Source organism: Corallococcus sp. bb12-1 (assembly GCF_026626765.1).
Taxonomy (GTDB): domain Bacteria; phylum Myxococcota; class Myxococcia; order Myxococcales; family Myxococcaceae; genus Corallococcus; species Corallococcus terminator.
In genome coordinates this window covers 1,311,647-1,361,177 of record NZ_JAPNJZ010000001.1, presented here as the reverse complement: position 1 = coordinate 1,361,177, position 49,531 = coordinate 1,311,647, and the positions used below count along the sequence as shown (strand labels likewise).

General features: G+C 69.9%; 41 protein-coding genes (1 of these 41 only partly in view). 26 read left to right on the top strand and 15 right to left on the bottom strand.

Annotated elements, in window-relative coordinates:
* The first annotated feature begins 259 nt into the window (after positions 1–259).
* The 5 genes from OV208_RS05730 (at position 260) to OV208_RS05710 (ending at position 6,117) form a co-directional block, all read left to right on the top strand.
* Entirely contained in the window at positions 260–2,218 is a 1,959-nt protein-coding gene (locus OV208_RS05730; RefSeq protein WP_267572780.1) for a DUF4091 domain-containing protein, read from the top strand.
* A gap of 125 nt (positions 2,219–2,343) precedes the next feature.
* Entirely contained in the window at positions 2,344–3,729 is a 1,386-nt protein-coding gene (locus OV208_RS05725; protein ID WP_267572779.1) for an ATP-binding protein, read from the top strand.
* Between the two features lie 111 nt (positions 3,730–3,840).
* Positions 3,841–4,101 carry a hypothetical protein gene (locus tag OV208_RS05720; protein WP_267572778.1) on the top strand — a complete coding sequence of 87 codons (261 nt, stop codon included), beginning with the start codon at positions 3,841–3,843 and terminating at the stop codon, positions 4,099–4,101.
* Between the two features lie 73 nt (positions 4,102–4,174).
* Positions 4,175–4,696 (top strand): GNAT family N-acetyltransferase, encoded by a 522-nt coding sequence (locus OV208_RS05715; protein WP_267572777.1) that lies wholly within the window; start codon positions 4,175–4,177, stop codon positions 4,694–4,696.
* 179 nt (positions 4,697–4,875) lie between these two features.
* Positions 4,876–6,117 carry an AAA family ATPase gene (locus OV208_RS05710; RefSeq protein ID WP_267572776.1) on the top strand — a complete coding sequence of 414 codons (1,242 nt, stop codon included), beginning with the start codon at positions 4,876–4,878 and terminating at the stop codon, positions 6,115–6,117.
* 12 nt (positions 6,118–6,129) lie between these two features.
* On the opposite strand, the gene OV208_RS05705 is transcribed toward OV208_RS05710, so the two are convergent.
* On the bottom strand, positions 6,130–6,303 hold the full coding sequence (locus tag OV208_RS05705; protein ID WP_267572775.1) for a hypothetical protein: 174 nt from the start codon (positions 6,301–6,303) through the stop codon (positions 6,130–6,132).
* Positions 6,304–6,563: 260 nt separating this feature from the next.
* Between OV208_RS05705 and OV208_RS05700 the strand changes: the two genes are divergently transcribed.
* The 10 genes from OV208_RS05700 to OV208_RS05655 all read left to right on the top strand — a co-directional run bounded on the left by OV208_RS05700 (position 6,564) and on the right by OV208_RS05655 (position 18,015).
* The gene (locus OV208_RS05700) at positions 6,564–7,004 is read left to right on the top strand and encodes a hypothetical protein (RefSeq protein WP_267572774.1); all 441 of its coding nucleotides are present in this window, start codon (positions 6,564–6,566) and stop codon (positions 7,002–7,004) included.
* A gap of 202 nt (positions 7,005–7,206) precedes the next feature.
* A complete protein-coding gene (locus OV208_RS05695) occupies positions 7,207–8,691 on the top strand; it encodes a CoA-acylating methylmalonate-semialdehyde dehydrogenase (RefSeq protein ID WP_267572773.1) in 1,485 nt (494 codons plus the stop codon).
* Positions 8,692–8,751: 60 nt separating this feature from the next.
* A complete protein-coding gene (locus OV208_RS05690) occupies positions 8,752–10,005 on the top strand; it encodes a GTP cyclohydrolase II (protein ID WP_267572772.1) in 1,254 nt (417 codons plus the stop codon).
* Complete coding sequence (locus OV208_RS05685) at positions 9,998–11,206, top strand: URC4/urg3 family protein (protein WP_267572771.1); 1,209 nt, start codon at positions 9,998–10,000, stop codon at positions 11,204–11,206. The genes OV208_RS05690 and OV208_RS05685 overlap by 8 nt, the downstream gene beginning before the upstream one ends.
* 77 nt (positions 11,207–11,283) lie before the next feature.
* Positions 11,284–11,919, top strand: coding sequence for a uracil phosphoribosyltransferase (upp, locus tag OV208_RS05680; protein ID WP_120539900.1), 636 nt, complete (start codon positions 11,284–11,286; stop codon positions 11,917–11,919).
* 82 nt (positions 11,920–12,001) lie between these two features.
* On the top strand, positions 12,002–12,988 hold the full coding sequence (locus tag OV208_RS05675) for a hypothetical protein (protein ID WP_267572770.1): 987 nt from the start codon (positions 12,002–12,004) through the stop codon (positions 12,986–12,988).
* Between the two features lie 135 nt (positions 12,989–13,123).
* Complete coding sequence (locus tag OV208_RS05670) at positions 13,124–13,909, top strand: serine protease (protein ID WP_267572769.1); 786 nt, start codon at positions 13,124–13,126, stop codon at positions 13,907–13,909.
* 503 nt (positions 13,910–14,412) lie between these two features.
* On the top strand, positions 14,413–15,846 hold the full coding sequence (locus OV208_RS05665) for a hypothetical protein (RefSeq protein ID WP_267572768.1): 1,434 nt from the start codon (positions 14,413–14,415) through the stop codon (positions 15,844–15,846).
* Between the two features lie 77 nt (positions 15,847–15,923).
* Positions 15,924–16,691 (top strand): class I SAM-dependent methyltransferase, encoded by a 768-nt coding sequence (locus tag OV208_RS05660; protein WP_267572767.1) that lies wholly within the window; start codon positions 15,924–15,926, stop codon positions 16,689–16,691.
* Positions 16,692–16,707: 16 nt separating this feature from the next.
* The gene (locus OV208_RS05655) at positions 16,708–18,015 is read left to right on the top strand and encodes a CapA family protein (RefSeq protein ID WP_267572766.1); all 1,308 of its coding nucleotides are present in this window, start codon (positions 16,708–16,710) and stop codon (positions 18,013–18,015) included.
* A gap of 3 nt (positions 18,016–18,018) precedes the next feature.
* Here OV208_RS05655 and OV208_RS05650 read toward each other — a convergent pair whose 3' ends face one another.
* Positions 18,019–19,380, bottom strand: a complete 1,362-nt coding sequence (locus OV208_RS05650) for a HipA domain-containing protein (RefSeq protein WP_267572765.1) — start codon at positions 19,378–19,380, stop codon at positions 18,019–18,021.
* Positions 19,381–19,460: 80 nt separating this feature from the next.
* Complete coding sequence (locus tag OV208_RS05645; RefSeq protein WP_267572764.1) at positions 19,461–20,732, bottom strand: chloride channel protein; 1,272 nt, start codon at positions 20,730–20,732, stop codon at positions 19,461–19,463.
* A gap of 327 nt (positions 20,733–21,059) precedes the next feature.
* On the opposite strand from OV208_RS05645, the gene OV208_RS05640 reads away from it, so the two are divergent.
* From OV208_RS05640 to OV208_RS05605, 8 genes are all read left to right on the top strand, one after another.
* The gene (locus OV208_RS05640) at positions 21,060–22,145 is read left to right on the top strand and encodes an SGNH/GDSL hydrolase family protein (RefSeq protein ID WP_267572763.1); all 1,086 of its coding nucleotides are present in this window, start codon (positions 21,060–21,062) and stop codon (positions 22,143–22,145) included.
* A 76-nt stretch (positions 22,146–22,221) separates the two neighbouring features.
* On the top strand, positions 22,222–22,557 hold the full coding sequence (locus OV208_RS05635) for an AHH domain-containing protein (protein ID WP_267572762.1): 336 nt from the start codon (positions 22,222–22,224) through the stop codon (positions 22,555–22,557).
* A gap of 4 nt (positions 22,558–22,561) precedes the next feature.
* A complete protein-coding gene (locus tag OV208_RS05630) occupies positions 22,562–23,134 on the top strand; it encodes an imm11 family protein (protein ID WP_267572761.1) in 573 nt (190 codons plus the stop codon).
* 8 nt (positions 23,135–23,142) lie between these two features.
* Entirely contained in the window at positions 23,143–23,712 is a 570-nt protein-coding gene (locus OV208_RS05625) for an imm11 family protein (protein ID WP_267572821.1), read from the top strand.
* A 205-nt stretch (positions 23,713–23,917) separates the two neighbouring features.
* Complete coding sequence (locus tag OV208_RS05620; RefSeq protein WP_267572760.1) at positions 23,918–25,177, top strand: AHH domain-containing protein; 1,260 nt, start codon at positions 23,918–23,920, stop codon at positions 25,175–25,177.
* Between the two features lie 3 nt (positions 25,178–25,180).
* On the top strand, positions 25,181–25,753 hold the full coding sequence (locus tag OV208_RS05615; protein WP_267572759.1) for an imm11 family protein: 573 nt from the start codon (positions 25,181–25,183) through the stop codon (positions 25,751–25,753).
* A gap of 215 nt (positions 25,754–25,968) precedes the next feature.
* A complete protein-coding gene (locus OV208_RS05610) occupies positions 25,969–27,228 on the top strand; it encodes an AHH domain-containing protein (RefSeq protein ID WP_267572758.1) in 1,260 nt (419 codons plus the stop codon).
* 3 nt (positions 27,229–27,231) lie between these two features.
* On the top strand, positions 27,232–27,804 hold the full coding sequence (locus OV208_RS05605) for an imm11 family protein (RefSeq protein ID WP_267572757.1): 573 nt from the start codon (positions 27,232–27,234) through the stop codon (positions 27,802–27,804).
* Between the two features lie 5 nt (positions 27,805–27,809).
* Here OV208_RS05605 and OV208_RS05600 read toward each other — a convergent pair whose 3' ends face one another.
* The 4 genes from OV208_RS05600 to OV208_RS05585 all read right to left on the bottom strand — a co-directional run bounded on the left by OV208_RS05600 (position 27,810) and on the right by OV208_RS05585 (position 31,070).
* Positions 27,810–28,406, bottom strand: coding sequence for a macro domain-containing protein (locus OV208_RS05600; RefSeq protein ID WP_267572756.1), 597 nt, complete (start codon positions 28,404–28,406; stop codon positions 27,810–27,812).
* 348 nt (positions 28,407–28,754) lie between these two features.
* The gene (locus tag OV208_RS05595; protein WP_267572755.1) at positions 28,755–29,252 is read right to left on the bottom strand and encodes a hypothetical protein; all 498 of its coding nucleotides are present in this window, start codon (positions 29,250–29,252) and stop codon (positions 28,755–28,757) included.
* Between the two features lie 11 nt (positions 29,253–29,263).
* Entirely contained in the window at positions 29,264–30,142 is an 879-nt protein-coding gene (locus OV208_RS05590; RefSeq protein WP_267572754.1) for a DUF2381 family protein, read from the bottom strand.
* Positions 30,143–30,212: 70 nt separating this feature from the next.
* The gene (locus OV208_RS05585) at positions 30,213–31,070 is read right to left on the bottom strand and encodes a hypothetical protein (RefSeq protein ID WP_267572753.1); all 858 of its coding nucleotides are present in this window, start codon (positions 31,068–31,070) and stop codon (positions 30,213–30,215) included.
* Positions 31,071–31,143: 73 nt separating this feature from the next.
* On the opposite strand from OV208_RS05585, the gene OV208_RS05580 reads away from it, so the two are divergent.
* Together OV208_RS05580 and lnt are read left to right on the top strand one after the other, a co-directional pair.
* Positions 31,144–31,773 (top strand): hypothetical protein, encoded by a 630-nt coding sequence (locus OV208_RS05580; RefSeq protein WP_267572752.1) that lies wholly within the window; start codon positions 31,144–31,146, stop codon positions 31,771–31,773.
* The gene (gene lnt / locus OV208_RS05575) at positions 31,770–33,362 is read left to right on the top strand and encodes an apolipoprotein N-acyltransferase (protein WP_267572751.1); all 1,593 of its coding nucleotides are present in this window, start codon (positions 31,770–31,772) and stop codon (positions 33,360–33,362) included. Before OV208_RS05580 ends, lnt begins: the two co-directional genes overlap by 4 nt.
* 76 nt (positions 33,363–33,438) lie before the next feature.
* Here lnt and OV208_RS05570 read toward each other — a convergent pair whose 3' ends face one another.
* The 4 genes from OV208_RS05570 to OV208_RS05555 form a co-directional block, all read right to left on the bottom strand.
* Positions 33,439–33,897: an SRPBCC family protein gene (locus tag OV208_RS05570; protein WP_267572750.1), complete on the bottom strand. Its 459-nt coding sequence runs from the start codon at positions 33,895–33,897 to the stop codon at positions 33,439–33,441.
* Between the two features lie 85 nt (positions 33,898–33,982).
* Entirely contained in the window at positions 33,983–35,224 is a 1,242-nt protein-coding gene (locus OV208_RS05565; RefSeq protein ID WP_267572749.1) for a multidrug effflux MFS transporter, read from the bottom strand.
* Entirely contained in the window at positions 35,224–35,847 is a 624-nt protein-coding gene (locus OV208_RS05560) for a TetR/AcrR family transcriptional regulator (RefSeq protein WP_267572748.1), read from the bottom strand. The genes OV208_RS05565 and OV208_RS05560 overlap by 1 nt, the downstream gene beginning before the upstream one ends.
* Positions 35,848–35,936: 89 nt before the next feature.
* Positions 35,937–37,460 carry a GMC oxidoreductase gene (locus tag OV208_RS05555; protein WP_267572747.1) on the bottom strand — a complete coding sequence of 508 codons (1,524 nt, stop codon included), beginning with the start codon at positions 37,458–37,460 and terminating at the stop codon, positions 35,937–35,939.
* A gap of 168 nt (positions 37,461–37,628) precedes the next feature.
* Between OV208_RS05555 and OV208_RS05550 the strand changes: the two genes are divergently transcribed.
* Complete coding sequence (locus OV208_RS05550) at positions 37,629–38,642, top strand: alpha/beta hydrolase (RefSeq protein WP_267572746.1); 1,014 nt, start codon at positions 37,629–37,631, stop codon at positions 38,640–38,642.
* A 57-nt stretch (positions 38,643–38,699) separates the two neighbouring features.
* Here the strand turns inward: OV208_RS05550 and OV208_RS05545 are convergent, their stop codons facing one another.
* The 4 genes from OV208_RS05545 to OV208_RS05530 form a co-directional block, all read right to left on the bottom strand.
* Complete coding sequence (locus tag OV208_RS05545) at positions 38,700–40,157, bottom strand: reverse transcriptase family protein (protein ID WP_267572745.1); 1,458 nt, start codon at positions 40,155–40,157, stop codon at positions 38,700–38,702.
* Positions 40,158–40,554: 397 nt separating this feature from the next.
* On the bottom strand, positions 40,555–42,420 hold the full coding sequence (locus tag OV208_RS05540; protein ID WP_267572744.1) for an SWIM zinc finger family protein: 1,866 nt from the start codon (positions 42,418–42,420) through the stop codon (positions 40,555–40,557).
* Entirely contained in the window at positions 42,417–48,947 is a 6,531-nt protein-coding gene (locus OV208_RS05535) for a HEAT repeat domain-containing protein (RefSeq protein ID WP_267572743.1), read from the bottom strand. The genes OV208_RS05540 and OV208_RS05535 overlap by 4 nt, the downstream gene beginning before the upstream one ends.
* Positions 48,948–48,959: 12 nt before the next feature.
* Positions 48,960–49,531, bottom strand: partial view of a hypothetical protein gene (locus OV208_RS05530; protein ID WP_267572742.1) — the end only. It continues 2,155 nt past the right edge of the window; 572 of the gene's 2,727 nt are visible here — the last part of the coding sequence; its start codon lies off the right edge, out of view; it ends in the stop codon at positions 48,960–48,962.

Genomic DNA, 49,531 nt, shown 5'->3' with positions numbered 1-49,531 from the left:
AGGCTCCCTGATGGTGGAGGACCCGGAGCTGGCGAAGCAGCTGGGGGCCGCCTTCGAGCAGGACCTCACCCACTCCCGGGAGATCCACTGGAAGGGCTGGAAGAACCGGGGCCTGCTTCAGAAGCTGAGCGAACAGCTCCCCAGCATCATCGGCGATTTCCTGTAAGCCGGACCGTGCGCCGCTGCACGCCTGCCCGCCCGGCTGACAGGAGCGCTCCGTGCGGGAAGCGGGCGAGGGCCAGGACGCGTTTCTTCCTTCATGCCTTCGATTCGACCCCTGCGCCTCGCCCTGCTGTCGCTGACCGTGGCCCTGCCGGCCTTCGCGGCCAGTCCCGCCGTGTGGGGCGAGGGGCTCATGGTGAAGGTGCGGCCGGAGAGCGCCGCCCGGAGCGCCACCGAGGTGCGCCTCACCGCGGCGCGCAATGAGTTCGTCTCCTTCCAGGTGGCGCTGCACGGCGGGGACTCGGGCCTCCAGGGCGTGCGCGCCCGACTGCCGTCACTGGAGGGCCCGGGCTCCACGACGCTGCGAGGGCCGGACGTGGCGCTGTACCGCGAGGCGCTCGTCACCACGAAGAAGGCCTCCGTGGCGGGCGAGCCGGTGGGCCGGTGGCCGGACGGACTGGTGCCGGACACGGACGAGGTCGCCGGGGAGCAGCGCACGGCGTTCCCCTTCGACGTGCCCGCGGGCGAGGCGCGCGCCGTCTGGGTGGACGTGCACGTGCCGAAGGACGCGCCCCCCGGGGACTACACCGGCACGGTGACGGTGGAGGCGGCCGGAGGCTTCCAGCGGCAGGTGACGGCGAGGCTGACGGTGGTGGACGCGACGCTGCCGAGCACGTCCTCGCTGCCGTCGGCGTTCCTGCTGTGGCCGCCGCACGTGTGCCGCGCGCACACGGGCCGCGAGGACTGCACGCCGCGGGAGTTGCAGCCGCTGCTCGCGCGCTACCAGCGCATGGCGTTGGAGCACCGCTTCACGCTGTCCAGCCTCTTCCCGCGCAAGCCGTGGCCGCCCGCGTGGAGCGACTTCGACGCGACGTGGGGCCCGTACCTGGACGGCACCGCGCCCACGCGCCTGCCCGGCGCGCGGATGACGAGCCTGGAGTACGTGGGGCCGCTCGACGCGCAGAACCTGAAGGACTTCACCGCGCACATGAAGGCGAAGGGCTGGTTGGACCGGGCCTACGTGCAACTGGGCGACGAGCCCCCCTACGGGACGAGCTTCGATCAGGTGCACGCGACGGCGGACCTGCTGCGGCAGGCGGCGCCCGGACTGCGCACGCTGCTGACGACGAACTCGCACGAACTGGGCAACCACGACCTGGAGGGCCTGGTGGACTCGGTGGTTCCGCTGGTGAACCACCTGGACGGCACGGAGGGCACCTTCCGGGGCGACCAGCGCGACACATACACGGACTTCCTGAAGCGTCCTGGTACGGCGTTGTGGATGTATCAGAGCTGCATGAGCCACGGCTGTGCGTATGGGACCAACGCGCCGGAGAACAAGCCGGGCGCGGGGTGGCCGTCGTACATGCTGGACCGCTCGTCAGCGAAGGCGCGGTCGATGCAATGGGTGACGTTCCTGGAGGGCGCGACGGGGGAGCTCTACTACCAGTCGGTGGGCATGCTCTCCACGGCGTGGACGGACCAGTACCGCTTCAATGGCAATGGAGATGGGACGCTCTTCTATCCGGGCACGCCGGCTGCGATTGGCGGCACGACGGACGTGCCGGTGGCGTCCCTGCGCCTGAAGCTCATCCGCCAGGGCATGCAGGACTACGAGTGGCTCAAGGCGGTGAGCGACGCGGGAGACCCCGGCTTCGCGCGCAAGGTGGCGCGGGAGCTGATTCCGGCCGCGTCGCGCGTGCCGGACGACGGCGCCGCGTTCGATGCGGCGCGGCTGCGGCTCATCCAGCGCCATCAGGAGCTGACCGCCGGAGCAGAACCCGCCCCTGACGCGGGCACGCCGTCGGACGCAGGGAGTCCCACGGATCCCACGGATGCGGGCACGCCGCCGGAAGACGTCGCGGAGGGGCCTTCGGCGGAGGCGCCCACGGTCAGGCCGGGTGAAGACGTGGAGGTGGGTGCGCCGACGGGCGGCTGCACCACGGGCGGAGGCGGATCCGCCGCGGTGGCGGGAAGCCTGCTGTTCGCGGCCTGGGCGCTCATGGGCGCGCGGCGAGAGCGGGCTCGGAAGAAGGTGTGTCAGCGCCCTGGGTGAAAGCCAGCACTCCATGCGTGGAGAACGTGACGTGCCCCTGGTACGAAGGTCGCAAGTACTGCTGCCAAGGTTGCAACCGCAGGGCGGGACGGATGCGGATTTCTTCGTCGGCCGTATGATGCCCCATGAGCTCAGCCCACGGAGGTACGGCGCAAAGCCCGCATCCGTCGGGAGACAGCGACCACCGCGTCCAGTTCTATGAGGACCCGTTGTTCCTCTTCGACGTGGTCGCGAAGTTCCTGGACGCCGGTTTCCAGGAGGGTGAGCCCGCTGTCGTCATCGCCTCGGAAGCCCACGCGAAAGGCTTCACGGCGCGGCTGATGGCTTTGGGCGTTGACGTGGAACGCGCCCAGGAAGAAGGGCGGCTCGTCCTGCTGGATGCCCGGGACACCCTCGAAAGGTTCATGGTCGATGGACTGCCGGACTGGAGTCGCTTCCAGCAGGTCATCGGAGAGGTGCTCGACAGGAGCCATCACGCCGCTGGCGGGCGGAGGGTGCGCGCCTTCGGCGAAATGGTGGACCTGCTCCTGAAGGATCAAAATCCCCAGGCAGCGCTCCTGTTGGAGGCGCAGTGGAACGAGCTTGGCAAGTCGCACCCGTTCGGCCTGCTCTGCGCCTATGCGTTGGGAGGGTTCCAGACGCAGGAGGATGCGCGGGTGTTCCACGAGGTCTGCGGCGCGCATGCCCACGTCAGTCCCACCGAGGCCTATTCGCGGGTCCCCGCCGATGAGCTGCGCCTGCGCGAAGTCGCCGCCCTTCAGCAACGCTCCAAGATGCTCGAAACGGAGATTGAACACCGCAAGCGCATCGAGAAGGAGCTGTTGGTGGCGGTGCGGCTGCGGGATGACTTCCTGTCCGTCGCCGGGCACGAGCTGCGCACGCCCCTGACGACCCTCCAGCTCCAGCTCCACTCCCTCACGCGTCTGGCGCGGGAGGTGGGCGACGAGCGGGTGCAGGAGCGGGTGGAGCGAGCACGGCAGCAGACGCAGCGGCTCGGCACGCTTACGGAGACTCTCCTGGATGTCGTCCGCATCCGCGCGGGGCGGCTTGAACTCCAGGTGGAGGAGTGCGACCTGGCGGCCGTCGTGCTCGAGGTGGTGGAGCGCTCCGCCGAAGCAGTGACCCGGTCGGGCTGCCAGCTCCGGGTGCTCGTCGAGCAGCCGGTGTGGGGCCATTGGGACCGGTCACGGCTTGAGCAGGTGATGACGAACCTGCTCTCCAACGCCCTCAAGTACGGGGCGGGTAAGCCCGTGGAGGTGGTGGTGAAGGCGTCCAGGGACCGGGCAAGGCTCGTGCTCCAGGACCACGGCATCGGGATTCCCCTTGATGCCCAGGCCCGCATCTTCGACCGGTTCGAGCGCGCGGTGCCGACGAGCAGCCATGGGGGATTGGGGCTGGGGCTCTGGATTGCCAGGCAGGTGGTCGAAGCCCACGGTGGCATCCTCCGCGTCGAGAGCGAGCCTGGCAGCGGGGCCACCTTCACGGTCGAGCTGCCGTACCAGAAGGTTTGAGCCCCGAGGCCCCCAGGCCACGGCGGCGGTAAAGCTGAAACATGGCTGTCGCGTATTCCAAGAAAGGCTCGCCTTTGTTAGGGTTTGCGGCGCAACCCTGACGGAGGTCGCATGCGAGCGAGCATTCTCGGTGGTGTGTTGGCGACGGCGCTGATGGTGGGCTGTGGTCCCGCGATGGAGCAGGAAGAGGCACCTGACCTGGCCACGCAGGAGGCTCCGCTTCCCGACTGTGCGAACAGCCCGGACTACCTGACGATGTACTTCAGCGACGGGAGCTATTCGGAGCAGATTGGCGGCCGGGGTTGTCACTGCGGCTGGTGGGAGAGCTGGGGTCGGACGTCGGCCTACCGGCAAATCCTCAACGAGTGCTAGGCCGTCCGCCCGGCGGTGCCTGAGGGCGTGACAGCGCTGTCCCCCTGGTGACCCGCGTGCTAGGGGGCGGCACATGAGCACGGACGTGGTGGCGCGGATCCTCATCCGCGAGGCTCGCCCCGCGGATGACGGGGCGATTGGCGAGCTGCTGGTGGAAGCCTTCATCACGCAGTACTCGAAGAAGCTGCCGGAGGTCGTCTACTCCGAGGAGCGCAAGGCGTTCCTGCGCGACGTGGCCACACGCCGCAAGGAATGCACCCTGCTGGTGGCGGAGCTGGACGGCGAGGTCGTGGGCACGGTGGCCCTGTACCCGCCCGGTTCGCCGGGCTCCGAAGCCTGGCTGCCCCGCGCGGCGGACCTGCGGGCGCTGGCCACGTCGGTGCGCTTCCACGGGCAGGGGCTGGCGCAGCCGCTGCTGGCGGAGACGGAGGTCCTCGCGAGGCGCTGGGGCGTGGACGCCATCACGCTGCACGTGCGCCGGGGCGCGACGGGCGTGGCGCGCATGTACGAGCGCCGGGGCTACCAGCGCACGCCGTCGGGCGACATCGAGCGTCCGGATGTGTACCTGGAAGCCTTCATCCTGCCTTTGAAGTGACGCGTGTCAGGTGGGAGCGCATCCGCACGTAGGGGGCTCATCCCGTCCGGAGCCGGAGGGTCCGCGAGCCTTCGCGTGACCCGGGCGCCGGTCGGGGTCGCGCGCGGGAGTGTCCGTGTGCGTCCTGCCCCGGAAGGGGCGCCGGTCGGTACGCCGACCCTCACGTCGGTGTTCAAACCATGAAGCTCCAACTCCCAGGGCAGTCCCTCGTGCTGCTCATCGGTCCCTCCGGCTCCGGCCGCTCCACGCTCGCAAGTCGGCACTTCCCACCCACGGAGGTGCTGTCGGAATCCGGCGGCAACACGTCTCAAGAGGCCACCCTGCACGCCGACGTGGCCGCGAGGCTGGCGCGGGGGGCGTTCACCGTCATCGACGACGTTCCCCTGAGCGCCGAGTCGCGCAAGCGCTGGATGGCGCTGGCGCGCGAACACCATGTGCCCCTGGTGGCGCTGGTGCTGGACCTGCCGGAGGCGCTCCTGCTGGAGCGCAATCGCTTGCGTCCCGGCACCAGTGCGCGCGGGCTGCGCAACCAGGTGCAGCAACTGCAGAACGCCCTGCGGAGCCTGCCGAAGGAGGGCTTCAAACACATCCACGTGCTCACGCCGGAGACGGTGGACGCGGTGGAGTTCGAACGGCAGCGCGTGCCTGGCCATCGCCAGGATGAGCACGGCCCGTTCGACATCATCGGAGACATCCACGGCTGTTTCGAGGAGCTGAAGGCGCTGCTGACGAAGCTGGGCTACACGGTCGCTCCCCGCGCGGACGGTGCTCGCGGCTTCGACGTGGGCGTGCCGGCGGGGCGCAAGGTGGTGTTCCTGGGCGACCTCATCGACCGGGGGCCCGGCGTGACGGAGGTGCTGCGCCTGGTGATGGGAATGGTGGAGGCGGGCACGGCGCTGTGCGTGCCGGGCAACCATGAAATCAAGCTGCTCAAGAAGCTGCGGGGCAAGGACGTGCGGGTCGCGCGCGGGCTTGCGATGACGCTGGAGCAGTTGGAGCGCGAGCCGCCAGAGTTCTCAGGGGCGGTGGCGGACTTCATCGAGGCCCGCTCGCCGCACTACGTCCTGGATGACGGCCGGCTGGTGGTGGCGCACGCGGGCTTGAAGGAGTCGATGCACGGGCGAGACTCCACGGAGATGCGCGACTTCGCGCTCTACGGCGAGACGACGGGCGAAGCGGATGCGTATGGCCTGCCGGTGCGAGCCGACTGGGCGGAGCAGTACCGGGGGAGCGCGGTGGTGGTGTACGGCCACACCTCGGTGCCGGAAGCCGAGTGGGTCCACAACACCGTCTGCCTGGACACCGGTTGCGTGTTCGGCGGCAAGCTGACGGCGTTGCGTTATCCGGAGCGGGAGCTGGTCTCCGTGCCCGCTCAGCAGGAGTACTGGAAGTCACGGACGCCACTGCACGCGCAGCCGTGACTCCAGGCTGGCTCAGGCCGCGGCGGCGACGCTGCCGGTGTCCTGGGCCGCGCGCATGCAGTCGTCCAGGAAGCGCAGGTAGCAGTCCAGCCCGCGCGTGCCGTACGCCGCCAGCCGCGGGCCTTCGTCGGGATGCGTACGCAGCAGGTCCTCCCTCATCCGTTCGTTGAGCGCGGTGTGGCCCACGTCCACCCGTGCGCTTGCCGAGGTATTCCGGGGGCCCCTCGGCTGCACCGACGCGCTTTATCTGGACGGCGCAATCTCCCGCTTCCACCCGCCTGTCCTCCAGGGAAGCGACACGCGCACCGACGGTGTGTTCAGTGGCTTCCTCGTCCTCACGCCCAGGCGCTGAAAACAGGAAACCCCCTGGGTTACATGTAACAAGTCGCGGCGTTGTCGGTGGGAAAGGTGCGTGCCCCCCCGGACGCGTTTAGCCTCCAGAGCCCATGTCCCTCCGTAAGGACCTCATCGAGCGGGCCGTCGAGCAGTTCGTCGCGGCCATCGCCAGCATCCTCCGGGCCCGGAAGGAGAAGCGGTATGGGGACGCGCGCACCCTCATCCGGGAGACGTCGCTTGACGTGCTGGGGATGGAGTACGGCACGCTCATCCTGGCGGACGCCGAGTCCACCTCGCGGTTGCTCGGCACCTGGGCCCGCGTGCGGATGCTCGCGAAGCTGGTGCGCGAGGACGGCGAATTGATGAACGAGCAGGGGGACCCCCTCACCGCCGACTCGCGCTTCCTCCTGTCGCTGGAGCTGTTCCTGGAGGCCATGTCGCTGGGCCTCAACCCGGACACGGAAGACGCCACCGCCATCGCGGAGCTGCGCGGCAGCATCGACACAGCCAGCCTGTCCGAGCGCCACCAGCGGATGCTCGCCCAGGCCTGACGTGGCGCGGCGCGCACGTTGGCGCACCCCCTCCCGCTGAACACCCGCCCGCGCATCGGTCGGGTTTGCGACACGCCAACATTCGGAGATCCATCGCTTCCGATCAGGCGAGGACACCGTCGTGTCCCCCCGGCTTGCCGAGCGTCATGGACTTGCGTCTACCATTGCCGCCAATTCGTCACGCAACACCGGGGGGGTGCGCGTGTCCTTGGTTCGGTTTCCCGAGAGCGTTGTCTCTTGTCGTAACCTCGTGGGCGGGGAATGGCAGTCTCCCACCGAGGCCCAGGCGCAGGATGTGCGCAGTCCCTACACGGGAGCGCTCATCGGCCGCGTCCCGCTGACGACCGCGTCCGGTGTCGCCCAGGCGGTGGAGGCCGCGAAGGTCGCCGCGCACGACTGGGGCCTGACGCCGCTGCGCGAGCGCACCCAGTGCCTCCTGGCCTTCCGGGGGCTCCTGGAGCGGCACCTGGAGCGGCTGGCGCACCTGGCCGCGAGCGAGTCCGGCAAGACAGTGGCGGAAGGGCGCGCGGGCCTGCTCAAGGGCCTGGAGGTCTGTGATTTCGCCCTGTCGCTCCAGCAGCTGGACAGCGGCGCGCACCTGGAGGTGAGCCGGGGCGTCACCTGCGAATACCGCCGCGAGCCTTTGGGCGTCGTCGCCGGCATCACGCCGTTCAACTTCCCGGCGATGGTGCCCCTGTGGCTGTTCCCCATCGCCGTCACGCTGGGCAACGCCTTCATCCTCAAGCCTTCGGAGAAGGTGCCGCTCACCGCGTGCGCGCTGGGTGAGCTGATGGTGGCGGCGGGCTACCCACCGGGGGTCTTCTCCATCGTGCACGGGGGGAAGCCCGCGGTGGACGCGCTCGTGGAGCACCCGGACGTGAAGGCGATTGCCTTCGTGGGCTCCACCCCGGTGGCGCGGCACCTGTATGCGGAGGGCAGCCGCCACGGCAAGCGCGTGCTGGCGCTGGGCGGCGCGAAGAACCACCTCATCATCGTGCCGGACGCGGATCCGGACCTGACGCCGCAGGCGGTGGTGGACTCGTTCACCGGCTGCGCGGGCCAGCGCTGCATGGCCGCCAGCGTGATGCTCGCGGTGGGCAACGTGCAGCCGCTGGTGGAGGACATCGTCAAGCGCGCCGCGCGGCTGGAGCCCGGCCCGGGCATGGGCGCGCTCATCGACCGGGGCGCGGTGGACCGGCTGGAGACGGCCATCGCCAAGGCGAAGGCGGATGGGGCGCTGGTGCTCCTGGACGGTCGCGGGCGGCGCCCGTCAGGGGAGCTGTACGCGAACGGAAACTGGCTGGGGCCCACGGTGCTGGACGGCGTGCGGCCGGACATGGATGCCGCGCGGCTGGAGCTGTTCGGCCCGGTGCTGTCCATCGTGCGGGTGACCACGCTGTCGGCGGCGCTCGCGGTGGAGCGCGCGTCCCCGTACGGCAACGCGGCGTCCATCTTCACCACCAACGGCGCGGTGGCGCAGACGGTGGTGGAGGGCGCCAGGGCCGGCATGGTGGGCGTCAACGTGGGCGTGCCGGTGCCACGTGAGCCCTTCTCCTTCGGCGGTACGGGAGAGTCGAAGTTCGGCCACGGCGACATCACCGGGCCGTCCAGCCTCGACTTCTGGAGCCACCGCAAGAAGGTGACTCGCAAGTGGTCCGCGCGCTCCGACGGCTCGTGGATGAGCTGACCCTTTTCGCTTCCCCCAAACCTTTCAGGACTTTTCCGCGCCCGACAGGAGGGCGCCTCCATGGCTGACAAGAAGCCCGTCAATCACATCCGTCTCACCTCGCACCCGGACCTCCAGGCGCCCGGGGTACCCCTGCGCTGGGGCGAAGCGGAGCCGCTGCGGCGCGGCCCCGTGGTGGCCACGATGTCCGACTCCGGCAACCGCAACGTCATCGGCACGCATTCGGGCGCGTACGCCATCTACCGCGCGCTGGCGGTGTCCGCGGGCAAGCTGCCGCAGGACCATAAAGCGGACCTGACCAACACGTCCCCCGCCGCGCAGGTGGGCCCGTATCCGTCGTGGAGTGACCCCAAGCGCATCGTGTCGCTGGACCCCTGGGGCGCGGTGGCGTCGCAGGTGTTCCGCGGGTACGCCGAGCAGGGCGTGGACTACCGGCCCACCATCGCTGTCACCCGGGCCCACATCAACATGCCGGAGGTGCGCGACGCGATGCTCGCCGGACGCCTCAAGGTGGACAACGACCTGGTCGCGGCCAACGGCGACATCAAGGTCGTGAAGGCCGCGGTGGAGCCCGTCTGGTACCTGCCGGGCATCGCGGAGCGCTTCGGCCTCACGGAAGGCGCGCTGCGCCGGGGCCTCTTCGAGCACACCGGCGGCATGTACCCGGAGCTCATCACCCGCCCGGACCTGCACGTGTTCCTGCCGCCCATCGGCGGACTGTCGCTGTATGTGTTCGGCGACATCGCGAAGCTCGCGGACAAGGACGTCCCGCTGGCGGCGCGCGTGCATGACGAGTGCAACGGCTCCGACGTGTTCGGCAGCGACATCTGCACGTGTCGCCCGTACCTGGTGCACGGGATTGAAGAGTGCGTGCGGATGGCGCAGCAGGGCGGGGTGGGGCTCATCGTGTACCACCGCAAGGAGGGCCGGGCGCTGGGCGAGGTGACCAAGTTCCTGGTCTACAACGCGCGCAAGCGGCAGGAGGGCGGCGACTCCGCGGCCACGTACTTCCACCGCACCGAGTGCGTGGCGGGCGTGCAGGACATGCGCTTCCAGGAGCTGATGCCGGACGTGCTGCACTGGCTGGGCATCACCCGCATCCACCGCTTCGTGTCCATGAGCGACATGAAGCACGACGCCATCGTGCGCTCGGGCATTGAAATCCTGGAGCGGGTGCCCATTCCGGACGGACTGATTCCGGCGGATGCGCGGGTGGAGATGGAGGCGAAGAAGGCGGCGGGCTACTTCACGCGCGGACCGGTCGCGGACGCGGGGGCGCTGGCGCAGGTGAAGGGACGGGACCTCGATGCTTGATACGATCCGGGTGCAGGAGGTGTCTCCGACGGTGGCGTGGTTGCGCAGCCCGGCGGCCATCCGCGAGCGGTGTCACCAGGTGTTGGACCTGGGGCTGGCCGGAAGGCTGGAGTACTTCCGGGTGGAGCCCTCGCGGCTGCCCGTGGTGGTGGACCGGGTGCTGGCGGTGACGCACGAGGCGTACCCCCGGCTGGACATCCCGGTGCACAGTCGCTGGCGGCACTTCGACGCGGGCGGGGTGCCCCGGCTCGCGCAGCTGGAGGCGAAGCTGGCGCCGCTGCCGCCGGAGGAGCGCGCCCGGGCGAAGGTGGACCTGGGGGTGGTGAGCGTGCTGCTCGACGCGGGCAGCGGCCCGACCTGGCGCTACCAGGAGCGCGGGGGGGCGACGTACGTGCGCTCGGAGGGGCTGGCGGTCGCGTCGCTGCGGATGTTCATGGCGGGCGCCTTCTCGTCGGACCCGGACCGGCCGCTGCGCGCGGACGCGGAGGCGCTGGGCCGGATGACGCGCGAGTCCCTGGAGCGCGGCTTCCAGGTGTCGGCGTCCAATCCGTTGTTCGGCGTGGAGGGCCGGCTGCACCTGTTGCAGGGACTGTCGCGCGTGCTGCCGCGTCCGGGGTCGATGTTCGACATGCTGGCGGCGCACCGCCGGAGCGTGCGGGCCGCGGAGGTGCTGGGCACGGTGCTGGACGTGTTGGGCCCCATCTGGCCGGGCCGCACGACGGTGGACGGCGTCAACCTGGGCGACGTGTGGGCACACCCAGCGCTGGGGCCGCCCGACAGCGCGGAAGCGCTGGTGCCCTTCCACAAGTTGTCCCAGTGGCTGGCGTACTCGCTGGTGGAGCCGCTGGCGGAAGCGGGCGTGATGGTGACGGAGCTGGATGCGCTCACCGGCCTGCCGGAGTACCGCAACGGCGGGCTCTTCGTGGACCTGGGCGTGCTGGTGCCTCAGGACCCGAGGATGCTGACGGAGGTGTACGACCCCGGCGACGCGCCCATCGTGGAGTGGCGCGCGTTGACGGTGGCGCTGCTGGACCGCGTGGCGGCGCTGGTGCGCGGCCGTCTGGAGTTGAGCGCGGAGGAGCTGCCGCTCGCGAAGGTGCTCCAGGGCGGGACGTGGACAGCGGGACGACGGGTCGCGGGGGAGTTGCGCCCCGGCGGGGTGCCGCCCATCCGCGTGCGCAGCGACGGCACGGTGTTCTAATGATTTCCGGCGACGTGAAGCGCTTTTGAGCAGGCCCACAGGCCGTCCGGGACGCCCGGGCGGCGCGAGGAGAACCCATGGACTTCCCGAACTGCACGGTGGTGGACCACCCGTTGGTGAAGCACAAGCTGACGGTGATGCGCAAAACGGACACGAGCACGGCGTCCTTCCGGGCGCTGCTGGAGGAGATTTCACTCCTGCTCGGGTACGAGGCGATGCGCGACCTGAAGCTGCGCGAGGAGGAGATCCAGACGCCCATGGCCCGCACCACTGGCTGGGCGCTGGACGGCAAGAAGCTGGTGCTGGTGCCCATCCTCCGCGCGGGGCAGGGCATCCTGGATGGTCTGCTGCAACTGGTGCCATCCGCGCGCGTGGGCCACATCGGCCTGTACCGGGACCCGGAGTCGCTGGGCGCGGTGGAGTACTACTACCGCGTGCCCGCCGACCTGGAGGACCGGGACGTCATCGTGTGTGACCCGATGCTCGCCACGGGCAACTCAGCGGTCGCGGCGCTCCAGCGCGTGAAACGCAGCCGTCCCGGGAGCCTGCGCTTCGTGTGTCTGCTGGCCTGTCCGGAGGGGCTGACGAACCTGCGTGAGCACCATCCGGACGTGCATGTCTTCACCGCCGCCATCGACGAGAAGCTGGACGCGCACGGCTACATCCTGCCGGGCCTGGGCGACGCGGGAGACCGTCTGTTCGGCACCAAGTAGGACAGTGCGGGCTTTCGGCGTAAACATTCTAGACTGGATTTTCTCGATTGACGAGAAGAGCGGATTCACGTCTTCTCGTCGCATGAAGACTGTTCGTGCGTTGTCCGCGCTCCTGCTCCTCTCGTGTGGCGAGGGCGTGGCCCCTGAATCAGAAGGTGTCACCCCCGCCGCGCAGGAGCAGGCGGCGGACACCTTCGTGCTGCGCCAGACGAAGCCGACGGCGGCGAACACGGGTGCGGGCGTCATCCGCGCCTGGCCGACGAAGGTCATCAACGGCGACGTCACGTTGAGCACGGCGGGGCAGCGACTGGCGGACACCCTCGTCCACGGCCGGGTGTTCATCAAGGCGGCGAACACGGTGGTGAGCAACTGCGTGGTGGACGGCGGACCCGCGATGACGGCGGGCGGCTCCATCATCCAGATTGGCACCGGCGGCACGAACGCGCGCATCGAATACACCACGGTACGCGCAGCGAACCCGACGTACTGGGTGAATGGCATTGGCATGCGCGAGTACACGGCCTACCGGGTGGATGTGTCCGGCGTGGTGGATGCCTTCTCCGTGGCGCCCGCGACGGCGAACGCCCCCGTGAACGTGTCCATCCAGGGCAGCTACGGGCACGACCTGGTGCACTTCTCTCCCGACCCGAACCACTCAGGCAGCCCTTCACGTACGCACAATGACGTGCTCCAGTCGCACGGGGGCAGCGGGCTGGAAGTGATTGGTTCGAACTTCTCCGCGTACCACGACCCGACGATGGGGACGCTGCCCACGCCGAACCCGAAGAGCCAGCTGTCCGCGATGATGATCAACACCATCGTGGGGCCCTCGTCGAACCTGAAGATCGAGGACAACTGGTTCGGCGGCGGCGTGTATTGCATCAACGCCAGCGGCGCGACTGGGGGCGGCGGCACGTTCCTGCGCAACCGGTTCGACCGGGGCTCGGTGTCACCGGCGAACCCGGATGAGTCGTACACGCTGGTGTTCGACAGCACGTTCATCCAGACGTCCACGGGCAATGTCTATGAAGACAACGGGCATGCCGTGAAGGTGCGGACAGGCTTCTGAGGTTGTGCCGGGCGCCCATCCGAGCCCCCCGGCCGGGGATGGGGCGGGGTGGGTGCCCGGGTTTTTTCCGCGCCGTCGGGTGCGTGACGCGCGCTCGCGGTTCACATCCGGGCCCTGGCCCGACACGGAGGACGCATGACGCGGCGAGGGTGGCTGGCGGGACTTTCCCTGGTGGGGCTGCTGGGGTGCGGCGGTTCCGTGGAGGATGCGGACCTTGCGTCACCGTCGGTGGAGGGCACGGAGCAGGAGATCCTCGGAGGCTCCGTCGCGGCCCGGCACCAGTTCCCCTATCAGGTCCGCATCATGGTGCAGGGCGTGTTCACCTGTGGCGGGACGCTCACGAAGGCCGGCTGGGTCGTCACCGCGGCCCATTGTGTCGAGGGCATCGCTCCCAGCGCCATCCGGGTCATCGCGGGGGACCTGCTGCTGAGCACGCTGGAGGCCGATGAGCAGGTGCGCACGGTGTCCCGTAAGGTCATTCATCCGTCCTACGTCGCCACCGAACCCCTCCATGACGTGGCGCTGCTCCAACTGGCGCAGCCCTTCGCGCTGAGCGCCGCGGTGCAGCCGCTGGCGCTGCCCACCGCGCCCGCCCCCCTGGGGCAGCATACGGCGAGCGGGTGGGGCGCCACGCAGACGGGGCCCACGTCCAATGCGCTCAAGTACACGAAACTGAATGTCGTCGGTCCGGCGAGCTGCCAGGCGCTGGTGGGAAGCGGCCATGTCGCCAGCGCCGAACTGTGCGCGACGCCTCCCAACGGCAGCACGAACGTCTGTCATCGCGACGATGGCGGTCCCCTGGTCCTGGGCGGGAGGCTGTATGGGATTCTGAGCTGGCACGGCAGCAGCCAGTGCGACACGTTCTCCGTGTTCACCAACGTGTTCACGTACGTGCCCTGGATCCAGTCCCATACGGGCTAGCGGCAGCCTTTCGGCTATCGTCCGGGACATGCGAATGCTTGTCCCGATGATGCTGGCCCTGTGCGCGGGGTGTGTCTCTTCGTCCGCGCGAACGGAATCTGTTCCGACCCCGGATGCCTCCGCGCAGGCTCCGGCTCCAGCCGTCCTCGAACCGGCTCCGGCCGCCGCCGCACCGGCCGCTCCCGAGCCTCCTTCGTACACCGCCTGTGGTTGCGGCTGCTGCGGGGGCGCCGAACCGCGGCTCGAATGCGTTGGAACTCAGGAGGCGCTCGAGAAGGCCATCGCCAAGGACAAGGTCGACGCGAAGTCGCCGGACTGCCCCATGATGGGATGCGTCTTTCCGACGAAGTTCCAGCTCTGCGACAGGCCTCCCAGCACACCGTGATGCAGTGGGTCAGGCGGCCCCGACGCACGCTTTCACCTCGCGACTCTTGAGAACCGGGAAAGACGGGATTTAAAATATATCCGTCTAAACGTTTTTTACCATTCCCGGGAGTCCATGCATGCGCGCGTCGTGGCGGTCCACCCTGATGACGGTGATGTTGGGCGCGGTGTTCGCGGAAGGGGTCGCGGTGGCCGAGCCGGCTCCAGACGCCCAGCGCGCGGAGGAGGGTGCCTGGCGTTGGACGGAGGCGCTCTCCGCCGGCGAGGGCACGGGCGAGCTCGTGAGCACGCGGGACGGGCTGTTGTACGAACCCAACGCGGTGATGCGCCGGCCCGAAGGACTGAACCGGCTCACGGGCCTCTTCACGTTCCCGGCGCGCACGCTGGCGCAACCCGTGGACACGTTCCGTCCGCGCATCCAGGCGACGCAGTCCCCGGGCACGGCCGTGGAGGTGGATGTTCGCGTGCGCGTCCCCGGCGGGGCCTGGAGCGAGTGGCGCACCGCCACCGAGGGCGAGGCCGTCCGCCTTCCCCGCTCCGGCACGGAGGTGCAGGTGCGGCTGGCGCTGGTGGCGGACGAGCGCGGCCGGGGCCCGGTGGTGCAGCAGGTGGGGCTGGAGGGTTGGCGCGAGGGGACGGGCACGGAGGAAGGGCTCCAGGCGCTGGCACCCCTGAGCTACCGCGTCTACGCCACGCGTGAGGGATTGGTGGGCGGCACGACGGCGAACGGACACGTCATCAAGACGAATGACCGGTTCGTGGCGCTGCCGTCGCGGCGGGGGCTCGCGTCGAACGGGGGCTCCGAGTACCAGGTGCGCGTCTGCTATTCGAAGACGGCGAAGTGCGCGACGACGTCCGTCTGGGACGTGGGGCCCTGGAACACGAAGGACGACTACTGGAATCCCTCCAGCGTGCGCGAGATGTGGAAGACCCTTCCGCAGGGCAAGCCGGAGTCGCAGGCGGCGTACCAGGACGGCTTCAACGGCGGGTTGGATCAATTCGGGCGCCGGCCGTCGAACCCCGCGGGCATCGACATCGCGGACGGGACGTTCTGGACGGACCTGGGGATGACGAACAACGACTGGGTGGACGTGACGTACCTGTGGACGTCGGGTGGCGGCACGCCCACGGGCCTGGTCGTGGACAGCAACAACGCGAACAACGACCAGGCGAAGGGCTACATCCAGCTGACGGGTTCAAGCTGGGCGTCGTCCACGAACGTGGCGGGCTACTACGGCAGCAGCTACCTGGTGTCCCCGGGCGCGGCGGTGTCGGAGCCGGCGACGTTCTGGTTCTACCTGTCGGCGGCGGGCACGAAGACGGTGGATGCGTGGTGGACGGCGGCGACGGACCGCTCCACGGCGGCGCCCTTCATCGTCGTGAACGCGGCGGGCACGCAGTTGGCGAACGTGAAGGTGAACCAGCAGCTCAACGGCGCCAGGTGGAACACGCTGGGCACGTGGAGCTTCCCCGCGGGCTGGAACAAGGTCCAGCTGAGCCGCTGGGTCACGGCCGGTACCTACGTCGTCGCGGACGCCATCCAGGTCCGTTAGCCGCGCTCGGGGGGACGTCGTGGACGTCCCCCTCGTGCGGGCGGTAGAACGCTGGACCGTCCCTGAGGAAGACAGCCATGGCCTTGCGCACCGTGATTCCCCCTCCGCTGGAGGAGCCCCAGCTCTACACGGACCTCGCGTCCTGGTGGCCGCTGTTCTCGCCTCCGGAGGAGTACGTGGAGGAGGCGGAGGACCTGCTCGACATCCTGCGCACGGCGGCGGAAGGGCCGGCGACCACGATGCTGGAGCTGGGCGCGGGCGGTGGGAGTCTGGCGTTCCACCTGAAGACACACTTCACGCTGACGCTGACGGACCGCGCGCCGGAGATGGTGGCGGTCAGCCGGGCCGTCAACCCCGAGTGCGAGCACCGGGTGGGGGACATGACGTCCCTGCGGTTGGGGCGCACGTTCGACCGGGTGATGGTGCACGACGCCATCATGTACGCGGCGGACCGGGACTCGGCGCGGGCGACGGTCCAGACGGCGGTGGCGCACTGCCGGCCGGGCGGCGCGGTGGTGTTGCTGCCGGACTACGTGCGGGAGACCTTCGAGCCCACCACGGAGTCGGGGGGCCACGACTCGCCGGAGGGGCGGGGGATGCGCTACCTGATGTGGACGTGGGATCCAGACCCCGAGGATGAGACCTTCGAGACCGCGTTCGCCTACCTGCTGCGCGAAGCGGATGGCACGGTGAGCATGTCGCAGGAGCGCCACTGCTTCGGGCTGTTCCGCCGCGAGGACTGGCTCACGTGGATGCGGGAGGCGGGCTGTCCCGCGACGACCCGGCGCGACCCCTGGAACCGCGAGGTCATCATCGGGGTGCGGGAGTCCAGTGGCGGCGGGTAGGCGACGCGCGGGCCTCGTGTCCACGCTCCTGTTGTGGCTGGTGCCGTCCTGGGGGGCCGCCGCCCCCGCGCGCGTGGAGCTGGTCTTCGGCGGGGATGTGATTCCGCACGGCGAGGTGAAGTCGGTGGCGCGGGCGCATGCGCGCACCGGGGCGGTGCCCCTGGGCGGAGGCGCGGCGCCGTCGCTCAACCACGAAGGCTGGGACCACGTCTTCGGCCCGCTGTCGGACGTGTTGCGCACGGCGGACGTGGGCGTGGTGAATCTGGAATCGCCCGTTACGGACAACCGCAAGGCCGTCACCCAGGAGCTGGTCTTCAACGCGCCGCCGGCGATGGTCCAGGCGCTGGTGGGCGCGGGCGTGAAGGTGGTGTCCACGGGCAACAACCACGCGAGGGATCAGCACGTCGAGGGGATGGTGGAGACGCTGCGCCACCTGGACGCGGCGGGCTTGCGGCACGTGGGCACCGGGGCCACGCGAGACGCAGCCTGGGCGCCGGTGTTCATGGAGGTGCGCGGGGTGCGGTTGGGCTTCCTGTCCTTCACGCGGATCCTGAATGGCTTCAGCAACCCGAAGGACGCGAATGCGCCGCACGTGGCGCTGGTGCCCTATCCGGAGCACGTCTCGCGCAGGGGACTGAGTGAGAAGGAGGCGCTGGAGCAGGTGCGCGCCGCGGCGGCGAAGTGCGACGCGCTGTTCGTGATGGGGCACTGGGGGCGCGAGTACTCGGACACGCCGCACCCGATGGACCGGGCGCTGGGGCAGGCGTTGCTGGAGGCCGGGGCGTTGGCGGTCATCGGGCACCATCCGCACGTGCTCCAGCCGCTGGAGGCGTACACGACGAAGTCCGGACGGCGGGGACTCATCGCGTACTCGCTGGGCAACCTGGTGGCGAACCAGGGGCGGTTCTACAAGCACGCGCCCGGAAGGTCGGGCACGGACGGGGACAAGCGGGACTCGCTGCTGCTGCGCGTGGGGGTGACGCGCGCGGAGCCGGGCGTGGCGGTGGCGCTGGGGGACGTGGCGGTGTTGCCGGTGTGGATTGAGAACAATGCCTCCGGCCGCAAGGCGCGTGCGAAGCGGAACATCCAGCCGGTGCTCATCGACCGCGAGGTGGAGGAGGTGTCCCGGAGGCTGGCCGCACTGGCCCTGCGCGCCGGGAGCCCGGACAAGGCGGCCCGGGCGGAGAAGGTGGCCCTGGAGCAGCGGCTGGCGGGTGCCCGGTATCGCCGTGAGCGCATCCTGCGCATGCTGCCCGCGGAGTTCCGCGTGGCCACCCCGGAGCTGCGGCGGCGCGCGGAGGTGACGGCTCAGGCCGGGCCGTGAAGGTCAGCTCACGGGCACGCGGGCGATGAGGTCCGCGAGCTGGTTCCGACAGGTGGCGCAGCGCTGGCGGAAGTCCTCACTGAGGTTCGAGGACGCGACGAGCGTGTCCCAGTAGGCCAGTGCGTGACGGGCTGCGTCCGGCCAGACGTCCAGGTTGTTCGCGGTCGGTGGCGCGGGGCGGAATGCTCGCTCGACGAGGTGGGCACCGTCGGGTGCGAAGACCATGGGCAACATGTCGTAGATGGGCGCGAGCTGGAACATGCGCTCCTCGATGCCCGAGAAAAAGGAGACATTGCCAAGGTGTCGGTCGGTGTTCCCAATCAACTGCCCGAAGGTGTCAAGCCAACGGACCCGGCGGGTATCCTCCGGGGACAGGCGCTGGTAGGCGAGCAGGCGCAAGGCTACGTCGGTCCAGTTGCCGCCCGAACCTACGTGTTCGTTGTCGATGACCCGCAGGGACATCATGGCGCGCCTCCCATCGACGCCCACCCGGTCAAAGCGCTCGACCTCCAGGAACCGGTACGTTCCCAGGTCGAACCACTGGGCCTGTGCTGCGTCGAATCCCGCCGCGCGGACCGCCTCCAATGCCAGCGCTTCGCACGCAAGCAGGTCCCGCCAGCGCTGCCCGGCACTGCCTGAACTCGCGTCCACGAACTTCACGAGCAGATGGCGGCCTCTCCCACGGATGACGAACTTGGGTTGTTCGCCTGCGGCGGAGGAGCCCGCGCCGTCCGCGAGGAAGGTGTGGGCCCGCTCTGGATAGCTGTCGCGACTGATCTCCGTGCTGCCGTGAGTCATCTCTTGGATCAACTGGGTCACATGGCGGCTCAGGGACTCATGGCCCAGGATGAGGTTTCCCACACAGTCCTCGCCGCGCCGGGCCAGGGCGATGATCACATGATCATTGCTCCAATCCTCCGTGCGCGGTGGCAAACCCAGGTCGGGATGCCGTTCACGGAAGCTCCTCCCCATGTATCCCTGCGGCCGCATCTCTTCCAGGAAGGGGGGCAGCCCTTCGAAGGCTTCTTCTCCCCCCAACCTGAACTCGAGCGAGCAGCCACCCGTGGGAAGAAGGTGGAGTGTCGCCGCCTGCCAGAAGGTACCGTCTTCGTTCACGCTGTAGAGCGGGATGAATGCACCCAGATTCGGCAGGCTGCGGCTTCGCGGCTGCGGCTGCTCGGCCTTGCGTGGTTCCTCGATGCGTTGGATCTGCTCGCCCAGGGTCTTGAGCCCCTCCTTGAACTGCCGCCACAGGGCAGGCGGCGAAGCACCGAAGCGCTTCTCGAACTTCTCCAGCGGCATGGCGCGCAGGCGCCCCAGGCGTTCCAGCAGTTCAGCGACGAAGGGACGGTCAGAAGGCGCCATGACGGGGTGGGTGAATAGATAAGCCCGCCGAGGGATATTTCAAGCCCTTATGATTATTGGAGTTTCCTGCCTCCAGGCGCTCAATGCTGGCGTGGCGTCTCGTGCAAGTCCCGCAGGGACACCATCCGGTCCAACAGCGGCCCACCCAGCTTCCTCCGGGCGATGCGCTGCGATGGATAGATGCCCCGGTGTCCGGTGAGCAGGTACGCCACCGTCGCGACGATGGCCACGTGGGGCAGCACCGCGCCACCCACCAGCTCCACCGCCATCAATGACAGTGCCAGGGGCGTGTTCGCCGCCGCCGCGAACAGCGCCGCCATGCCCACCGCCGCGCCCAGGTCCACCGGCAAGCCCAGCAGCCGCGCGAGCACGTTGCCCAGCGCCGCTCCAATGAAGAACAGCGGCGTCACCTCTCCGCCCAGGAACCCCGCGCCCAGCGTCACCACCGTGAACACGAGCTTCCACGCGAACGCGTCCCCCAGCAGCGACACGTCGTGGAACGCGCGCAGGATGCCGGGCACGCCCAGGCCCAGGTAGTCATCCGTCCCCGACAACTTCCACAGCGCCACCACGCCCAGGCCGCCCAGGGCCATGCGCAATGGCAACCACGGCACCCGTCGCTCCAGCAGCTTCTTCAGCCCATGCGTGCCTTCGATGAAGGCCACCGCCACCAGCGCCACCGCCGCCGCGAACACCAACCACTTGCCCAGCACCGGCAGCGTCAACGCCAGTGCCTGCGGCGTGGGGTAGGCCGTGTGATGGATGCCCAGCCCCCGAGTCACCAGGTCCCCCACCACCGACGCGGTGAGCGCGGGCAGGAGCGCCTCGTAGCCCAGCCGGCCCACGCACACGACCTCCAGCCCGAACACCGCCCCCGCCAGCGGCGTCCCGAACACCGAACCGAAGCCGCCCGCGATGCCCGCCGCCAGCAGCTCACGCCGCGTGTCCGGCGCCACGCGGAAGCGGTGGGCGATCTGGTCCGCGAGGCTCGCGCCCATCTGCACCGCCGTGCCCTCGCGCCCCGCGCTCCCGCCGAACAGGTGCGTGAGCACCGTGCCCACCAGCACCATGGGCGCCATGCGCAGGGGAATCACCGCGTCCCCCTCATGCACCGTGTCCAGCACCAGGTTGTTGCCGCCCCGGATGGATGCGCCCCACCGGCCGTACACCGCGCCCAGCACCAGCCCCGCCACCGGCAGCGCGTACACCAGCGCCCCGTGCGCCAGCCGGAACGCCGTGGCCCACTCCAGCAGCGCCAGGAACACCGCGGACGCCACGCCGCACACACCGCCCACCGCGCCGCCCAGCAGCAGCCACTGTCCCAGCGCTCGGGCACTCCGGGGGAGGTTCACGGCCGTGGAGTCTAGGCGCGGCGCGGCAACCCCGGCCCGGAAGAGTTCTCCGCCCCTCGCTCAAACACAGACAGCGGATTCTTCCAGTCAAACAGGGTCCGCCGGCCCTGAAACACGGTGAAACAACGCGTCAATCCGGGGCGTCGCGTCATCCGTGAGGACAGACACCCGCTCCTCTGACGCGCCATGGCGGAATTCATGCTCAACCAGCAATGCTGGGTGTGGAGCTATTTCGGGTCTGGGTGATGATTCCAGAATCAATCCCGTGTACCTTGCGCCGCCTCTCCCCGTGCAGGGGAGAGACCCCCTACCTCCTCAGGAGTCGGTATGTCCGTTCGTCGCAGCGGGCTGTCCCTCGTCGCCGTCCTCGCCGCCACCACGCTGGGTGGAAGCGCGATGGCGAGCACCATCAACCAGAACACGTCGTGGACCATCAACCGTTCGGCGTCTCAGACGTACCGGGTGGTGGCGTACGGCGACTCCATCTTCGCCGGCTACAACGGTGGCATCGGCAGCGTGGCGCGCCGTGGCGCTCCCGTGGTGGAAGGTGAGTACGCGGCGAAGAAGTGGGGCACGAACGTGGAGGTCATCCGCCGCACGAAGTCCGGTGCGAAGGCGGACGACATCTACAACAACAAGATCGTCTCCGAGCGCTCGTACATGCAGACGGCCAACACGCGCGTCGTGATGTTCGAGATGTGCGGCAACGACTACCTGCAGGCGCGCAGCGCGTTCACGGACCAGACGGGCACGTGCAACTACAGCGGCCTGCAGGCGGCGCTGACGGCGTGCACCACGTACATGGAGCGTGGCATGCAGACCATCAACCAGTACGCGACCAGCGCCAAGGTCAAGGTCATCGCGAACATCTACTACCCCGGCTACGACGCGGACAACGTGCTGACGGCCTGCACGGATTCGGCGACGGGGCAGAAGGTGAACAAGCAGACCTACTTCCTGCCGCTGCTGGCGCGCAGCAACTGGCGCGCCTGTAACCTGGCGTCGAAGTACGGCTTCAAGTGCGCGGACTCGTTCGCGGAGATGATGGCGGCGGACTACGACCGCAACGGCGACGGCCAGGTGGACTCCGAGGCGATTGCCTACCGCGCCGGTGAGACCGAGGACGCCTACGTGCAGCGCATCAGCGTCACCCTGCGCAGCACGCTGCGCGACGCGAACCTGCACCTGGCGAACGCGAGCACCAGCTACGACTACATCCAGTCCGACAACACGCACCCGACGTACACGGGCAGCACCATCAGCGTGAACATCTTCTCCGGTTCCGGCTCCGGTTCGGCCGCGCCGGGCTACACGGACGCGCAGATCGTCAACGGCAAGAACCCGGACTGGAACAAGTTCGGTCACGAGCGCATGGGTTGGTCGATCTCCAACTTCGATCCCGCGACGCCGTGAGTTGAGACCGCGGTCGTAGTTCCCAAGGCCTCCGACCTGTCATTGGGTCGGGGGCCTTGTCATGTCCGGAGGCTGCATGAAGAGCTGTTGGCTCGTGGTGCTGCTGCTCACGGTGGGGTGCGCGACGCCGCGCGTGGTGCAACTGGACACGGGGCGGGGCGGGCCCATCGCGTATACGCCCTCGTCGCCCGCGCCGGTGGAGGTGGACGAAGAGGCGTTCCGGCAGAAGGGGCACCGAGGGCCGCATTCACGGGAGTACCATGCGACGGTCTTCGAGAGGCTCGGGCTCGCCATGAAAGGCTGCGAGGGGGTCGCGCAATGTAGGGCTGCGTTGGTCCAGGAGTTACAGAAGATTGCGCTCGACCTCATGACGTCTGGTAGCAATCTTCGGCGCTTCGTCACGAAGGATTAACCGCATGGCACAACGATTCTTTTCGCTGACGGAGGATGTGTATGTCCCGGGTCGCTGGTACCTGCGTGACCCCATCGGTGAGGATGCCAGCGGGTCTCGTAGCATCTGGCGGTTCACCCAGGGGCAGCGGGTCGAGGTGGGTGGCCGGTTGACGGTTCCGTTCAGGCGTCCCGGCAGGGAACTTGATTTCACTGCCGCAGGAGCAGCGTCGACACCCATGGTCAGTGCTCGGATCGCGGCAGTGCTTGAAAGGCTGGCCCCCGACGACGTGCAACTCCTTCCGGTCGATATCGAAGGTACGAGCGAGCCCTTCTCCCTGCTTGTCGTCACGAAGCTGCTCGACTGTGTCGATGACAAGGCATGTCAGGCGGTAGAGCGGTGGCTTCCAGAGGACGGTCGCCCGGACAAGGTGGGGGAGTATCGAGCTGTCTATGGACTCCGCATTGATCCAGAGCGGGTCAGGGGCGCCCGGATCTTCCGCCTGCGGGGCTGGACCCTGCCTATCGTCGTTGATGAGGAGATCAAAGAGGCATTGGGGCAGGTGGGCATCTCAGGGGGAAAGTTCGAGGAGGTCTGACCGTGAAGATGCGGCGCTTCTTTAGATTGGCAATTGACGTGTATGTCGCTGGGCGCTGGTACTTGGGGGAGCCTACGACCCTTGATGGAGCGGAGCTGGAGGACGTCTGGGTGTTCGGCTACGGCCACCCCGTGGCGTTCCGCGAACGGCTTCGTGTCCCCGTGAAGCGACCAGGAAGGCCACTGGACTTCGATACCGCTGGTGTCGGTCAAGCGCCCGTCATCAATGCGCGGGTCGCGGATATATTCAGGACGTTCGCGCCGCACGATGTGCAGCTCTTCCCGGCGGAGGTCGAGGGACAAACTGAGTCCTACTGGCTGATGAACCTGGTGCGAACAGTCCGCTGCATTGACGACAAGGCGAGCGCCGAGGTCCAGTTCTATATGCCTGAGGATGGTCGGCCAGACCGGGTTGGGGAATATCGGTCCGTCATTGGCCTGCGCATCGACACGTCAAAGGTCGGTGACGCGCGCGTGTTCCGCCTCTGGGGCTGGCATCCTCCCATCATCGTCGACGAGGAGATCAAGTCCGCGCTGGAGCACGTCGGCATCGTGGGGGGACGGTTCGACGCGGTCTGAGCGGCCTATGTGGTGCGCAGCGCCCGGTGGACGAGGTGGATGTCCCGGAAGGAAGGGATGCGCGCTGGGCCGAGGACCTGCTTCAAGGCCAGCCGCATCTGAGCCGCGCACCGTCTTGCTTCAAGCCCCCCGATGCCGTGAGCTGACACCACATCCGTGGTGCCCAGGGCCCTTGACCTGTCATAGGTGAGTGCCTGGAGGCTTCATGAAGAGCTGTTGGCTTATCGCGCTGCTGCTCACGGTGGGGTGCGCGACGCCGCGCGTGGTGCATCTGGACACGGGGCGGGGCGGGCCCATCGCGTACACGCCTTCGTCGCCCGCGCCGGTGGAGGTGGACGAAGAGGTGTTCGGGCGGGCGGTCGTGCAGTTGGTGCTCGACACGCGGTTGGACGTGGCGTTCGGGGCGTCTGGACGGCACGTGCTGCTGGCTTCGGCTGGGGGCGTGGTGGATGGCATGACGTCCGCTCGCATCTGTGAGGGGCTGGACGCGCGGGAGGCGTGTCTGGGGCTCCTGGGGCGCGGGCCCATGTCGGGTGCGATGGAGCGGCGGATGATGGCGCTCTCCTTCGCGTTCGACACGGTGTGGGAGGGCGTCGCGGACGTCATCCACGAGCTGATGGATCTGGCGGCGTTGCGCGTGATGGTCACCGCGACGGTGGGCAGCGCGCTGGTGATGCTGGTCATGCCCGAGCCCATCACGAAGATCGTCGCGTTGGCGCTGACCGCGTCGCTGATTGCGTATCTGGGCGCGGGGCCGGTGTGGAACTTGGGCCGGGGCTTCCTGCGGTTGATGGAGGAGTCCGAAGCGGCCCGGAGCCCCGAAGAGCTGAAGGAGGTGGGGCACCGGTTCGGAAGGGTGCTGGGGAGCAACGGGGCGCGGGTGCTGGTCGTCGTCGCGATGACGGCGATGGGTGGGAAGAACGCCCTGGCCTCACAGGGACCGAGGATGCCGGGCTTCGCGCAGGCGGCGGTGCGGGCGGAGGTCGAAGGCGGGTTCCAACTGGCGAGGGTCTTCTCGGGGGAGGTGCGGTCCCTGTCCATGCCGGCGGCCGGGGTGCTGAACATCGCGCTCGCGCCGACGGCGGTGGCCGCGGTCGCGATGGGACTTGGGGGCGGGATTCAAGGGGACCCCGAGGGGGACGTGCATCACATCTGCACGGACAAGAACGAGGTGTCGGGCAGTTCCGGGGGCCCGTGGACGCCGCAGTTCGAGAAGATCTTCGCGCGGGCCCGAATGAAGCTGAGCGACCTTTCCAATCAGGTCCGGCTCGATGGGCACAAAGGGCCGCACCCCCGCGAGTATCATGAGGAGGTGCTCAGACGTATTGATGTGGCGACGAAGCGATGCCGAGGTGCCGAGCAATGCAGGGCCGCGCTGGCGGATGAACTCGCGAGCATCGCAAGGGACCTCATGACGAAGGGCTCGAAGCTGCGGATGCTCGTCACGAAGCAGCCCTGGGGATGAATCATGGAACGGCGATTCTTTGACCTGAAGATCGACGTGGAGGTTCCAGGCCGTTGGTACCTCTCGGATCCAACCAACCCTTCGGGAGAGGAGATCGACGACATCTGGCGGTTCACGGACGGTCGTCCGGTGGAAGCTCATGAACGGATGCGGTTCCCTCTCTTCAAGCCGGGCAAGCCGACGGACATCGAGTTCGCAGGCGCGGGGCAGACCCCCGTTGTCAGCGCGCGGGTTGCCTCTGTGTTTCGAGAGATGGCGCCAGACGAGGTTCAGCTCTTCCCCGTCGAGGTCGAAGGCGAGGTCGGGCCCTACTACGTGCTCAACGTCATGCAGACACGTCGCTGCATCGACGACACGGCATGCGAAGAAGCACGGCTGTGGACGCCGGAGGATGGTCGCCCCGAACTGGTTGGCGGGTACCACGTGGTGTCCGGCCTGCGCCTCGACACGTCAAAGGTCGGTGATGCGCGCGTGTTCCGACTCTGGGGTTGGCATCCCCCCATCATCGTCGACGAAGCGCTCAAGGATGCGCTGGAGCGCGTCGGCATCGTGGGGGGACGGTTCGACGCGGTTTGAGCGAGCCTACGTGGTGCGCAACGCCCGGTGGACGAGGTGGATGTTCCGGAAGGACGGGATGCGCGCGGGGCCGAAGACCTGCTTCAAGGCCATCCGCATCCGTGCCGCGCACCGTCTTGCTTCAAGCCCCCGATGCCGTGAGCTGACGCCGCATCCGTAGTGTCCAGGACCCCTGAGCTGTCATAGGTGGGGGCCTTGTCATGTCCGGAGGCTTCATGAAGACCTGTTGGCTCGTCGCGCTGCTGCTCACGGTGGGGTGTGCGACGCCGCGCGTGGTGCAACTGGACACGGGGCGGGGCAGGCCCATCGCGTACACGCCCTCGTCGCCCGCGCCGGTTGAAATCGACGAAGAGGCCTTCCGGCAGGCGGTCGTGCAACTGGTGCTCGACACGCGGTTGGACGTGGCGTTCGGGACGTCGGGACGGCACGTGCTGCTGGCTTCGGCTGGGGGCGTGATGGAGGGCGCTGGGAGCAGTCTGTCCGCGCGGCTCTGCGAGGGACTGGATGCGCAGGAGGCCTGCCTGGGCCTCTTGGGGCGCGGTGCCGCATCCGGGGTGATGGGGCGGCGGATGATGGCGCTCTCCTTCGCGTTCGACACGGTCTGGGAGGGCGTCGCGGACGTCATCCAGGACCTGATGGATCCAGCGGCACTGCGCAGGATGGTCACCGCGACGGTGGGCAGCGCGCTGGTGATGCTGGTCATGCCCGAACCCATCACGAAGATTGTCGCGCTGGTCCTGACCGCGTCGTTGATCGCGTATCTGGGCGCGGGGCCTGTGTGGAACCTGGGCCGGGGCTTCCTGCGGTTGATGGAGGAGTCCGAGGCGGCCCGGAGCCCCGAAGAGTTGAAGGAGGTGGGGCACCGGTTCGGAAGGGTGCTGGGGAGCAACGGAGCGCGGGTGCTGGTCATCGTCGCGATGACGACGATGGGCGGGAAGAACGCCCTGGCCTCGCAGGGGCCCAGGATGCCGGGCTTCGCGCAGGCGGCGGTGCGTGCGGAGGCCGAAGGCGGGTTCCAACTGGCGAGGGTCTTCTCGGGAGAGGTGCGGTCCCTGGCGATGCCGGCGGCCGGGGTGCTGAACGTCACGCTCGCGCCCACGGCCGTGGCCGCGGTCGCGATGGGGATTCAGGGGGACCCCGATGATGGGGATGTGCACCACATCTGCACGGACAAGAACGAGGTGTCCGATGCTTCAGGTGGACCGTGGACGCCCCGATACGAAGATTTCTTCGAGCAGGCCGGGATGTCGCTGAATGACGCCGCGAACAAGGTGCGGATCAAGGGACACAAAGGTCCGCATCCGAAGGAGTATCATCTATCTGTTCTGGACCGGATTGAGAAAGCCATGGCGGGATGCCAGTCCGCCGGGCAGTGCAGGGCTGCGCTGACTGACGAACTTGCGAAGATTGCGAATGACCTCATGACAACAGGCACGAAGCTTCGAAAACTGATTACGAAAAACCCCGAGGCTTGACCGATGGATCGAAGGTTCTTTCGACTGACCATTGACGTGTATGTTGCTGGGCGCTGGCACCTGGGAAAGCCGACGACTCTCAGCGGACAGGAACTGGAGGACGTCTGGGTGTTCGGCTACGGCCAGCCCTTGGAGTTCCGTGAACGGCTTCGTGTCCCCGTGAAGCGACCAGGAAGGCCACTGGACTTCGATACTGCCGGAGTCGGGCAGGCTCCCGTCGTCAATGCGCGGGTTGCGGATGTATTCAGGAAGTTCGCGCCGCATGATGTGCAGCTCTTCCCAGCCGAAGTCGCGGGACAGGTTGAGCCCTACTGGCTGATGAACCTGGTGCGAACAGTCCGCTGCATTGACGATAAGGCGAGCGCGGAGGTTCAGCTCTACACGCCAGAGGATGGTCGGCCAGACAGGCTCGGGGAATATCGCTCCGTCATTGGCCTGCGCATCGACACGTCGAAGGTCGGAGACGCGCGAGTGTTCCGTCTCTGGGGCTGGAGGCCTCCGATCATCGTTGACGAAGAAATCAAAGCTGCGCTGGAGCGCGTCGGCATCGTGGGAGGACAGTTCGACGCGGTCTAAGCGGCCTACGTGGTGCGCAGCGCCCGGTGGACGAGGTGGATGTCCAGGAAGGACGGGATGCGCGCGGGGCCGAGGACCTGCCTCAAGGCCAGCCGCATCTGCGCCGCGCACCGTCTTGCTTCGAGCCCGCCGATGCCAGTGCCCAGGCCCGGGCAGACCAGGGTCCGGATGATGGGCGCTCCATAGCCTTCATTGTGTCGCTTCACCGCGAGCAGGATGGCGCGGAACGCCAGATAGGCATTGACCGTCTGGGCGACGCTTTCGGGGATGCGCATGGTCGGCGCGGCCACGAGGAAGGGCCAGCGCGCGTCGCCGGAGGACACGACCTCCGCCGCCCCGACGGGAAGCTCCCCATGATGCCGCTCCACGATGGCCTTCTGCACCGCGTCCTGCACCTGGAAGCCCAGCGTGTCCCGGATGGCCAGGTCGAGCCCTCCATCCATGATGCCAAAGCTGTTGGCCGGGCTGACCATCGCGTCCGCGGGAACGGAGAAGAAGTCCCCTTCCACCACGGAGACGAAGTCGAACGGCTTGAAGGCTTCAGCCCAGGCCTTCACCAGTTGGGGGGCACGGTCGATGAGGTAGATCTTCTCGGGAATCATGTCTGCTCGGTCGTGGCCGGTTTCGTGATGAGCGGGACGATTCGCCCACCGAGCGAGACGAGCACGTCCCTTGCCTCCCAGATGAGTGTCCGGCCCAGGGATGAGCGGAGCAGAAGCCGCGCCGGTCCGATGAGGGTGATGCTCAGGGGCCGGAACCTGGGCTTCTGCGTGGAGGTTTGCAGCAGGTATCCTGTCGAAGCGTCGGACCCAGGGGAGAGCTCCACAGGGCGTCCCAGTCGCTCGGCCAGCTTGTCCCGCACGAGTTCCGCGGCGGGTGGCGCCCCATCGAAGTCGATATCCTGCCCGTACCTGCCCATGGACGAATGCTAACGCGACCCGAAAGGCGCGCTACCTGAACTCATCCACGATGTAGACCCCCGCGCTGGGGGCTCCGAGGACGGCCATTCCAGGCTTGGAATCTGGCAGCTTCCTGAGCTGCCCGATGCCCAGCCGCGCCACCGCGCAGATGGGAACCTGCGCCCCTCCATCCAGGGGCTGGGCTGCGTAGTACCGGATGACAGCTTGGGGACCGCTGGTCCAGACCCGGCCATAGAGCCGGGCCGGTGCCGCCAGAGGGCCGAGATCGTCTTCGAGCACGCTCTCAATCGAGCCCTCGTACAGCGCAAGCGGGCTGCTCGACTGATTCGCGTCGAGCTGGATCCACGCGGAGACACCGACGAACAGCCGCAAGTAGTTCATCGCCTTGCGTGCCTCTTCCGGGCACTTCTCAGGCCCTGGCGTTCCGTCGGGACGAAGGGCCACTCCTCGTGTGGCGGCGCCAGGGCATCCGGACGACATCACGAGCAGCACTGCGCAGCTCAGGAGCGCGAGCTTGGTGGAGGCCATACGTCGCGCTCTTACTGTGCAACGAGATCTGGATCTAGCTGAACGACCGCCTGCCGAAGGCCGTCCTGCCGGTACAGCTCCAGGAACACCGAGGTCAACTTGCCGTCTTCGATGAAGGCGCTCCTGTCCGCCACGAAAGCCACCACACCGGACTCACCCGGAGCAATCGAAGGATGGCTCGCGCGAACCGCGACGGTGCTCTCCCTTCCGCTCGAAACGCTCAGGAGCCGGGCCGACTTCATGCTCCAGCCCTGCTTCATCGAAACGTTCTTGATGGTCAGGACTACCGCTGCCTTGCCCTTGCCTCGGAACACGGTCGCCTTGAGCCGGGTGTCGCCATCCTCGCCGTTGATGCGACTCGCAATCATGAAGGGCGTCTGCGCGACAGCTCCCGCGACAAGGAGCGCGGCCAGAGCGTGGTCCTCCGAGGTCTCCTCCTTGCGGTAGCGCTGGTTCTCCTCGGCAAGGGTGCCGTTCTCCTGGAGCGCCCTTCGCAGCGCCGCGTGCATGGCCGCGTAGCCCTCACGGTCCTTGTACACGTCGACCTGTTGGTCGGGCCGCTCCTGCTTCTCCCAAACCGGGGGCCGCAAGAGGAACGGCACCTCGGTTCCGTCCACCAGCGTCACGACCAGTGGAATCCCTTCCTCGTCGTTGAGGTCGTGGAGCGGTTCAAGGATGACCTTGTTGCGGACCACCGCCAACGGTTCGAGCCGGCCCTCCCAGCCGAGCATCTTCGTCCTGCTGGAATCCACGGCCTTCTCGAACCGCAGCGTCGTGACCACTTGCCCCTTCACGTAGACGCGATGGGTGTCGTCGTCTGGATGCTCGGAAAGCATGAGCGCGCGCACGGCGTTCTGCTCACGCCCGCTGGCGCCAGCGACGGGACTCATCAAGACGCAAAGCAGAAGGAGTCGAAGCACGCATACAACCTACCAGGACGGCTGTGCGGTCTCCAATGCCTCAGGCCAGCAGGCGCATCGCGAGGAACGCAGGCAGCGCGATGTAATACAGGCCCCGGCACGTCCACTCCGCTCCCGTGCGCACATGGCGCGCCCACCGGGGCCCCAGCCAGGCTGCTGCGAAACACAGCGCTTCCGCGAGCGCCCTCCAGAAACAGCCAAACAGGAGCAGGGCCAGGAACACCGGCAGCCACGTGCGGACAAAGGTGAGCAGGTACGCCTGGAGGCCGTACATCTGCCACTCGCCGAAGGCGCCCCCGAAGGAGATGTATTGGTGCGCCCGGAAGAAGATGGCAGCGATCACTCCCGGCACGAGGCCGTACTTCAGCAGCCAGTCGTACCAACGCCTGCGCCACTTCGCGCTTCGCGCCTGCGCGTAACGCACCAACGGATGCTCACGCGCTGCGCCCAACGGCCCCATCGCCGTGAGCAGGGGCACGGGGTCCTGGAGCTCCAGGCCGTAATCGAACGCGCGCCCCGTGCGCAGCATCAGCGTGAGCCCGGGGCCCGGAATGGGCAGCCACCACGGCCGGACCGACGCCAGGGCCTCGAAGGGAATCTCGAAGTGCGCACCTCCTGGCTGCGTGAGCACGAGCCCTTCGGGACGCACCGTCACCGTGGCCCGCGTGCCCAGTCGCAACAGGCGCAGCGCGATGAGCGGGAGCAACCCTCCGACCGCCAGCCCTGCCGCCAGCGGGCCGGGCTGCGTCTCCTGGCTTCCCGCGAGCACGTCCCGGAACAGCAGCACCGTGAAGTAGCAGAGCGTGCCCAGGACCCCTGCATGCAGCAGGGCCCCCAGGGCTCGCAGCCTGGGCGTGAAGGCGTGGACGGGGAAGGGGCCGGACGCGTTGACGTTCATGGGTGGCGGCCTGCGCATTGCTTCGGAGCGAGCGGCTTCCGTAGCATACGCGCCCCGGAGGCTCCCCGAGAACATGCGTTCCCCGCAGTCTGGCCCTGAGCGTCGCACGGATTCCGATGGCGTGACGCGGGTGACGCCCTCGCGAGAGTCCCGCGGCACGGGCTCGTGGCTCATCGGTGGCGCCGCCCTCCTCACGGGCCTGTGCGCGGTCCTCTGCGCCTGGTGGCTCTCCCGCCCCGTGACCGTGGAGGAGCGGCCGGAGCCCGTGGTCGAAGCGGTGTTCAAGCCCGCTCCCGAACCCCTGCCTCCGCGTGCGCCCGTACGTCCCTCCGCCCCCGTCGCCGCGCCCACACCCGTGCAGGAGCCCGACCCCGTGCCTGTCGTCGATGATCCGCCGCCTCCGGAACCCAAGAGCGGGACGGCGCTGTATCAGCGCGGCACCAAGCCGCTGAAGCGCGGGCTCGTCGTGCCCGAGGGCTTCGAATTGCCCCCCGGCTACCTGCGCCACTATCAGGCCACGGACCACGGTCAGCCCGTGGCCGCCATCCTGATGTTCGACCCGGACTTCGTCCCGAAGGACGCCAACGGTCAGCCCATTCCCATCCCCGAGAACCGCGTCGTGCCCGAGGAGCTGGCGCCCCCCGGCATGCCGCGCCAGATGCTGGAGCTTCCCGCCGAACCCGAGGACGGGGACGCGCCGTGACGGGATGGCGAGGGTGGGCCGGGGCGCTCCTGGGCGTCGCGGCGACCACCGTGTTGTTCGCCCTCTTCGCGGAGCTGCGACCGGGCTTCGTCTGGCTGGGTGCGGTGGCGATGGCGCCGTGGCTCGCGGCCGTGGACCGGGCCCCTTCCGCGCGTCGCGCGCTGGCCCTGGGCACGCTGTTGTCGGTGACGTTCACCGCGCTGGTGTTTGGCTGGTTCCCGGGCGCCATCGCCGCGTATTCGCACGCGCCCGCGTGGCTGTGCTGGGGCGTGTTCCTTCTCATCGCTCCCGTGCTGGAGCTCCAGTTCCTCACCGCTTCGTGGATCCGGTGGTACGCGCGGCGGAAGGTGGGGACGGACTCGCGCCTCGCGTGGGTGCCGCCGGTGCTCACCGCGCTCGTGTACGTGGGCACGGAGTGGTTCACGCCCAAGCTGTTCGCGGAGACGCTGGGTCACGGCCTCTATGCTTCGGAGGTCCTGCGCCAGGGCGCGGACGTGGCGGGCGCTCCGGGCCTCACGCTGGGCCTGCTGCTCGTCAATGAGTGCTTCGTCGCGGTGGGGCAGGGGGTCGTGGCCCGACGCGGCTTGAGGCCCGTGCCCCTGGTGCTGGCGCTCGTGCTGGCGCTGGTGGGGTTGGGCTACGGGGCCGTGCGGCTGGGGCAGGTTCGCGCGGCGGTGCGCTCCGCTCCGGCGCTGGTGGTGGGCGCGGTGCAGGCGAACATCACGAACATCGAGAAGCGGGCGGCGGAGGAGGGCACCTACGAGGTGGTGCGCGACATCCTGGACACGCACTACGCGATGTCGGACGCGCTCCTCCGTTCGGGGCCGCTGGACCTGTTGGTGTGGCCGGAGACGGTGTACCCGACGACGTTCGGCACGCCGAAGAGCGAGGACGGTGGGGCGCTGGATGAGGAGATCCGCGCATGGGTCGCGGAGCGCGGCGTGCCGCTGGTGTTCGGCACGTATGACCTCGACGGTGAGCGCGAGTTCAACGCGGCCATGTTCCTGGGCCCTTCCGCGACGGGCGAGCTGGCGCAAGCCGCGTACCGCAAGACGATGCTGTTCCCGCTGACGGAGTGGGTGCCGGACGCGGTGGATTCGCCCGCCCTTCGGGCCTGGATGCCCTGGACGGGCCGCTGGAAGCGCGGGCCTGGGCCCCGCCTGGTGGACTTCCGGTTGAACGGCGGACGCGTGCTCAAGGTCGCGCCGCTCATCTGCTACGAGGCGCTCTTTCCCAACTACGTCGCGGCGGAGGTGCGCCAGGGCGCGGAGTTGCTCCTCACGCTGTCGAATGACTCGTGGTTCTCCGGTACGCCCGCGCCCCGGTTGCACCTGATGCACGCGGCCTTTCGCAGCATCGAGACGCGCACCGCGCAGGTGCGTGTCACCAACTCCGGCGTCTCCGCGTTCATCGATCCCGCGGGCACGTGGACCTCCGAGATGCAGGACAACCAGCGCTCCAGCGTGGTGATGCGCGTGCCGGCGGCGGAGCGGCTGCATTCGCTCGCGGGCGCGTGGGGTGACTGGCTGGGCCCCGTGGCGCTGGTGCTGTCCGTGGGCCTGGGCGTGTGGCTCCGGCGCAGGGGGTGAGCCGTTCCTGGGACTCGCCTTTCAGGGCCTGCGCGCTCGGGTCTGCTTCAGCGGAGATGGGGAGCGGGCGGTGGCGCTAGCCCGCTTCGACGAACGCCGCGAGCTTCGCGAGGGACATCCGCCAGCCTTCCTCGTTGTCGGCGGGAGGCACACCGCTCGGGAGCCCGTCGTGCACGGCGATGACGTCGGTGCCGCCGTCCGCATCCACGAGCGTGACCGTGATGGTCATCTCACCGCGCAGCGTGGGGTCTTCCGTCTCGAACTCCGTGACCTCGACCACCTGCTCGTCCGGCACGAGCTTCGCGAAGTGGCCGTGGTACGTGTCGGTGTGCGCGGTCGTCTTGCCCGTCGCGGTCGGCGCGTCGTACGTGAGCGAAACCCGGAACGAGCCCCCTTCGCGAGCGTCGAACGCATGCACGTGGCTGGTCATGCCGTCCGGCACCTTCCACGCCGCGATCGCTCGCGGATCCAGAAGCGCGCGATAGACCCTCGCGCGGGGTGCGTTCACGTGGCGGCGGATGCGGGTCGAACCCATTCCCAGACAGTAACAGCCGTCGCCCAGGCCCAGACGGAGTCGTGCGCCCGTGGCGTCCAGGATGGGACTTTCGCCACGCCCAGGTTCAGGACGTTGGCGCGGGGGCTTCGACCGTGGGCGTGCCCTGCTCGGGCGGTGCCGCGCGACGCGCGAGGACGAGCGCTCCCAATGCCAGCAGGGCGGTGATGGCCACGCCCAGGGCCATGGGCCTCGCGGTGCCGTCGTGGCTGGCGCTCACCGCCGCCGACGCACTGGCCGCGAGCAGGAACTGGAGCGCGCCCAGCACCGCCGACGCGATGCCCGCCTGCTTCGCCTGGTGCTCCATCGCCAGCGCGGTCGCGTTGGGCGTGATGGCGCCCAGGCTGGAGACGAACACGAACAGCGACAGCGCGATGCCCCACAGCCCTCCCAGGCCCGTTACCACCACGCCCACCAGCGCCAGTCCCGCGAGCGCGGCCACTCGGACCGACCCTCGCAACACCCGCTCCGGCGAGGAGCGCGCCAAGAGCCGGTGGTTGAGCTGCGACACGAGCACCAGCCCCGCCGCGTTCGCTCCGAAGAACCACCCGAAGTTCCCCGGCGCCACGCCGTGCAGCGTGATGAACACGAAGGGCGATCCGCCGATGTACGCGAACATCCCCGCCTGCGCGAGCGCCACCGCCAGCGCGTACCCCAGGAAGTCCGGCTGGCGCACGATGCGGAGCATGGAGCGGAAGGGTTGGGACGGTCCGCTCCTCGGTGGCGCGGTCTCCGGGAGGATGGCGAACACCGCGCCCAGCGCGATGACGCCGATGCCCGCGTGGCTCCAGAAGATGGTGCGCCACCCGGACGTGTGCAGCACCCAGCCGCCCAGCAGCGGCGCCAGGATGGGCGCGAGCCCCATCACCAACACCAGCCGCGACATCATCCGCGCCGCCGCCGCGCCCGAGTGCAGGTCCCTCACGATGGCCCGCGAGGACACCATGCCCACCGACCCGCCCAACGCCTGTACGAACCGCCATGCCGCCAGCACCCCCGCCGATGGCGCGAGCGCGCAGCCGATGGAGCCCAGCACGTACAGCGACAGTCCGACGTATAGCGGCTTCGTGCGCCCGAACCGGTCGCTCACCGGCCCGGCGAAGAGCTGCCCCAGCGCGAGCCCCGCGAAGAACGTGGCCAGCGTGCGCTCCACCTCACCCGCGCTCGCGTGCAGCGACTCCCCGATGGAGGGGAACGCCGGCAGGTACATGTCGATGGACAGCGGCCCGAAGCCGATGAGCGCGCCCAGCAGGATGACCAGTCCGGGGCCCTCCGTGGACCGGGTGGCCTTCGGGGTGGCGGTCGTCATCAAGTGCTCCTCTTCGGTGGCTTCTTCGCGGTGCGTGCCCTTGGCGCCGGCGAAACGACGAGCACACGGATGAGCTGGCGCAGGACGGCGGCGTCCTCGCCCGGGGCATAGGTGGCGCCGCCCACGTGCGCGTTGAAGCAGCGGGCCTCCAGCGCGCCGCACAGGGCCTCGGCCACGGCCTTCGGTGCCGCCACGTCCGCGAGCCCCGCGCGCTTCACCCGGGACAGCCACGTGGTCAGCGCCTCGCGCAGGGCCACCGGCGGAGGTGTGTCCGTCCGCAACGCCCGCGCGCCCCCCAGCATCGAGTAGTGCAGCACGAACAGGCACGGCACCAACTGGCGCAGGAAGTCCCGGTGGTGCAGCAGCGCCTCCAGGAGCTGGTCCTCCACGGAGCGGTCCTTGCGCGGGCCCGGCGCCAGCAGCGCCACGGCGGAGGGTGGGACGGGCCGGAGCGCTCGGGACATCAGCGCTTCCTTGGTGCCCACCCGGTGCAGCAGAGCCGCCTGGGAGATGCCCAGCCGCTTCGCGATGTCCTGCAGCGGCGCCGCCGGCCCCTGCTCCAGGAACACGGCGCGGGCGACTTCATCAATCTGCGGGTCGAGGACGCGCTGGGGTCGGGACATGGTGGCGACGGATTAGTTACTGACTGGTAGGTAATCAATCCGTGCCGATGACGCAAGGGGCTATTCCTGCCCCCTTCCAGACGGGATTTCTAGAGGCGGCCGGCCTTGAGCTCGCCCACCAGGTGCGCGCAGGCACGCACGGTGAGCGCCATCATCGTCAGGGTGGGGTTCTGCGGGCCCTGGGACGGGAAGCAGGCGCCGTCCGTGACGAAGAGGTTGGGGATGTCCCAGCTCTGGTTGAAGGGGTTGAGCACGGACGTCTTCGGGTCCTTGCCCATCCGCGCGGTGCCCACTTCGTGGATGGCCATGCCCGGCTGGGACAGCGTCCGGTTGACCTGCTCCACCGTGTAGCCAGACTCCGCCAGCATCTCCAGACAGGAGTTGACCGCGTCCTCCGTCATCTTCAGTTCGTTGTCGGAGTGCCGGCACTCGATGTGCGCCGCCGGGACGCCCCACCGGTCCTTCACCGTGCTGCTCAGCGTGACGCGGTTCTCCGCGCGCGGGAGCATTTCGCCGAAGGGCACCATGTGCATCTGGTCGTCGAAGGAGAAGACCTGGACGCCGTAGCCGCGCGCGAAGTTGGGGTCCCGCTCGGTGACGTTGCGGAACTGCGGCACGTATGCCCAGCCGTGCGCCTTCTGCTGCAGGTGCTGGGGCAGGTTCATGCGCGCTTCGATGCCGCGCAGGTAGATGTGGTCCATCAGATGGCGGCCCAGCAGTCCGGAGCTGTTCGCGAGCCCCTCCGGGAACGCCCGGTTGCGCGAGTGCAACAGCAACCGCGTGGATTCAATGGTGCCCGCCGCCACCACCACCACCTTCGCGTGCACCTCTTCCGACGTGCCGGTGTTCGCGTCGATGAAGGACACCCCCGTCACCTTGCCGGTGTTCGGGTCGTGCATCACGTGGCTGGCGATGGCGTGCGAGCGCAACGTCAGGCGCCCCGTCTTCTGGGCCGCGGGCAGCGTCACGGGCGCGTTGGAGGTCCGCCGGGCGACGACGTGACGGTTGGGCCAGCGGGCCTTCACCTTCTCGCGCAGCCGGACCTCGCCGGGCGACAGCGGCGCGGACCCCGCGAAGGCGGAGTCCGGCAGCGTGTCCACGCCGTCCGAATTGCCATACAGGCCCATCCACCGCTCCACGACTTCGTAGGACGGAGCCAGCTCCGCGTGCGACAGCGGCCAGTCCGGGCTGAGTCCGTCCAGGCTGCCCGCGTGGAAGTTGAAGTCAGACAGCCGGTAGAACTGGCGGCCGTGGCTCTTCACGCTGGTGCGCCCGCCCACCTGCCTCGCGCGGATCCACGCGAACGGCGCGTCGTCCGGCGTGGTGTAGGGATTGTCCACGTCGTCCACGAACGCGTGCGGATGGAAGGGCCAGGCGAAGCTCGTCGCCTGGATGGACTGGCGCCCCTTGCGGTCCGCGTCGGACTCCACGCGGTAGCCCAGCTTCTGCCGCACGCGGTGCATCACGTGCAGCACCTTGTCCGCCTGCGCGCTCCGACCTGCTTCGAGCACCAGGACGCGGAGGCCCGCCTCCGTGAGCTGCTTGGCGGCCCAACCACCACAGGCCCCTGAACCGACCACCACCGCGTCGTAGACCGTCTTGGACACCTTCATTGCTGAATCACCTGGACGGTCATTCTGCCGCCGCTGCTAAAGTTCGCATAAACTGTAAACCACGAGCCCGTGGGAGCCTAGAGGGTGTAAAGGTCGGGCCGGTGCGAACACAAGCCCGGGGCCGGGACTTCCCCCGGGAGCGCTCCTGGCTGTCGGGGAGGGTCGGACATGGCCGGTGTGCTGAAGCGGATTCGGTGGGGACGGCTGCTGGGCGTGCTGGTGGTGCTGCCGTGCCTGCTGGTGGCGCTCACGCTCTTCGGCCGGGCGGCGTGGCGCTCCGAAGCGTACTTCCACTATCCGAAGCCGGTGGCGGTGCTGCCGGCGGATCTGGCCTCCGCGTCCGCTCGCGAGGTGACGCTGCGCACGGAGGATGGGGTGGAGCTGCGCGGCTGGTACGTGCCGTCGCGCAACAAGGCGGCGTGGGTGCTGGCGCATGGCCTTTCGCAGACGCGCATGGACCTGTTGCCGGAGGCGCGGGTGCTGCGCGACGCGGGCTACGGCGTGCTGCTGTTTGATTTGCGCGCGCATGGGCAGAGCGGTGGGGAGACCTCCACCTGGGGGGACAAGGAGCGCATGGATGTGCGCTCGGCGCTGGAGTTCGTGCGGTCGCAGCCGGACGTGGACCCCGCGCGGGTGGGGGCGTTGGGGTTCTCCATCGGTTCGGCGGCGGTGGCGGAGGTAGCGGCGAAGGATCCGAAGGTCGCGGCGGTGGTGCTGCTGTCGCCCTTCAACACGCTGTGGCTGGCGGCGGCGTATGACTTCCGTCGCTTCGGGGTGGTGACGCAGACGGGGGCGCTCGTTCCCTTCTGGCGACGGGGCATCCAGTTGGAGCAGGTGCGGACCATTGATGCGGTGGACTCCATCAAGCCCCGGCCGCTGCTCATCGTCGCGGGGACGGAGGAGTCCGGGCAGGTGCTGCTGGATTCGCTGTTCGCGCACGTGGCCCCGTATGCCCAGACGTGGCGCATTCCCGGCGCATCGCATGGAAACTTCGCCGCGACGGCTCCCGAGGAGTATCCGCGCCGGCTGCGCGCGTTCGCGGACGAGGCGCTGAAGGCCGGGCCTGTCGCGGAGGAGGCGGCGGCCGTGGAGCAGGCTCCCGCGGTGAAGACGCCGGGGAAGAAGAAGGCTCCGGCGAAGAAGCCTTCGCGGCGGACGAAGGCGGGGGCAGGGGCGCGCTGACGCTTTCGGGATGAAGCCGTGGGCCCGCTCGATGGAGCAGGCCCTTGGTGCTGGCTGCTACGCCTGGGCCGGAGTCGACGCGGCTTCCAGCTTCGCGAGCTCATCCAGGTACGCGCGGCCCTTCACGGGGTCCGTCATGTACAGGAAGGCCGCCATGCCCTTGAGCTGCTCCAGCGACTCACCCTCGCGGCCCGGCTTGCCCTTCTGGCGGTTGTGGATGGCCGCGCGCAGGCGGCGCACCACGTCGCGGGGGACTCGCGCGGCGGGCGTTCCGTCCTTCGCCTCGTTCACCACGAGCCCCGTCACCCGCTGACGGCTGCCCTTGCGGGCTACGCGCGTCTTGTTCGGGTGCACCGTGAAGCCCTCCGCCTCCACCACGTCCTTCACGCGCGCGAGCAGCACCGCCACCGGCGCGCCCTGGGCCCGACGCGCCCTGGGCGCCTTCGCCTTCGTCCAGGAGAACGTCAGGTCGTCCGCGTAGCGCGTGTACGTGAAGCCCAGCTTGCGCGACAGAGCCGACAGCCGCTTGTCCATCCGCAGGCACAGCGCGTTGGTGATGCCCGGCGACGTGGGCGCGCCCTGCGGCAGCGCTCGCGGCCCCTTCGCCACGTGCAGCGTCTTGCCCCGGAAGGACAACAGCTCGCGCGGGGCCTCGGTGGACATCAGCGCCAGCAGCGTGGACGTGCCCTCCGGCAGGCCGCCCTTGCGCAAGAGGCCCTTCACCCGCCGCCACGTCACCGTGGGAAAGAAATCCTTCAGGTCCACCTTCACCACCACGTCCGCGCCCTGGTGGGCCAGCGCGTTGGTGAGGATGGAGCGCCCCGCCACGAAGCCGTGCGCCGCGCCGTGCACCGGCAGCCGCTCCACGACGTTGGAGAGCACCCAGCGCTGCGCTTCCTTCAGCTCCGGCTTGGGCGACGTGATGGTCCGCTCGCTGCCGTCGCGCTTGGGGATGCGCCAGCTCACGTAGTTGGAGCCCGTGTCCACGTCGCGGTGGAACGCGAAGCCGCGCAGCTTGGACACGCTGATGTCCAGCGCCTTCGCCAGCGCCTCCGCCGTGTCCAGCGCGGGCAGGCCGTTGACGCGCGCGCGCTCCTCGCGGTGCTCAAGGTCGAAGCGGTCCGGGCCCGGGGCTTCACTCCAGTGGATGCCCACGCCCAGGTGGTTGATGTGCGTGGTCTTCCAGGCCTCGTGGGCCTGGCGCTCCAGCGCGCGGCGCTCCACGGCCTCCGCCTTCTTCTTCTCCTTCCAGGCGTTCTTCTCCTTCTCCTTGAGGGAGGAGAAGTCCACCTCGTCCGCGAGCGCGCCCTTGGCGACGAGCTGCGCCTGCACCCATTCCTCGGTGCCACCGGCTTCGGTGATGGCCTTCCAGCGCGCGAGCAGCACGTCGTGCGCGGCGCGGCGAGCCTCACGCTTGGACGCGGTGGCGGTGGTGTTGGACGCGGCGGCCGGCGGGACTTCGGGCACGGCCTGCGGCGGGGCGGCGGGGACGAACGACTCCAGCTTGGCGGTCATCGAGGCACCTTCGACGGGCGCGGCGGCTTCAGGAGGGGCGACGGGCGAATTCGAGCGGTCGAGGGAGGCCAGGAATGCACCACCAGCTCACCTGGGGCACGGTAGCCTCACCGGCTCTCCCCTCCGGTGCACTGGTGGCCGGGTGGGAAAACGGCGGTTGCGTCGTTGGTTCCGCTTCCCACCCGGCCACCAGTGCACCGGAGGGAGAGAGCCAAGAACAGGCTACCTTGCGGAGAGTGTCCAGCATTTCAACCAGAGCGGCGCAACGCCGCTCCCGCGCTCGAGGCGCTAAGGCTGATGCGGTCCAGACCTCTCTCGACCACTCGTCATTCGTGTTTCGTCCGTCGCACCCATCCCTCCAGCCACCCCGTCGGCGGCCGGGCCGTTGGTTGAGGGTTTACACCAGAGTCGAGGCCGCGTCGATGTAGCCGTCCGCGGTCAATTTCTCCAGACGGCTGAAGTACGCCGTCCGGGCTTCCGTGTCCGAGTCGAACCACAAGCGCTGGTGGCGCGAGTCGCCCAGGCGCGGTCCCCACGCGAGGGCCACCACCTTGCCGTCCAGCGAGACGCGGTACACCTGCTCCAGACCCGTCGTCGGGTCGCGGCGCACGTACGAACGCGTCTCCGCGCGGATGAGCTTGCGGCCCTCCGGCGTCTGACGCAGCGCTTCCTCCTCCGTACGACGGCGCGCGTACGCCAGGCGCAGCGCGAGCATGTGTTCGCACGGGCCTTCGCGCATCCCGGAGCGACGGAAGTGCGGGCAGCCGCAGCCCGCGTCCTTCACGCGGCCCTCCAGGTCCAGCGTGAAGCTGGGGAAGAAGCTGCGCACGGCCTCGCGGTCCACCACCTCGCCCTGGATGCGCGTGCCCTCGCCCACGAGGTCGTGCACCTGGGTGAGCTTCACTTCGCCCGCGCCAGGGCCGCCGTCGCCCAACAGGCGGTGGGCGCGTGCCTCGCGCTCGTTGCCGTAGCGCAGCGCGGCCTCGTCCACCGGGGTGGGCATCAGCTCACGGGGGCGGTAGGTGCCGCGCGCCACGTCGAAGAGGACGCGACCGCGCAGGCACTCCAGTTGGAGCGCGGCGCGCACCTGGTCCTTCGCCGCGCCCGCGTCCTTCGCGAGCACGTCGAAGCTCAGCGGGCCGTCCGTGCGCAGGCGCTGGCGCAGCTTCTCCGCGAGGTGCTCCGGCACGTCGCGCGGCATCAGCGCGTCGAAGGCCGCGGCGCTGGACCAGCCGCTCTCCGTCCAGCCGGTGAGCCCCAGCGTCAGCGTGGCCACGCCCAGGTCGATGACCCAGAACACCGGCAGGCCCGGACCCATCAGCTGCACGTGCACGCTCTTCGCGTGGGGCAGCAGGCGCGCGAGCGCGGTGAGGCGATTGCGGCCGAAGGTGCGCACCACCGCGGGCGCGTGGCCCTGGTACGGACCGCCGTGGCACTCCAGCACCTGCTCCCACGGCTCCAGCACCATTCGGGGCGCGGCGCCGGGGACCAGCTCGAATCTCAGCGCGCGGGGCGCCTTCTTCGAGCGGCGGGTGCGCAGCGCGAAGAGCAGGTTGTACAGGTCGATGGGCGCGATGGAGCAGGTGGTGGCCGGCAGCGTCGCGGCCGATTGCACCTGGAGGAAGCCGCGCAGCCACGCGTGCGGCACCTCCACATTGCGCGGGGCTCGGGGGGCGCCAGGCTGGGGGGAAGCGGCCTTCGCGGACGGCGCGACGTGGGCCTCCAGCGTCACCGGGGCGTAGGCGCGCAGGCGGTCCAGACGGGTGGGCAGGTCCGCGGGCACGTCCAGGAAGGTGGAGCCGTGCGCGGCCTCGCGGTTGTCGAAGAGGCTGTTGTCGAAGGCCAGGCGCGCGTAGGCGCTCTCGTCGCGGGAGAAGACCTCCAGCGACACCTGGTCTGGATCCACGGTGAGGACGGGGTCCAGCACAGCGTCCTGCTTCTCCTCGCCTTCCAGCGAGCTGTCGAGGAACGCCTTCTGGGCCTCCCAGATTTGAGCGCTGGCGCGCTTGCCCTGCTTCATCAGGTACGCGAGGTACGCGGTGCGGTCGCGGCCCCGGTAGCGCAGGTCGCTGGAGAGCACCGCGAAGGCGGCGGCCAGCGCGTCGCGGAAGAGGGTGGGGTCCTTCACGCGGCCGCTGACGCCCACGGTGCCGCGCGAGCCCTCCAGGGCCAGCTGCACGCGCGAGGCGTCCGGGGTGACGACCACGTCGCTCGCGGCGGCGTAGTTCAGCGCGACGGGATGACGTGCGGTTGCGGTGCTCACGACGGTTGACCTTCCTTGCGGGCGCGCTCGGCGGCCCGGCGTGCACGTTTGTGGGCGCGGTAGGCCGCCTTGCGCAGCTCCACCGACTGCGACTTGTCGAAGGCCGCCGTCTTCAGCAGCTCCGCCGCCTCATCACCACCCAGCCGGCCAATCGCGGCCCACGCATCCTGCCGCACCTCCGGCTTCGCGTCGGACGCCACGGGCTTGAGCGGTCCCAGGTCCTTCTTCGCCAGCAGCGCCGGCACCGCGAGCCTGCGCGGCTCGCTGGCCGTCAGCAGGCCCGGCGCCACCTTCGCGCCCGTGGGGCCCATGGCCACCGGGTCGAAGGGCTTCACTTCCAGCGCCCAGGCAGCGGCCTGGTCCGGCACCAGCGCGGCCAGCACCGACGCGGCGGCGGAGCGCACCGGAGCGTCCGGATCCGCCAGCGCGGTGCGCAGGGCCTGCGCCTCGTTCGTCGCCTTCAGCCGTCCCAGCACGCGCGCGGCTTCCTGACGCACGCCCGCGGGGGCATGGGCTTCACCCTTGCGCAGGACTTCGGCGGACGTGGCGACCAGCTCCTTCGCGCCCAGCCGGGAGCCTGCCCACAGGAGGCGTTCCCAGGCGCTGGCCAGCGGCTCGCGCTTCGGGGGCGACGTGGCGGCCCAGGAGGCGGCGGTGCGCCGTTCGGCTGCGACGACCGCGCGGGTCAGGCTGGCGGTGTCCACCGCGCCCGTCGCCTGCGCATCGCCTGTCCAGGTGCCCACCAGCCGCGCGGCCTCCTCGCGGGCCTCGGGCTTGTCGTGGCCGACCAGCGCGATGACCTCCGGCAGGGGCAGCGCGCCCCGACGGGCGAGGCCTCGGCGCAGCCTCAGGCGCAGCTCCGCGTTCTCCAGCGTGGCCAGCCGGGGCACGAGCTGCGCCGGGTCGCCTTCGCTGGCGAGGTAGGTCGCGGCGGGCTCGGAGATGTCCTCCTGGGTGCTGGCCACGGCGAGGAACTCCACGCGCGTGCGGTCGTTCGGGAAGAGCACGTCCAGCGCCTTGCGTGCGGCCTCGCGCAGGTCGTCGTCATCCTCGTCCAGCGCGGCGGCCAGGGCCTTCTCCGCCTCCGGGTCGCCGAGCTTGCCCAGCTCCTGCGCCACGGTGATGCGCACCTCGTCGTCCGTGTCGGAGTCGGCGAGCAGCGCCTCCAGCTTCACCCGGGCGCGCTCCCCACCGATGGCGCGCAGGCCGCGCACGCCGGCTTCCTGGTGCTCGGAGGAGGTGCCCTCCACCGCGGCGACCTCCACCTTCTCCTCGATGCGGCGGCGCTCGTCGCCCTCGGGCAGCCGGCTGGCGAGCCGGCCCAGGGCCTCGATGGCGGCCAGCACCATCTCCTGCTCGGCTGGGGCGTCCGCGGTGCCTCCGCCCGCGATCGTCTCCAGCTCGGACAGGGCGCGGGCGTCTCCCAGGGTGCCCAGCGCGAGCAGGGCCCGGCCGCGCTCCTCGCCTTCACCGGCGCGCGCGTACAGCAGCAGGGGCCGCAGGGCGCTGGCCCTGCGCAGGTGCGCCACGCCTTCGGCCGCGGGCAGCATCAGTTCGCGGGCTCCGGCGCGGAGGATCTCCTCCAGCGGCTCCACCGCCGCGCCCTGCTCCACCACGCGCTTCGAGTAGCGCGCCACCGCTTCGGCGCGCACGGTGACGTCGCGGTCGGTGAAGAGCGCGACGAGCAGCGCGTCCTGGCCCTCGTTCTTGCCGTGTTCCAGCTCCGTGGCGGCGGCCTTGCGGACCTCCACGTCGTTGCTGCGCACGGCCACCTTCAGGAAGCGCACGGCGAGCGCCGCGTCGCGCTTCTTCAGGTCGCGCTCCCGCTCCTTCAGCTTCTCCTGCTCCGGCGGCCAGGTGAGCTGCATCGCGGCCGTCACGGTGGCGAGGCGCACGGTGGCGTTCTCGTCCTCCACGCTCTGGCGCGCGAGCACGTCCAGCGCTTCCGGACGGCGGGTGCGGCCCAGCGCGGCGACCAGCTTCGTGCGCTCCGGGATCTCCGTCGCCACGGACAGACGCGCGGCGAGCGCGGCCACGGCGGCGGAGGTTCCCAGCCGCGCCAGGGCCTCCTGTGCACGGCGCACCACCGCGGGCACTTCCGAGCGCAGGAAGGTGCCCAGCACCTCCACCGCCCGGTCATCCCCACGCCACGCGAGCAGCTCCGCGGCGCGCAGCCGCAGGTCCTCGTGTTCGCTGCCGGCCGCGCGGCCCAGGGCCTCGGTGACGCGCGGATCGTTGGCACCGGCCAGACGCTCAATCACGCCCACGCGCAGGTCGGCGTGCTCGCTGCCCAGCGCGGCCAGCAGCGGATCCAGGCTGCCCGCCGGGCTCAGCTTCTCCAGCAGCTCGAAGGCGGACTTGCGCACCTCCGGCAGCGGCGAGTTGAGCGCCGCCGTCACGCGCGGACGGGCCGCGTCTCCACGCTCCGCCAGCTCCTCCAGCGCCGCGCGGGCCACGTCCGGCGACAACGACGCCAGGGCCAGCGCCAGGGGCTCGTCGCTGCCAGCGGGGTACAGCTCCTTGAGGCCCGCGAGCGCCGCGCGTCGCACCAGTTGGTGCGGATCCTCCAGCGCGCGCAGCAGGGCGGCCACGGCGGCGGACGTGCCCGCGTAGCCCTCCAGGGTGAGCTTCACCACGCGGTCCACGGAGTCGCGGCGGACGCGGTGGCCTTCCTCGTCACCCGCGGACACCTGCCGCAGCAGGCCCACGTAGGCGCCGAACGCCAGCCGGCGCAGGTGCTGCCGCTCCGCCTGGGTCGCCGTCTGCGGCGTCGCGGTGCTGCCCTCGGGCGGCTTCACCGCGGAGAAGAGGCGGCGCAGCCAGCTCTTGCCCGTGGCGGACGCCGTGCCCTGCTTCTCCGGCGTGGATGGCTGCATCACGTGCGCCGCGCCCTCGGCCGTCTCCGGCTTCCAGGGCGCTTCCAGCGTGCGGGGCCGCGCGACCTTCTGCGCCTCGCGGAAGTAGTCCAGGGGCTTGTTGCGCAGCAGCAGCACCTGCGCCGCCGCGTAGCGCTGCTCCGGCTGGGCGCTGGAGAGCGCCTCGGCCAGACCCACCACGCGCTTGGCCCGGTCCTCTTCCGAGGGCCAGTCCTTCATGTCGCCGACCTTCTCCGGGCGCGGCGGCAACAGCACGTCCACCAGGTGCGCGCGGTACGCGTCCGGCTCCGTGCGCAGCTCCAACGCGCGCGCCGCCGCGTAACGCACTTCCGGACGGCCGCTGGACAGCGCGCTCGTCAGCAGGTCCGGCGGCTCGCCGTCGCGGCTGGCGCGCAGGTCGCGGGCGAGCACGATGGCGAACACCATCTCCTGCACTTCGCGCGCGGAGTCCTCCAGGCCGTGCAGCAGGCCACCGTCTCCCTCCGGGCCCAGGGCCGCGAAGGCGAGGATGGCACCCAGCCGGATGGGCAGGTGCTCATGGCGCAGGTTGCCGGTGAGCACCGGCAGGGCGCGGACATCGCCCAGGCGCGACAAGCCGTCCGCCGCCCACGAGCGCGCCGCGACCAGCGAGTGGCCCAGGGCGTCCAGCAGCGCGCCCTCGTCACCCCGACGGCTCGCGGTGGCGAGTCCACGCGCGCCCTGCTCCTGCAGGTCCGACAGTTCGTGCGGCAGGAGCACGGTGGCGTAGAAGCCCAGCAGGCGCCGCGAGCCCAGAGTGGCCAGCGCGCGCGATGCGCGGATGCGCAGCGGGACGAGGTAGCCGGGCGGGTAGAGCCGCTCCAGGTCCTTGTCGGTGATGAGCCCGCGCATGGGCTCGATGATGTCCTCCGCGCCGCGCGGGGCGAGCAGCTCCGCGGCCCGCACGCGCACCGGCAGCGCCGTCGCCGCGATGCCCGCGAGCAGGGGGCCGTTCTCGGTGGGGATGAGCTTGTCGAGCGCGTCCAGCGCGGCGACCGCCACCTCCAGGTGCTCGTCCTGCACGCGCTTGAGGAGCGCGGAGCGCAGGGGCTCCGCGGGCGCGTGGATGGAGGCCTTCGCCGCCTTCTCACGCAGGGCCGGGTGCGTGGAGCCGAGCGCGGCCAGGTGCGGCTCCGGCTTCTCCTTGCCCGCCAGCTTCACCCACGCCTCGTACGCGGCGGTGGCCACTGCCACGTCGCGGTCCTCCACGGACTTCTTCAGCCGGTTCAGCGCCCAGTCTTCCGTGCCGCGCTGGGCGAGCACTTCCACCGCGCGGTTGCGCAGGTCCGGGAAGCGGCCCGTGAGCGCCCGGTCCACGGCCTTCTCCGGCTCCTTCTCGTTCCACGCCCACAGCGTGCGGAACGCCTCGCCACGCACCTTGCCGGACTCGTCCTCCAGCGCGTTGCCCAGCAGCGGCTCCGCGCCCTCCGCCTTCGCGCCCAGCTTCACCAGCCGGTCCAGGCCGCGCACGCGCACGTCCTCATGCCCGGAGCGCAGCGCCGCCTCCGCGGCGGACAGGGGCGCGTCCACGTCCAGCGCCACCACCGCCTCCAACGCCGTGGCGCGCACGTCCGCGTCCGCGTCGTCCAGCATCCACACCAGCCGCTCGCGGGCGCGCGGGTCCTGCAACGCCTGGAGCGAGGCCGCCGCCTGACGACGGATGGCCGACTCGTCCTCGCGCGACAACTGCAACAGCGCACCCAGCGCGCGTCCATCTCCCAGTTGCGCCAGGCCGCGAGCACCGCGCACCGCCGTGTCCGGCATGCGGCACGCCATGGCGGCCAGCAGCGGCTCCAGGTCGGCTTCCGTCAGCGCCGCGCCCGCCGTGGCGTTGGCGAAGAGCTTCTCGCGCGCGGTGGCCAGCTCCGCGTCGGTGGTGGACTTCGCCTCCGCGTCCCCGGCCGCGCGCTTCGACTGGAGCATCAGCATGCGCGCCACGTCGCGCACCGAACGGGCGAACTCCTCGTCCTGCTTCTCCAGCGTGAGCGCCAGCGCCCGGCGCTCCAGCACGCGCACGGCGAAGGCCACGCGGCGCACGTCCCGGTCCGCGTCGTCCAGCGCGCGTGCCACCAGCGGCTGCATGCGCGGGTCACCCAGCAGGCCCGCCACGGAGGCGCGCAGCAGCACCTCCACCTTGAGGGGCGCGGGGCCACGCTCGAAGGCCAGCTTCAGGGGCTCCGTGCTGCCAGCAGGGGAGACGGCGACGAGCGCGTCCAGCGCGGCCTCGCCCACGGGCGCCTTGTCATCCGCGAGCTTGCCGGAGATGAGGCCCGGCACCAGCGGCGACGTGCCGCCCAGCTTCGCCAGCCGGCGCAGCGCCAGCACCCGCGTGTCCGAGAAGCGCGAGTCGAGCGCCGCGCGCGGTGCGGCCAGCGGCGACTCCGTCTCCAGCTTCGTCAGCGCATCCAACGCGGCGGTGCGCACGCCCACCACGTCGTCGTTGAGGCGCTCGCGCAGCTTCGCCCGAGCGGCGGTGCGACCCTGCGCGCCCAGCTCCGTGGCGGCGAGCTTGCGCACCTCCGCGTCCGCATCGCTGCTCAGCAGCGACAGCGCGAACTCCAGCGCCTCCGGCTCCAGCAGCGCGGCGGCCTCGCGCACGGCGGCCTCGCGGCGGGGACGGCCCGCCTTGCGCGCCTCGTTGAGCACGTCGAAGCCGTGCGTGTACGTGACCGTCTCGTCCGTGGGCTTGCCATCCGTGCCCAGCGTGATGCGCGTGACGGTGCGCTCATCACCAGCCACGAATACGAAGCCCAGCAACTGTTTCGCCTGACGGGGATTGGCCGGCGGCCCGAAGGCCACCGCGTGCACGGCCTTGGTGCCCAGCTCGAACGTGCGCGGCTTGCGACGCTCGTCCAGCCGCCACACCTTCAGCTTGCCGTCGCCCCCCACCGACGCGATGCGCTCCGCCGGATCCTGGCCTGCTTCCGCCGGGGGCGTGGGCGGGAACACCAGCCCCAGCACCGGGCCCGCGTGGCCGCTGTCCTTCTCGCCGCGCACCTCGAACTCCACCGCGCCGACCAGGTACCAGATGCGCAGCTTGCCATCGTCGCCCGCGGAGACCAGCCGCCCGTCGCGGGGCGTGAAGGCCAGCGCGCGCACGGCGCCCTCGTGGCCCGCCATGTCCCGCTGTGCGCCGGAGGCCACCGTGAACGAGCGCACCACGCCGTCATCGCCCGCGCAGGCGACGTACGTGTGCGTGGGGTCCACTGCCACCGTGCGCAGCGGCTGCGGGGACGCGCTCCACTCCTTCAGCTTGCGCGTGCTCTCCCAGTCCCACGCGCGCACGAAGCCGTCCACGCCGGCCGTGTAGAGCACCTTGCCGTCCGCGCTGGACGCCACCGCCGTGCATCCGCCCGGGTGCGCGCCGTGGAGCTGGAACTGCACCGTGCCGTCGGTGAGCGAACCGAAGCGCACCGTGCCGTCCGCGCAGGCCGCGGCGTAACGCTCGCCGGACAGCGCGAGCCCCAGCACGTGGGCAGGCAGCGACGCCGTCCAGAGGACCTTGTTGGTGCCGGGCTCGTACGCGGTGAGGCGGCTGTCCGGGGCGGCACGCGTGCCCCCCACGAGCAGCAGGCGGGCATTGGCCGCGAGCGCACGGACCTTCTCGATGTTGCCGATGGAGAGGTTGGCCATGGTGTCGTTGTCCTAGATGCCGCCGAGCTGCACGCCCGGGTGAGCCGCCTGCAATTGCACCAGCGAGGCCAGACAGCTCTGCCACTCGCCCTTCGCCACCGACCCGGTGAACTCGCCCAGCACGGGCGCCACCACGCGGGCGAAGCTCTCTTCTTCCAGACCCAGGTCCCGCACCAGCTCCACCACGCGGCGCTTGGCCACGCTCGCGGACAGCCGGCGCTGCACGTCGCCCTCGCGCGCTTCCTTCGCGCGCCCCGGCGGCAGGCCGAACAGCATGCGCCGCAGGAACGTGCGCAGCGCCTCCACGTCGGTGAAGCGCGTCGTGCCGCCCGCCTCGCGCGCGTCCTTGCCGCCGCCCGCGGGCTTCCAGTCCTCCGGCAGGTGCAGCGGCCGGTGCTTCTCCCAGAGCAGCCGCACCGCGAACAGGCCCACCTCGCGGTCCGCGCTCTGCATCAGCCCGGACAGCCGCTCCGCCCCGCCCAGCCGCGCGTAGTGCCGGCGGATGAGCTCCACCGCGACCTCGCGCGTGCTGCGCTTGGTGGACTCCGTGAGCGCGAACACCTTGCCCGCGTCCAGCTCCTCCG

Bases quoted from the DNA above. Each gene is read 5' to 3' on its own strand.
- OV208_RS05730 (WP_267572780.1), top strand. From the start codon at position 260: ATGCCTTCGATTCGACCCCTGCGCCTCGCCCTGCTGTCGCTGACCGTG.
- OV208_RS05725 (WP_267572779.1), top strand. From the start codon at position 2,344: ATGAGCTCAGCCCACGGAGGTACGGCGCAAAGCCCGCATCCGTCGGGA.
- OV208_RS05720 (WP_267572778.1), top strand. From the start codon at position 3,841: ATGCGAGCGAGCATTCTCGGTGGTGTGTTGGCGACGGCGCTGATGGTG.
- OV208_RS05715 (WP_267572777.1), top strand. From the start codon at position 4,175: ATGAGCACGGACGTGGTGGCGCGGATCCTCATCCGCGAGGCTCGCCCC.
- OV208_RS05710 (WP_267572776.1), top strand. From the start codon at position 4,876: ATGAAGCTCCAACTCCCAGGGCAGTCCCTCGTGCTGCTCATCGGTCCC.
- OV208_RS05700 (WP_267572774.1), top strand. From the start codon at position 6,564: ATGTCCCTCCGTAAGGACCTCATCGAGCGGGCCGTCGAGCAGTTCGTC.
- OV208_RS05690 (WP_267572772.1), top strand. From the start codon at position 8,752: ATGGCTGACAAGAAGCCCGTCAATCACATCCGTCTCACCTCGCACCCG.
- OV208_RS05685 (WP_267572771.1), top strand. From the start codon at position 9,998: ATGCTTGATACGATCCGGGTGCAGGAGGTGTCTCCGACGGTGGCGTGG.
- upp (WP_120539900.1), top strand. From the start codon at position 11,284: ATGGACTTCCCGAACTGCACGGTGGTGGACCACCCGTTGGTGAAGCAC.
- OV208_RS05675 (WP_267572770.1), top strand. From the start codon at position 12,002: ATGAAGACTGTTCGTGCGTTGTCCGCGCTCCTGCTCCTCTCGTGTGGC.
- OV208_RS05670 (WP_267572769.1), top strand. From the start codon at position 13,124: ATGACGCGGCGAGGGTGGCTGGCGGGACTTTCCCTGGTGGGGCTGCTG.
- OV208_RS05665 (WP_267572768.1), top strand. From the start codon at position 14,413: ATGCGCGCGTCGTGGCGGTCCACCCTGATGACGGTGATGTTGGGCGCG.
- OV208_RS05660 (WP_267572767.1), top strand. From the start codon at position 15,924: ATGGCCTTGCGCACCGTGATTCCCCCTCCGCTGGAGGAGCCCCAGCTC.
- OV208_RS05650 (WP_267572765.1), bottom strand. From the start codon at position 19,380: ATGGCGCCTTCTGACCGTCCCTTCGTCGCTGAACTGCTGGAACGCCTG.
- OV208_RS05640 (WP_267572763.1), top strand. From the start codon at position 21,060: ATGTCCGTTCGTCGCAGCGGGCTGTCCCTCGTCGCCGTCCTCGCCGCC.
- OV208_RS05635 (WP_267572762.1), top strand. From the start codon at position 22,222: ATGAAGAGCTGTTGGCTCGTGGTGCTGCTGCTCACGGTGGGGTGCGCG.
- OV208_RS05630 (WP_267572761.1), top strand. From the start codon at position 22,562: ATGGCACAACGATTCTTTTCGCTGACGGAGGATGTGTATGTCCCGGGT.
- OV208_RS05625 (WP_267572821.1), top strand. From the start codon at position 23,143: ATGCGGCGCTTCTTTAGATTGGCAATTGACGTGTATGTCGCTGGGCGC.
- OV208_RS05620 (WP_267572760.1), top strand. From the start codon at position 23,918: ATGAAGAGCTGTTGGCTTATCGCGCTGCTGCTCACGGTGGGGTGCGCG.
- OV208_RS05615 (WP_267572759.1), top strand. From the start codon at position 25,181: ATGGAACGGCGATTCTTTGACCTGAAGATCGACGTGGAGGTTCCAGGC.
- OV208_RS05610 (WP_267572758.1), top strand. From the start codon at position 25,969: ATGAAGACCTGTTGGCTCGTCGCGCTGCTGCTCACGGTGGGGTGTGCG.
- OV208_RS05605 (WP_267572757.1), top strand. From the start codon at position 27,232: ATGGATCGAAGGTTCTTTCGACTGACCATTGACGTGTATGTTGCTGGG.
- OV208_RS05600 (WP_267572756.1), bottom strand. From the start codon at position 28,406: ATGATTCCCGAGAAGATCTACCTCATCGACCGTGCCCCCCAACTGGTG.
- OV208_RS05595 (WP_267572755.1), bottom strand. From the start codon at position 29,252: ATGGCCTCCACCAAGCTCGCGCTCCTGAGCTGCGCAGTGCTGCTCGTG.
- OV208_RS05590 (WP_267572754.1), bottom strand. From the start codon at position 30,142: ATGAGTCCCGTCGCTGGCGCCAGCGGGCGTGAGCAGAACGCCGTGCGC.
- OV208_RS05585 (WP_267572753.1), bottom strand. From the start codon at position 31,070: ATGAACGTCAACGCGTCCGGCCCCTTCCCCGTCCACGCCTTCACGCCC.
- OV208_RS05580 (WP_267572752.1), top strand. From the start codon at position 31,144: ATGCGTTCCCCGCAGTCTGGCCCTGAGCGTCGCACGGATTCCGATGGC.
- OV208_RS05570 (WP_267572750.1), bottom strand. From the start codon at position 33,897: ATGGGTTCGACCCGCATCCGCCGCCACGTGAACGCACCCCGCGCGAGG.
- OV208_RS05565 (WP_267572749.1), bottom strand. From the start codon at position 35,224: ATGACGACCGCCACCCCGAAGGCCACCCGGTCCACGGAGGGCCCCGGA.
- OV208_RS05560 (WP_267572748.1), bottom strand. From the start codon at position 35,847: ATGTCCCGACCCCAGCGCGTCCTCGACCCGCAGATTGATGAAGTCGCC.
- OV208_RS05555 (WP_267572747.1), bottom strand. From the start codon at position 37,460: ATGAAGGTGTCCAAGACGGTCTACGACGCGGTGGTGGTCGGTTCAGGG.
- OV208_RS05550 (WP_267572746.1), top strand. From the start codon at position 37,629: ATGGCCGGTGTGCTGAAGCGGATTCGGTGGGGACGGCTGCTGGGCGTG.
- OV208_RS05545 (WP_267572745.1), bottom strand. From the start codon at position 40,157: ATGACCGCCAAGCTGGAGTCGTTCGTCCCCGCCGCCCCGCCGCAGGCC.
- OV208_RS05535 (WP_267572743.1), bottom strand. From the start codon at position 48,947: ATGGCCAACCTCTCCATCGGCAACATCGAGAAGGTCCGTGCGCTCGCG.